This is a genomic window from Candidatus Accumulibacter contiguus, from assembly GCF_012940005.1.
Lineage (GTDB): Bacteria > Pseudomonadota > Gammaproteobacteria > Burkholderiales > Rhodocyclaceae > Accumulibacter > Accumulibacter contiguus.
Window position 1 is genome coordinate 57672 of the sequence record NZ_SPMX01000007.1, and the last position, 56096, is coordinate 113767.

The 56096-nt window shown below is 61.2% G+C and carries 56 protein-coding genes, 2 tRNA genes and 3 pseudogenes (2 of these 61 cut by a window edge); 33 read left to right on the forward strand and 28 right to left on the reverse strand.

What is annotated here, in order from left to right; all coding sequences use genetic code 11:
- The 3 genes in view from E4Q08_RS03460 to E4Q08_RS25600 are tightly spaced (at most 32 nt apart) and all read left to right on the forward strand, a layout consistent with a single transcriptional unit that may run on beyond the window.
- On the forward strand, nt 1–1395 hold the 3' portion of the coding sequence (locus E4Q08_RS03460; RefSeq protein ID WP_169069363.1) for an ATP-binding protein. Its footprint begins 6 nt before the window's first position; only the last 1395 of its 1401 coding nucleotides appear in the window; its start codon lies off the left edge, out of view; it ends in the stop codon at nt 1393–1395.
- On the forward strand, nt 1367–1933 hold the full coding sequence (locus E4Q08_RS03465) for a response regulator transcription factor (protein ID WP_034915516.1): 567 nt from the start codon (nt 1367–1369) through the stop codon (nt 1931–1933). The genes E4Q08_RS03460 and E4Q08_RS03465 overlap by 29 nt, the downstream gene beginning before the upstream one ends.
- A 32-nt stretch (nt 1934–1965) precedes the next feature.
- On the forward strand, nt 1966–2151 hold the full coding sequence (locus E4Q08_RS25600; RefSeq protein ID WP_034915514.1) for a hypothetical protein: 186 nt from the start codon (nt 1966–1968) through the stop codon (nt 2149–2151).
- On the opposite strand, the gene E4Q08_RS03475 is transcribed toward E4Q08_RS25600, so the two are convergent.
- The 3 genes from E4Q08_RS03475 to earP all read right to left on the reverse strand — a co-directional run bounded on the left by E4Q08_RS03475 (nt 2138) and on the right by earP (nt 4667).
- Entirely contained in the window at nt 2138–2794 is a 657-nt protein-coding gene (locus E4Q08_RS03475) for a peroxiredoxin (protein WP_034915511.1), read from the reverse strand. The genes E4Q08_RS25600 and E4Q08_RS03475 overlap by 14 nt on opposite strands.
- Nucleotides 2795–2928: 134 nt before the next feature.
- A complete protein-coding gene (gene efp / locus E4Q08_RS03480) occupies nt 2929–3486 on the reverse strand; it encodes an elongation factor P (RefSeq protein ID WP_034915507.1) in 558 nt (185 codons plus the stop codon).
- A gap of 38 nt (nt 3487–3524) precedes the next feature.
- Nucleotides 3525–4667 carry an elongation factor P maturation arginine rhamnosyltransferase EarP gene (earP, locus tag E4Q08_RS03485; RefSeq protein WP_169069364.1) on the reverse strand — a complete coding sequence of 381 codons (1143 nt, stop codon included), beginning with the start codon at nt 4665–4667 and terminating at the stop codon, nt 3525–3527.
- Between the two features lie 107 nt (nt 4668–4774).
- On the opposite strand from earP, the gene uvrC reads away from it, so the two are divergent.
- The 5 genes from uvrC (at nt 4775) to E4Q08_RS03510 (ending at nt 8554) form a co-directional block, all read left to right on the forward strand.
- Nucleotides 4775–6601: an excinuclease ABC subunit UvrC gene (gene uvrC / locus E4Q08_RS03490; RefSeq protein WP_169069419.1), complete on the forward strand. Its 1827-nt coding sequence runs from the start codon at nt 4775–4777 to the stop codon at nt 6599–6601.
- Nucleotides 6601–7179, forward strand: a complete 579-nt coding sequence (pgsA, locus tag E4Q08_RS03495; RefSeq protein ID WP_034915504.1) for a CDP-diacylglycerol--glycerol-3-phosphate 3-phosphatidyltransferase — start codon at nt 6601–6603, stop codon at nt 7177–7179. The genes uvrC and pgsA overlap by 1 nt, the downstream gene beginning before the upstream one ends.
- Nucleotides 7180–7262: 83 nt before the next feature.
- Nucleotides 7263–7338: transfer RNA gene (locus E4Q08_RS03500), tRNA-Gly, on the forward strand.
- An 84-nt stretch (nt 7339–7422) separates the two neighbouring features.
- A tRNA-Cys gene (locus E4Q08_RS03505) sits at nt 7423–7496 on the forward strand.
- 467 nt (nt 7497–7963) lie between these two features.
- Complete coding sequence (locus E4Q08_RS03510) at nt 7964–8554, forward strand: ISAzo13-like element transposase-related protein (protein WP_169069365.1); 591 nt, start codon at nt 7964–7966, stop codon at nt 8552–8554.
- Nucleotides 8555–9078: 524 nt separating this feature from the next.
- On the opposite strand, the gene E4Q08_RS03515 is transcribed toward E4Q08_RS03510, so the two are convergent.
- Genes E4Q08_RS03515 through E4Q08_RS03550 form a run of 8 tightly spaced genes read right to left on the reverse strand, consistent with a single transcriptional unit; the run spans nt 9079 to nt 18164 of the window.
- Entirely contained in the window at nt 9079–10539 is a 1461-nt protein-coding gene (locus tag E4Q08_RS03515) for a nickel-dependent hydrogenase large subunit (RefSeq protein ID WP_308240048.1), read from the reverse strand.
- Nucleotides 10536–11534: an NADH-quinone oxidoreductase subunit B family protein gene (locus E4Q08_RS03520; RefSeq protein WP_169069366.1), complete on the reverse strand. Its 999-nt coding sequence runs from the start codon at nt 11532–11534 to the stop codon at nt 10536–10538. The genes E4Q08_RS03515 and E4Q08_RS03520 overlap by 4 nt, the downstream gene beginning before the upstream one ends.
- On the reverse strand, nt 11531–12985 hold the full coding sequence (locus E4Q08_RS03525; protein ID WP_169069367.1) for a sigma-54-dependent transcriptional regulator: 1455 nt from the start codon (nt 12983–12985) through the stop codon (nt 11531–11533). Before E4Q08_RS03525 ends, E4Q08_RS03520 begins: the two co-directional genes overlap by 4 nt.
- Nucleotides 12982–14709, reverse strand: a complete 1728-nt coding sequence (locus E4Q08_RS03530; RefSeq protein WP_169069368.1) for a hydrogenase maturation protein — start codon at nt 14707–14709, stop codon at nt 12982–12984. The genes E4Q08_RS03525 and E4Q08_RS03530 overlap by 4 nt, the downstream gene beginning before the upstream one ends.
- 6 nt (nt 14710–14715) lie before the next feature.
- Nucleotides 14716–15765, reverse strand: a complete 1050-nt coding sequence (gene hypE / locus E4Q08_RS03535) for a hydrogenase expression/formation protein HypE (RefSeq protein ID WP_169069369.1) — start codon at nt 15763–15765, stop codon at nt 14716–14718.
- On the reverse strand, nt 15762–16931 hold the full coding sequence (gene hypD, locus E4Q08_RS03540) for a hydrogenase formation protein HypD (RefSeq protein ID WP_169069370.1): 1170 nt from the start codon (nt 16929–16931) through the stop codon (nt 15762–15764). The genes hypE and hypD overlap by 4 nt, the downstream gene beginning before the upstream one ends.
- Before the next feature lie 22 nt (nt 16932–16953).
- A complete protein-coding gene (locus tag E4Q08_RS03545; protein ID WP_169069371.1) occupies nt 16954–17808 on the reverse strand; it encodes a sulfurtransferase in 855 nt (284 codons plus the stop codon).
- Nucleotides 17805–18164 (reverse strand): SpoIIAA family protein, encoded by a 360-nt coding sequence (locus E4Q08_RS03550; protein ID WP_169069372.1) that lies wholly within the window; start codon nt 18162–18164, stop codon nt 17805–17807. The genes E4Q08_RS03545 and E4Q08_RS03550 overlap by 4 nt, the downstream gene beginning before the upstream one ends.
- Nucleotides 18165–18302: 138 nt before the next feature.
- Here E4Q08_RS03550 and E4Q08_RS03555 point away from each other — a divergent pair, with 138 nt between their 5' ends.
- The 4 genes from E4Q08_RS03555 to folE2 are packed head-to-tail and all read left to right on the forward strand — an operon-like array spanning nt 18303 to nt 22286.
- On the forward strand, nt 18303–18590 hold the full coding sequence (locus E4Q08_RS03555; protein ID WP_169069373.1) for an exodeoxyribonuclease VII small subunit: 288 nt from the start codon (nt 18303–18305) through the stop codon (nt 18588–18590).
- Nucleotides 18587–19510, forward strand: a complete 924-nt coding sequence (locus tag E4Q08_RS03560) for a polyprenyl synthetase family protein (RefSeq protein ID WP_169069374.1) — start codon at nt 18587–18589, stop codon at nt 19508–19510. Before E4Q08_RS03555 ends, E4Q08_RS03560 begins: the two co-directional genes overlap by 4 nt.
- Before the next feature lie 43 nt (nt 19511–19553).
- Nucleotides 19554–21446, forward strand: coding sequence for a 1-deoxy-D-xylulose-5-phosphate synthase (gene dxs, locus E4Q08_RS03565; RefSeq protein ID WP_169069375.1), 1893 nt, complete (start codon nt 19554–19556; stop codon nt 21444–21446).
- Between the two features lie 15 nt (nt 21447–21461).
- A complete protein-coding gene (gene folE2, locus E4Q08_RS03570; protein ID WP_211203296.1) occupies nt 21462–22286 on the forward strand; it encodes a GTP cyclohydrolase FolE2 in 825 nt (274 codons plus the stop codon).
- Nucleotides 22287–22365: 79 nt separating this feature from the next.
- On the opposite strand, the gene rplS is transcribed toward folE2, so the two are convergent.
- The 4 genes from rplS to rpsP all read right to left on the reverse strand — a co-directional run bounded on the left by rplS (nt 22366) and on the right by rpsP (nt 24372).
- Nucleotides 22366–22731: a 50S ribosomal protein L19 gene (gene rplS / locus E4Q08_RS03575; protein ID WP_034918938.1), complete on the reverse strand. Its 366-nt coding sequence runs from the start codon at nt 22729–22731 to the stop codon at nt 22366–22368.
- A gap of 22 nt (nt 22732–22753) precedes the next feature.
- Nucleotides 22754–23545 (reverse strand): tRNA (guanosine(37)-N1)-methyltransferase TrmD, encoded by a 792-nt coding sequence (gene trmD / locus E4Q08_RS03580; protein WP_034918932.1) that lies wholly within the window; start codon nt 23543–23545, stop codon nt 22754–22756.
- Nucleotides 23542–24048, reverse strand: coding sequence for a ribosome maturation factor RimM (rimM, locus tag E4Q08_RS03585; protein ID WP_034918940.1), 507 nt, complete (start codon nt 24046–24048; stop codon nt 23542–23544). Before rimM ends, trmD begins: the two co-directional genes overlap by 4 nt.
- 66 nt (nt 24049–24114) lie before the next feature.
- Entirely contained in the window at nt 24115–24372 is a 258-nt protein-coding gene (rpsP, locus tag E4Q08_RS03590; RefSeq protein ID WP_034918928.1) for a 30S ribosomal protein S16, read from the reverse strand.
- A 309-nt stretch (nt 24373–24681) separates the two neighbouring features.
- Between rpsP and E4Q08_RS03595 the strand changes: the two genes are divergently transcribed.
- Nucleotides 24682–26190, forward strand: coding sequence for a cyclic-di-GMP receptor FimW-related protein (locus E4Q08_RS03595; protein ID WP_502869282.1), 1509 nt, complete (start codon nt 24682–24684; stop codon nt 26188–26190).
- Between the two features lie 13 nt (nt 26191–26203).
- Here the strand turns inward: E4Q08_RS03595 and E4Q08_RS03600 are convergent, their stop codons facing one another.
- Nucleotides 26204–27061, reverse strand: coding sequence for a YihY family inner membrane protein (locus E4Q08_RS03600; RefSeq protein ID WP_169069377.1), 858 nt, complete (start codon nt 27059–27061; stop codon nt 26204–26206).
- 43 nt (nt 27062–27104) lie between these two features.
- Between E4Q08_RS03600 and E4Q08_RS03605 the strand changes: the two genes are divergently transcribed.
- Entirely contained in the window at nt 27105–27449 is a 345-nt protein-coding gene (locus tag E4Q08_RS03605; protein ID WP_169069378.1) for a DUF2069 domain-containing protein, read from the forward strand.
- Between the two features lie 30 nt (nt 27450–27479).
- Here the strand turns inward: E4Q08_RS03605 and E4Q08_RS03610 are convergent, their stop codons facing one another.
- From E4Q08_RS03610 to ilvB, 5 genes are all read right to left on the reverse strand, one after another.
- Nucleotides 27480–29018 (reverse strand): 2-isopropylmalate synthase, encoded by a 1539-nt coding sequence (locus tag E4Q08_RS03610; RefSeq protein WP_169069379.1) that lies wholly within the window; start codon nt 29016–29018, stop codon nt 27480–27482.
- Nucleotides 29019–29124: 106 nt separating this feature from the next.
- The gene (gene pssA, locus E4Q08_RS03615; protein ID WP_169069380.1) at nt 29125–29892 is read right to left on the reverse strand and encodes a CDP-diacylglycerol--serine O-phosphatidyltransferase; all 768 of its coding nucleotides are present in this window, start codon (nt 29890–29892) and stop codon (nt 29125–29127) included.
- Between the two features lie 83 nt (nt 29893–29975).
- Entirely contained in the window at nt 29976–30992 is a 1017-nt protein-coding gene (gene ilvC, locus E4Q08_RS03620; protein ID WP_169069381.1) for a ketol-acid reductoisomerase, read from the reverse strand.
- Nucleotides 30989–31519, reverse strand: a complete 531-nt coding sequence (gene ilvN / locus E4Q08_RS03625; protein WP_169069382.1) for an acetolactate synthase small subunit — start codon at nt 31517–31519, stop codon at nt 30989–30991. Before ilvN ends, ilvC begins: the two co-directional genes overlap by 4 nt.
- Nucleotides 31520–31531: 12 nt before the next feature.
- Nucleotides 31532–33244, reverse strand: a complete 1713-nt coding sequence (gene ilvB / locus E4Q08_RS03630; protein WP_169069383.1) for a biosynthetic-type acetolactate synthase large subunit — start codon at nt 33242–33244, stop codon at nt 31532–31534.
- A 136-nt stretch (nt 33245–33380) separates the two neighbouring features.
- On the opposite strand from ilvB, the gene E4Q08_RS03635 reads away from it, so the two are divergent.
- Genes E4Q08_RS03635 through E4Q08_RS03650 form a run of 4 tightly spaced genes read left to right on the forward strand, consistent with a single transcriptional unit; the run spans nt 33381 to nt 35327 of the window.
- Nucleotides 33381–33944, forward strand: a complete 564-nt coding sequence (locus tag E4Q08_RS03635) for an RNA polymerase sigma factor (protein WP_034912371.1) — start codon at nt 33381–33383, stop codon at nt 33942–33944.
- On the forward strand, nt 33941–34315 hold the full coding sequence (locus E4Q08_RS03640) for a DUF3619 family protein (RefSeq protein WP_034912364.1): 375 nt from the start codon (nt 33941–33943) through the stop codon (nt 34313–34315). Before E4Q08_RS03635 ends, E4Q08_RS03640 begins: the two co-directional genes overlap by 4 nt.
- A complete protein-coding gene (locus E4Q08_RS03645) occupies nt 34288–34902 on the forward strand; it encodes a DUF3106 domain-containing protein (RefSeq protein ID WP_169069384.1) in 615 nt (204 codons plus the stop codon). Before E4Q08_RS03640 ends, E4Q08_RS03645 begins: the two co-directional genes overlap by 28 nt.
- Nucleotides 34902–35327: an RDD family protein gene (locus E4Q08_RS03650; protein ID WP_034912361.1), complete on the forward strand. Its 426-nt coding sequence runs from the start codon at nt 34902–34904 to the stop codon at nt 35325–35327. The genes E4Q08_RS03645 and E4Q08_RS03650 overlap by 1 nt, the downstream gene beginning before the upstream one ends.
- Before the next feature lie 7 nt (nt 35328–35334).
- On the opposite strand, the pseudogene lptG reads toward E4Q08_RS03650, so the two are convergent.
- From lptG to E4Q08_RS25610, 3 genes and pseudogenes are all read right to left on the reverse strand, one after another.
- Nucleotides 35335–36409 (reverse strand): annotated as a pseudogene (gene lptG / locus E4Q08_RS03655) (LPS export ABC transporter permease LptG).
- On the reverse strand, nt 36406–36816 hold the full coding sequence (locus tag E4Q08_RS25605; protein WP_308240049.1) for an LptF/LptG family permease: 411 nt from the start codon (nt 36814–36816) through the stop codon (nt 36406–36408). Before E4Q08_RS25605 ends, lptG begins: the two are co-directional and overlap by 4 nt.
- Nucleotides 36817–36898: 82 nt before the next feature.
- Nucleotides 36899–37486 (reverse strand): annotated as a pseudogene (locus tag E4Q08_RS25610) (LptF/LptG family permease); the annotation flags it as partial.
- 75 nt (nt 37487–37561) lie between these two features.
- Between E4Q08_RS25610 and E4Q08_RS03665 the strand changes: the two are divergent.
- The 15 genes and pseudogenes from E4Q08_RS03665 (at nt 37562) to E4Q08_RS03730 (ending at nt 53673) form a co-directional block, all read left to right on the forward strand.
- Nucleotides 37562–39058, forward strand: a complete 1497-nt coding sequence (locus tag E4Q08_RS03665; RefSeq protein ID WP_169069385.1) for a leucyl aminopeptidase — start codon at nt 37562–37564, stop codon at nt 39056–39058.
- Entirely contained in the window at nt 39055–39480 is a 426-nt protein-coding gene (locus tag E4Q08_RS03670; protein WP_034915246.1) for a DNA polymerase III subunit chi, read from the forward strand. The genes E4Q08_RS03665 and E4Q08_RS03670 overlap by 4 nt, the downstream gene beginning before the upstream one ends.
- Complete coding sequence (locus E4Q08_RS03675) at nt 39480–39965, forward strand: hypothetical protein (RefSeq protein WP_034915243.1); 486 nt, start codon at nt 39480–39482, stop codon at nt 39963–39965. The genes E4Q08_RS03670 and E4Q08_RS03675 overlap by 1 nt, the downstream gene beginning before the upstream one ends.
- 69 nt (nt 39966–40034) lie before the next feature.
- Nucleotides 40035–42872, forward strand: coding sequence for a valine--tRNA ligase (locus E4Q08_RS03680; protein ID WP_169069386.1), 2838 nt, complete (start codon nt 40035–40037; stop codon nt 42870–42872).
- 31 nt (nt 42873–42903) lie between these two features.
- Nucleotides 42904–43164 carry a hypothetical protein gene (locus E4Q08_RS03685; protein WP_248594668.1) on the forward strand — a complete coding sequence of 87 codons (261 nt, stop codon included), beginning with the start codon at nt 42904–42906 and terminating at the stop codon, nt 43162–43164.
- Entirely contained in the window at nt 43106–43378 is a 273-nt protein-coding gene (locus tag E4Q08_RS24385) for a hypothetical protein (protein WP_248594669.1), read from the forward strand. The genes E4Q08_RS03685 and E4Q08_RS24385 overlap by 59 nt, the downstream gene beginning before the upstream one ends.
- A complete protein-coding gene (locus E4Q08_RS03690) occupies nt 43375–44607 on the forward strand; it encodes an AAA family ATPase (protein ID WP_308240050.1) in 1233 nt (410 codons plus the stop codon). The genes E4Q08_RS24385 and E4Q08_RS03690 overlap by 4 nt, the downstream gene beginning before the upstream one ends.
- 234 nt (nt 44608–44841) lie before the next feature.
- Nucleotides 44842–45228: a hypothetical protein gene (locus E4Q08_RS03695; RefSeq protein WP_169069388.1), complete on the forward strand. Its 387-nt coding sequence runs from the start codon at nt 44842–44844 to the stop codon at nt 45226–45228.
- 16 nt (nt 45229–45244) lie between these two features.
- Nucleotides 45245–46864 (forward strand): site-specific DNA-methyltransferase, encoded by a 1620-nt coding sequence (locus tag E4Q08_RS03700; protein ID WP_169069389.1) that lies wholly within the window; start codon nt 45245–45247, stop codon nt 46862–46864.
- On the forward strand, nt 46861–47118 hold the full coding sequence (locus tag E4Q08_RS03705; RefSeq protein WP_169069390.1) for a virulence RhuM family protein: 258 nt from the start codon (nt 46861–46863) through the stop codon (nt 47116–47118). Before E4Q08_RS03700 ends, E4Q08_RS03705 begins: the two co-directional genes overlap by 4 nt.
- Nucleotides 47115–49800: pseudogene (locus E4Q08_RS03710) on the forward strand (DEAD/DEAH box helicase). The gene E4Q08_RS03705 and the pseudogene E4Q08_RS03710 overlap by 4 nt, the downstream one beginning before the upstream one ends.
- A gap of 135 nt (nt 49801–49935) precedes the next feature.
- The gene (locus E4Q08_RS03715) at nt 49936–50706 is read left to right on the forward strand and encodes a M15 family metallopeptidase (protein ID WP_248594670.1); all 771 of its coding nucleotides are present in this window, start codon (nt 49936–49938) and stop codon (nt 50704–50706) included.
- A gap of 3 nt (nt 50707–50709) precedes the next feature.
- A complete protein-coding gene (locus E4Q08_RS03720) occupies nt 50710–51669 on the forward strand; it encodes a serine hydrolase domain-containing protein (RefSeq protein WP_169069391.1) in 960 nt (319 codons plus the stop codon).
- 31 nt (nt 51670–51700) lie between these two features.
- Complete coding sequence (locus E4Q08_RS03725) at nt 51701–52486, forward strand: DUF2272 domain-containing protein (RefSeq protein ID WP_248594671.1); 786 nt, start codon at nt 51701–51703, stop codon at nt 52484–52486.
- A gap of 329 nt (nt 52487–52815) precedes the next feature.
- Nucleotides 52816–53673 carry an amino acid ABC transporter substrate-binding protein gene (locus E4Q08_RS03730; protein ID WP_169069393.1) on the forward strand — a complete coding sequence of 286 codons (858 nt, stop codon included), beginning with the start codon at nt 52816–52818 and terminating at the stop codon, nt 53671–53673.
- Nucleotides 53674–54367: 694 nt separating this feature from the next.
- Here E4Q08_RS03730 and E4Q08_RS03735 read toward each other — a convergent pair.
- The 4 genes from E4Q08_RS03735 to E4Q08_RS03750 all read right to left on the reverse strand — a co-directional run.
- On the reverse strand, nt 54368–54871 hold the full coding sequence (locus E4Q08_RS03735; RefSeq protein ID WP_169069394.1) for a PEP-CTERM sorting domain-containing protein: 504 nt from the start codon (nt 54869–54871) through the stop codon (nt 54368–54370).
- Nucleotides 54872–55098: 227 nt separating this feature from the next.
- The gene (locus E4Q08_RS03740) at nt 55099–55242 is read right to left on the reverse strand and encodes a hypothetical protein (RefSeq protein WP_169069395.1); all 144 of its coding nucleotides are present in this window, start codon (nt 55240–55242) and stop codon (nt 55099–55101) included.
- A gap of 136 nt (nt 55243–55378) precedes the next feature.
- Nucleotides 55379–55618: a VCBS domain-containing protein gene (locus tag E4Q08_RS03745; RefSeq protein WP_308240051.1), complete on the reverse strand. Its 240-nt coding sequence runs from the start codon at nt 55616–55618 to the stop codon at nt 55379–55381.
- On the reverse strand, nt 55521–56096 hold the 3' portion of the coding sequence (locus tag E4Q08_RS03750; protein ID WP_169069397.1) for a COG1361 family protein. 390 nt of this gene lie beyond the right edge of the window; the window shows 576 of its 966 coding nt (coding positions 391–966); the start codon falls outside the window, past its right edge — the gene reads right to left on this strand; the stop codon is at nt 55521–55523. The genes E4Q08_RS03745 and E4Q08_RS03750 overlap by 98 nt, the downstream gene beginning before the upstream one ends.

Below are 56096 nucleotides of genomic sequence, written 5' to 3' on the forward strand. Positions count from 1 at the left end.
TTGACTCATCAGAACCGGACGCAGGTTTTTCTGCCGGGTACAGCGCTGACCCGGCTGCTGATGCTGCGCCGGATTGAAGTGTTGACCCAGGCGATGGTACTGATTCTGGCAGTGGCTTGGCTGCGCATACCGCTCGCCTTGATGCCGATGAGCCTGGCCATCGCTCTGCTCGCAGCCGTCAATCTCGTCACTCGGAAACGGCTCGACAGGGGTGGCCCAGTCACCGAAATTGAACTCTTCGCGCATCTGACTTTCGACGCCGCCATTCTCGGTTTGCTGCTCTACTTTGCCGGCGGCTCGGCCAACCCCTTCGTCTCCTTGTTCCTTCTACCGCCCACACTGGCCGCTGCGATGCTGCCCGCGAGCTACGCCTGGGCAATGGCGGCAATCACGCTCTTCGCCTACACCTTACTGATGTTCTGGAACTTGCCGCTGCCGCCGCCGCAGGGCGATCTGGCGCAACTTGACGCGCTGCTTGCCCGCGCCATCGGCGGCACGAGCGAGCATGCCGCCCACAGCAGCGGCTTTGCCCTGCACGTCATCGGAATGTGGCTCAACTTCGTGATCAGCGTCACCATCGTCGCTTTCTTCCTGACCCGCATGGCCACTGCCCTCAAGGGGCGCGAACGCGAACTCGCCGCAGCCCGCGAAGACGCACTGCGCAATGAGCAGATCCTCTCGATCGGTACGCTCGCTGCCGGTGCGGCGCACCAGTTGGGGACGCCACTCGGGACGATGGCGGTCGTGATCCGCGAACTCGAACTAAATCATGGCGACAATGCCGAGCTGCAGGAGGACCTGCTGTTGTTGCGCGAACAGGTGACACGCTGCAAGCAGACGATTTCGCAGATCCTCGCATCGACGGGTCAGGGCCGCGGCGAAAGCATGCGCAGGGTGGCGCTCGACACCTATCTGCAGCGTTTGCTCGACGACTGGCGGGTAATCCGTCCGCACGCCCGGATCAGCGTGTCGCTACAGGGTGTGCAGCCAGCACCACTGATCTCCGCCGAGCGCACCCTGGAGCAGGCCCTCCTCAACCTGCTCGACAATGCTGCCGACGCCAACGGGGAAAACCGGGAAGCCCTGCAGTTCTTCGCCTCCTGGGACACCGAGCATTGTCAGATCGAAATCCTCGACCGTGGCGCCGGCCTCGATGAAGAAACCGCGCAGCGCCTTGGCGAGGCTTTTTTCAGCACCAAAACCGCTACTCGGGACCCGCCAAACGGTATCGGCATCGGCCTGTTTCTCAGCAACGCCACCGTCGAGCGCCTCGGTGGCAAGGTCGAACTCTTCAATCGTGCGGACCCGCAAGGCGGCGCATGCACCCGCGTGACCCTGCCGTTGACCCGACTGAAAGCCGAGCACCATGCCTCTTCAAGCCCCACGACTCCCTGACGACGAGCGCTCGACGCTGCTGCTGGTCGATGATGACGACGCTTTTCGCCGCGTCCTCGCGCGCGCCCTGGAGCGTCGCGGTTATGCCGTGACCGTCGCCGCCAATGTCGAAATGGCAATCATCCAGGCGCAGGCACAGCCTCCCGAGTACGCCGTCGTCGATCTCAGGATGCCTGGCGAGTCGGGCTTGGCACTGATCGAGAAGTTGATGGCCTGCGATCCGAACACCCGTGTCGTCATGCTCACCGGCTACGCCAGCATCGCCACCGCGATCGAAGCGATCAAGCTCGGCGCCATCCATTACCTGGCCAAACCCTGTGACGCGGATGAGATTGTCGCGGCGCTCAACAGAAGCAGCGTAGGCGACTCGTCATTCCCGGTTTCCGGATCGCCGCTGTCGGTAAACCGCCTCGAATGGGAACATATCCAGCGCGTGTTGGCCGAGCATCAGGGCAACATCTCGGCAACCGCCAGAGCCTTGAAAATGCACCGCCGCACGCTGCAGCGCAAACTCGGCAAACATCCGAGTCCGGAATAGCGAGTAGAGTCGAGCAGGCGCGAGGCCGAAAAATGATCCGCGTGCGTATGCGTATCGATGAGAAAGCGGATGCGCAGCCCAGCGTGCGCAGCCAGAGCCAGATAACGGTCTACCTGGCTCTCGGGTCGATCAAGGCTGCGACACGCGTCTCGGGGCAGCCAACCAGGTACGACTGGCAGCCCCCGTTGGCCACCTGTTCGAAGATCACGGGTGCTTGACGATGCGCAGATAGGGCTTGGGCGCCTTCCAGCCCTCCGGGAACAGCGTCTTGGCTTCCTCGTCGGACACTGATCCAGCGATGATCACGTCCTCGCCCTGCTTCCAGTTCACCGGCGTGGCGACCTTGTGCTTGGCGGTGAGCTGCATCGAGTCCAGCGCGCGCAGGATTTCGTCGAAATTGCGTCCGGTGGTCATCGGGTAGGTCATCATCAGCTTGATCTTCTTGTCTGGACCGATCACGAACACCGAGCGCACGGTAGCGTTGGTAGCGGCGGTGCGACCCTCCGAAGTGCCCGGTTCTTCGGCGGGCAACATATTGTAGAGCTTGGCGACCGCCAGATCGGTGTCGCCGATCATTGGGTACCTGGGCAAGTGGCCTTGCGTTTCTTCAATGTCCTTGGCCCAGCGCGCGTGGTTGTCCACCGGGTCGATGGACAAGCCGATAAGCTTGCAGTTGCGGCTGGTGAACTTGTCCTCGATGCCGGCCATGTAGCCGAGCTCGGTGGTGCACACCGGGGTGAAGTCCTTCGGGTGCGAGAACAGGATCGCCCAACTGTCGCCGATCCACTCGTGAAAACGGATGCTGCCTTGGGTAGTTTCGGCACTGAAGTCGGGTGCGACGTCATTGATGCGAAGTGACATGGTGGCTCCTCGGATTACGGGGTGGAAAGGCCGTCGGCGACGGGCGAAGCTGGAACCATTCGGGGCATCGAGGCCTCGTCTGAAAAGTATCTCTGATCAGGCGGCCGCAAGTCAATCACGAACGGCACTGAAAACTACCTGACGCGCGAGCGGTATTCGTTGCTGCGCGTGTCGATTTCGATCCTGTCGCCGATTTCGATGAAGGCGGGTACCGGCAGTTCGAAACCGGTGGCCATGCGTGCCGGTTTCATCACCTTGCCCGAAGTATCGCCCTTGACGGCTGGCTCGGTGTACACCACTTCACGAACCACACTGGTCGGCAACTCGATCGAGATTGCCTTGCCGTTGTAGAACACGGCTTCGCAGGGCATGCCGTCTTCGAGGTAGTTCAGCGCGTCCGTCATGCACTCGGCTTCGATTTCATACGGGTTGTACTCGCCGTCCATGAAAACATACAGGGGATCGGCGAAGTAAGAGTAGCTGACTTCCTTACGCTCCAGCTGGATGACGTCGAACTTGTCGTCGGCACGATAGACCGCCTCGCTGGGCGACTCGGTGAGCAGATTCTTCATCTTCATTTTCACCACCGAAGCATTGCGCCCTGATTTGATGTACTCGGATTTGAGCACCACCATCGGGTTGCTACCGACCATGAAGACGTTGCCTGGGCGAAGTTCTTGTGCGGTTTTCATCGTGCGTTCCATGCAGCAAAGTTAGGATAAGCTGCTGATTATAACCTGGAAGCACTGAATCGTACCAGCTGCTTGACGAGATCGTCCTGGGCTGCGAGCCGTGCTTCCCAGCGCAAGGCGTGTTCATGCAGCAGCGGCAGACTTGCGGCCAGTTGCTGCCATTGCGCAGTTTCGACCCTCCCGGCATTCCATGCCTGCCAGAATTCGCACAGCACAACCGCCGTCGCCTGCGGCAGCATAGCGCAGTAGCGTGCCAGAAAAGCATCGAGCTTGATCAGATGCGCCGCCTCCTGCTGCGGATAAATCTGCCAGACCAGCGGCCGCGCGGCCCATTGGGCGCGCACGAAGGAATCTTCGCCACGCACGAAATTGAGGTCGCAGAGCCAGAGCAGGGAGTCGTAACGGAGTTGTTCGACGAAGGGCAGAATGCGGATTTCCAGCGCACCGCGTTGCAACCGGTCGCCGGCAGCGAGTGCACGACCAGCGTAGGCCGCGATCGCCGGCAGCGTTCGTGAGCACGGAGCCAGGCAGCAGACCGGCCGTCCGGAGACTTCCCAAGCGTGCAGCAGATCGCCAATGGCGGTGTTCTCATAAGCGAAGAGCGAAACCAGCAATGTGCCGGCGCGCGGCGCAGCACTGCCAAGCGCGCGCCACCAGTCATTCTGCAGATCGGTGCTGGCGGCGAAACACCGGCGGCGAGTGCGCAGGTCGCGCTCGCGCAGCAGGCCACCGGTATCGGTCGTGAAACCGGGAAAGAAGAAATACTTGACGAGCGGCAAGTGCGCATGCGGTGAAGGCAACAGATGGCAGCCAGACACCCACGCTTCTGCGCTCAGGTAGTCGAGATTGATCCAGAGCGGCGGCGGCGATAGTTGCGCCATGCGGTCGACGAAGTTCTCCGGAATGCGGCAAGCAAAGCTCTCCAGTACCACCCGTGCGGGTGTCACCGCCGTGAAGAGGCTTTCCCAGCGGCGGACTTCGACCCCCTGCACACACTCGATCGACAAGGCCGGGTCCCGTTGCGGGCAAAGCAGCCTGAAGCTGTCGAGATCATCGACCCACAGGCGCACGCTCGCCGCGTACTCGTTGGCCAACTGTCGGGCTAGGCGCCAGCAGACGCCGATGTCACCGAAATTATCGATGACCTTGCAGAAGACATCCCAGTCGGGGCGCGTGGTCATGGGTGCAGAAGAAAGAACCGTGAGCAGGGATGGTGCCGGCGAGCGTGATAAGATCGAAGACGCTATCCTACTTCAGCCGTCGGCTGCCGCGAACGCGCATGACCGTGATGACCGAACCCTTCGACGCCAAATCCCTGCTTGCCAGCGTGACCGAATTGCCGGGCGTCTATCGAATGCTCGATGGCGCCGATCAGGTGCTCTACGTCGGCAAGGCAAAAAATCTCCGCAAACGGCTTGCCTCGTACTTTCGCGACAAGCATCCGAGTCCGCGCATCGCACTGATGGTGGCACAGATCGCCAGCGTCGAGACCACCGTGACGCGCTCCGAGGCCGAGGCGCTGCTGCTGGAAAACAATCTCATCAAGAGCCTGTCGCCGCGCTACAACATCCTCTTCCGTGACGACAAGTCCTATCCCTACATCGTCCTCACACACGACCGCTACCCGCGGCTGGGTTTCTTCCGGGGCACCACCGACCGGCGTGCCGACTATTTCGGTCCTTTCCCTTCTTCGCCGGCGGTACGCGAAAGCGTCCATTTGCTGCAGAAAATGTTTCGCCTGCGCACCTGTGAGAATTCGGTGTTCAACAACCGCTCGCGGCCGTGCCTGTTGTACCAGATCAAGCGTTGCTCCGGACCCTGCGTCGGACTCATCGAACCGACGCGCTACGCCGAGGATGTACAGATGGCGGCGATGTTTCTGCAAGGCCGACAACAGGATGTGATCGGCAGCCTGTCGGCAGCCATGGATCAAGCGGCAGCCAGACTCGCTTTCGAGCAGGCGGCGGTCTATCGTGACCAGATCCAGTCCTTGCGGCAGGTGCAGGAAAAGCAGTACGTCGAGAGCGGCAGGGATGGCGATGTGGATATCGTCGTCGCCGTTGAAGATGCCGGCCTGCTGTGTGTGAACCTGGCGATGGTGCGCGCTGGCCGGCATCTCGGTGACCGCCCGCAATTTCCGGTCAATAGCGCGAATTCGGTGAGTTCTTCGCCGCTCGAGGCGCTGACCGCATTCCTCTATCAGCATTATCTCGCGCACCCGATCCCGCCGCGGGTTCTCGTCAATCTGGCCCTGTCCGATGACGAGCTTGCCGATTGGCTCAGTGCCGCGGCAACACAGCCGATCCGGGTAAGCGAAGCGAGGTTTACCATGCAGCGCGTCTGGGTCGAGATGGCCGAACAGAACGCTCACCTGGCGATCAACGCGCGTCGCAGCGTGCTGACACGGCAGGGTGCGCGGCTGCAAGCCCTGTGCAGGACACTGGGCCTGGACATCGAGGACGGCGTGGAGGCGCGCATCGAGTGTTTCGACATCAGTCACACGCAAGGCGACTCGACCGTGGCGGCCTGCGTGGTGTATCAGGGAAATGGCATGCGCAAATCGGAGTATCGCCGCTTCAATATCGAAGGTATCCAGCCCGGTGACGACTACGCAGCCATTCGGCAGGCGGTCCAGCGCCGTTACGAGAAGCTGCTGACCAATGACGGCGTCGTGCCGACGCTGATCCTGATCGACGGCGGCAGTGGCCAGGTCAACGCCGCGGCCGCAGCACTCAGTGAACTCGGCCTGAGCCACCTGCCGATGCTCGGCGTCGCCAAGGGAGAGGCGCGCAGGCCCGGCCTGGAAACCCTGGTATTCGCGGATGGCCGTGAGCCGTTACAATTACCTCCTGAAGATCAGGCCCTGCATCTGATTCAGGAAGTCCGTGACGAGGCGCACCGCTTTGCGGTTTCCGGTCACCGCGCCAGGCGTGGCAAGGCTTCTCGCAGTTCACGCCTGGAAGAGATCGGCGGCATTGGACCCAAGCGGCGCAAGGCACTGATTTCCCGTTTTGGTGGCTTGCAGGGAGTTTCCGATGCCGGGATTGACCAACTGACAGCAGTTCCTGGAATCAGTCGGGAACTAGCCGAGAAAATTTACGCGGCGTTGCATTGATGCCACTGAACATACCCATTCTGCTGACCTGGCTACGGATCATCCTGATCCCGCTGCTGATCGCCATTTACTATGTTCCGGAGGCATGGGTTCAGGGGATCGGGCGTGACCGTGCAGCAACGCTGATTTTCATCGTCGCCGCCATTACCGACTGGCTCGATGGCTATCTCGCGCGACGCTGGCAACAGACTTCGGCTTTTGGAGCCTTCCTTGACCCGGTCGCCGACAAGCTGATGGTTGCCGCAGCATTGATCGTCCTGGTCCAGCTCGGCCGTCTCGACGCGGTTCTGGCGATGATCATCATCGGTCGCGAGATCACGATTTCCGCCCTGCGCGAGTGGATGGCGCGGATCGGTGCCCACAAGAGCGTCGCCGTCTCGATGATCGGCAAGATCAAGACCAGCGCGCAGATGATCGCCATCCCGATGCTGCTTTATTACGCGCCGTTACGAGGAGTTGACGTATTTCAGTGGGGAGTCTGGCTGATCTACGTGGCGGCCGTGCTGACGCTCTGGTCGATGGGTTATTACATGCGAATGGCGTGGCCATACCTGATCGAAGAGGACCGCAAGCGCTGATCGGAAAGCCGCGGTAGCGGCGCGACGGCGAAAGAAGGCGTTGACAGCCATGGGCAGGCCTTTATAATGCGCACTCGCTTCACGCGGGAGTAGCTCAGTTGGTAGAGCGATACCTTGCCAAGGTATAGGTCGAGAGTTCGAGACTCTTCTCCCGCTCCACAATTCTCTGCAAAGCCGTCTGTACTTTGCAGAATCAATGGCGGTACGAATCAGCGGCAGAAATCCCTATCTTCAGGTAGGTTCGGCGCGATAGCAAAGCGGTTATGCACCGGATTGCAAATCCGTGTAGGTGGGTTCGACTCCCGCTCGCGCCTCCAAATAAATCAAGAGCTTGGCACCATCAAGCGGCCATTCTCTCAGATATCCGATTCTGTGTAGCCACAGTGTAGCCAAATCCGAGCAATCCGAATCCACGCCACCAAAGAAAAACACCAGTGCGGTGTCGGCCGGTAGAGCGTGGTCGTGGCGGCCTGTCACCGAAAACTGGCACGGGGGAAAGTCAATGACACGAAGGAAAATTGCGCTAGCCGGGGTGTTGGCGTTCGCAACGGCCACCGCCCAAGCATCGCTATTTGACCGCGGTGGCGGGTTGATTTACGACGATATGCTAAATGTTACTTGGTTGCAGGATGCCAGATACGCCTATACAAGTGGCGATTCTCCGGATGGGAAGATGACATGGGAGGGCGCAATGAATTGGGCCGCCAATCTTAGGTGATTTCCGAAAATGCAGCGCCCATTGATGGCAGAATACACACCCATCACGACGATGAGGCCCTCGCCTATGGACACGACCTTCTGTTTGGCAGACAAGCCGTCCCTGGACGCTTCTCATATTGATGACCTGAAGCAGGCTGCGTCGAAGATGCTGGGTGCGCAGCGTCGGTCGTTCGAAGCGGAGATGGCCGTCAAGTATTGCCGGGGCAGTGCCCGGCAAGCGGAGGTGGTGTTTGGCTGGAGTCGCCACACCGTTGAAGTCGGACTTCCTGAGCGACGCAGTGGCATCATCTGCCTGGGTGCGCAAGAAGCCTTCTGCGGAAACCAGTGGTGGGAGGAAAAGCATCCTGAAGTGGCGGAAGCTCTCTGGTCCTTGGCGAAAACGCACTCCCAGCAGGACCCGACCTTCCGCAGCACGCTGTCGTACACTCGACTGACGGCGGCGGAAGCGCTGAAGCAGTTGCAAGGGCTTGGTTTCGACCCAGAAGTCCTGCCGTCCCCCAGCACGATGGCGGACGTCCTCAACCGCAATGGCTACCGGCTGCGACCGGTGCTCAAAGCCAAGCCCCAAAAAAAATTCCAGAAACCGATGCCCTCTTCACCAATCTCCATGAAAAAGACAGACAAAACCAGGAGGGAGGTCAAACCAAACGACTGAGCATGGACTGCAAGGCGAGTTTGGCTGACGCTGGAGGGGCTTTCGTCCGTGGTGAGAGGTAGCCTTCTGAGAAGTGTTTCGTTTGCCGGCGCGAGAGAATGTAATCGATCGGCGCCCGTCATTGGACATGTCGCTTCCTCCCCCGTTGTGGCGACGTATTAAAGAATAGTAGTTGGCAGGACAAGCGATTTCAAAGTCGGATCGCGTTCCAGGGAAGACTGCGGCAAGACGAGCGAGCGGTGATTCTTCCGAGCGCCCATTCCAGAGTGATCTCTCCGCACCCCGATTGGAACATCACGCGCTCAGTCAAGAATTTTCCGCCTTCGCCGAGGCCCTCGAAAGCCGGCTCGCCACGCGTTCGGCCAGCGGGCCGGTTGAGCGAAAACGCATTGAGCACGAAGGCAGGTTCGCGTTGCTGCAAGGGATGCTGGCCGACGTCCTGGCGGTGGCTTTGGCCAACTGCGCCAGCAGTTTTTCTGAGCCGCCGGCACGCCGATTGCCCTCGGCCGGCCGGTGCCGCATGGTCAATGCACCGTGCACACCATGCACGGATCAAACGACCGAACGACATGCTGAACGGCGAGCGGCACCCTTTCGCCTTCGCCCACGGGCAACCCGACCAGCGCCTGCTCGAGTGCGCCGGGAACGCCCGCCGCATCGCGTGGCGAGAAGTTCCAGGTGGTCGGGGCGATGATCTGGTAGCCGGCGATCCTGCCGCGTTCGATGCGCAGCCAGTGACCGAGAGATCCCCGCGCGGCTTCGACGAGGCCGGCGGCGCTGGCCCGATCGGGTAATTCCCATGGTGCGCAGAAGGCCTCGCCGGGCGCCAGGGCGCGCACCCAGCGCTCCATTGCCGGTACGACCAGGGCGAGTTCGAGCAGGCGGGCGACGACCCGCGCCAGCACGCTGCCGCCATCGGCCGCCACCAGCGCGCGGATGAGCGGCTGGCCGGCGACCATCTGGCGGGCCAGCGCACCGGTCTCGACGACGACGCCGTCGTAACGCGGCGCCTTGCACCAGGTATAGGCGCTGGCCTTGTCGGCAAACGCGCCGGTGAGCGGGCGCGTTTCGCCTTGCCCGGGATGTAGCGGTTGCTCGCCGTGCAGCCACGCATGCGTCACGTCCTCGCGGATCGCCTGCTCGTCGAAGGGCCGGCGTTCGTCCTGCCAGACGCCGCGCGCAAAGAGCGGTTGGCCGTCGCCGCCGCCATGTGCGTAGGCGCCGTAACTGAGAAAACTGTTGCTGGCGCGGCCGACGCGGGCGAGGCCGAGATCATCGGCGATTTCCAGGAAAAGCGGGAAATCTGCGGGCCGGCCTTGCGCCCAGGCGGCGAGTTCGTCGGCGCTGCCGAGGCCGCTGACGTTTTCGAGGGCATCCCCGAAAACGGTGCGGCTCAGAAAGGCGCGGAACGCGCTCAGGATGGCCAGCAGGCGAACCTTTTCGGTGGCGGTCACTGCGCGCGTCGTGCCGCCGGGCTGCAGCGCCAGGCTGTGTGGCCACTTGCCGGCCAGGTAGCCGATCAGTCGCAACAGGTCGGCGCGCGCCGGCAGCACCTCGCGCTGTGCCTCGCCGACAGTGGCCTGGAAACGCCTGGCGGCCGCAGCATGCCAGGAGCGATCGCAATACGCTGCGCGGGCGAAATCGGGTAGGAAGAAGAGGTAGAAGTGCGTCAGGTGGTCCGCCAGGTTTTCGCAGGCAAGAATCAGATTGCTCGCCAGGCGGCCGTTCGCCGGCATTTCCAGGCCGGCGGCGTCGGCAAGCGCGGCCGCGGCCGCGGCCGACTGTGAGACCGAGCAGATGCCGCAGATCCGCGGCACGATCACCAGCGCATCGAGCGGGTGCCTGGTCAGCAGGATATGCTCGAAGCCACGATAGAGCGAGGAACGGACCTCTGCCGAGGTGACGCAGCCGTCGGTCACGTCGAGGGTCACCTCGAGGTCGCCCTCGACGCGATTGAACGGGCCCATGCGCAGGCGACGGCTCACTTCGGACCGCTCTTCCGGATTGCCGGCGCGATCAGCGGGTGATCGGAACGTGAGTTTTCGCGCACCCGCTTCGGCGTCGCCGACTTGGACAGCGCGGCGAGCGCGACGAACCAGGCTTTCGGCATGTCGAGCGGCAGACCGGTCGGAATGCCGGCGATCTTGGCGGTTTCCAGGAACGGATGCCCGGGTTCCTCGAAACCGGGTTCGGTGCAGGAAATGCAGGCAAAACCGCCACGCACGCACGAGCCGACGCCATGCCACAGCCGCAGGTTGCAGTCGGCGTTGGCCTGCGTGCCCTGGCAGCCCAGGTTTTCCATCAGGCAGCCGAGGTCGGAGGGCTTCTGGGCACTGGCCTTGAATTCGTAGAATTCGTTGCGCGGGCAGCCGTGATGGACCAGTTGCTCGGTGTAGAAACGCGGACGCTGCCAGGCGTCGAGGTCGTTTGCGCCAAGCGCGCCAAGGGCCAGCGACAGCAGGGTGTCGAGGACCCAGCCCGGATGCGTCGGGCAGCCGGCGACGTTGATCACCGGCAGGCCCGAGGCCGCACGGAAATCCTTGCCGAGCAGACCGCCTTCCTGATCGCCGTCGAACTGCAGACCGCAGGCGTCGGTGACGTTCTCGCCGCCGGAAACGATCCCACCATAGGCGCTACAGGTGCCGATGGCGAGTACGTGCTGCGCGCGTGCGGCCAGATCACTGACCCATTCGATCACCGGGCGGCCGCTGCCGGACAGGATCTGGAAGCGCCCGCTGCCATTCGGTCCGCGCAGCAGTGCGCCTTCGACGCAGAGAATGTCGAACGGCAGACGGCCGTCGGCGGCCGCCTGCAGGATCGCCAGCGCCTCGTCGCCACAGGCTTCCGACAGGCCGGGGTGCCATAGCAGATCGAGACCGCTGTCGGCGAACTGCGCGAGCACCCCGGCGCGACTCTCGGCACCGAGCAGGGACTGCGTGCAGCCGCCGCAACCCGCCGCCTGCAGCCAGAGAAGTTTCATGCCCGCTCCAGCCCGTAACGCAGGAGCTTGTTGCGCAAGCCGACGCGCGACAGGCCCAGCTCGCTTGCCGCTCGCGACTTGTTCCAGCGACTGCGGATCATCGTTTCCTTGAGCACGCGCGCTTCGAGCGCTTCCATCCGCTCCTTGAGGCCGCCATCGACGGCGATCAGATCGAGCAGATGGTCGTCCTGCTGGTCGACCGCCGGCGAGCGCAGGATGCGTGGCGCCAGCAGGTCGGCACCGAGGCGCGGCGATTCACAGAGCGCCAGCATGCGCAGGATCTCGTTCTGCAGCTCGCGCACATTGCCCGGCCAGCGGTACGCCGCGAGACAGGCGAGCGTCTCGGTCGTGAAGCCATCGACCGCTTTGCCGAGCAGCTTCTGACTGGCTTCGAGCAGGCGGCCGGCGAGCAGCGGAATGTCCATCGCGCGCTCGCGCAACGCCGGCACATGCAGTGTCACGGTCGCCAGCCGGTAGTAGAGATCCTCGCGGAAGGTACCGGCGCGCACGTCGGCTTCGAGGTCGTGATGGGTCGCTGCCACCACCCGAATATCGACCGAATGCGGCCGCGCCGCACCGAGCGGCCGGAACTCGCCTTCCTGCAGCACGCGCAGCAGCTTGACCTGAAACGCCGGGCTGGTGTCACCGATTTCGTCGAGAAAGAGGGTGCCGCCGTCGGCCTGCTGGAAACGGCCGATGCGATCTTCATAGGCGCCGGTGAATGCACCGCGCTTGTAACCAAAAAGCTCGGCTTCGAGCAACTGGTCGGGCAGCGCACCACAGTTCTCGACGACGAAAGCCTTGTCGGCACGCCGACTGCAGTAATGGATGGCGCGCGCCAGCATCTCCTTGCCGGTACCCGACTCGCCGCTGACCAGTACGGAAAGGTCGAAAGGAGCGAGTTTTTCGACCAGATGACAGACGGCATTGAGCGGGCTGTCCGGCGTGCGGACCAGGCCGTCGAGAGCCAACTCGCGTTTGGCACGTTCGTGCTTGATCTCGACACGCCTGGCGAGCACCGGTTCGGCGGTGCGCAACTCGACCGAGAGCCGCTGGTTCTCCTGTTGCAGGCGATAGACCCTGGCCGCGGTCTGCAGCGTCAGCAGCAGTTGCTCGGGCTGCCAGGGTTTCATCAGATACTGGTAGATGCCGGCCTCGTTGACCCCGGCAATGATGTCCTCGGCATCGGTATAACCGGACAGGATGATGCGCAGGGTATCCGGCCACTGACTGCGAACGTTCTTGAGAAACTCGACGCCGGTCGTTTCCGGCATGCGCTGGTCGCAGACGATGATCTGCACCCACTCGGTTTCCATGATCCGCTGTGCCTGCTCGGCGCTCGCAGCGGTAAACACTTCGAAGTCCTCTTCGAGCGTCCGCCGCAAGGCTTCCTGCGAGCGCAGTTCGTCGTCGACGACCAGCACCGTCGGCAACCTCGACCTGGCGGTCATGGCGGCACGCTCCAGCCGAGATCGCGATGAATCGCCAGATGGCGCGGCGTCCACGAGTTCGGCGTCTTGTGCACGAAATGAAAGCGGGCGACGTGATAACTGGGATCGAAGCCGTAGAAATTGCGCTGCAGTTCGGCGAGTTCCTCCGCACGATAGCTCGCCAGCGGCTTCGCCGTTTCGTCGGCCAGGCGCCGCGCCCGCTTGGCCCGCAGCCGCTCGTCGAGGTCGGGAGCCATGGCCAGTTCGGCGGCGCGGCGAGCGACATCGACCCGGAAAGCGTCGGGATCGCCTGCCAGACAGGCGTCGATCAAACCTGCAGCGACCGCGGCGGCGGCAGTCATCGGCAGCCGGTGGTGCATGATCGCCTGCGCTCCCGCCACCCCGACGCGCGCCGGCAGCAGGTAGGTCCAGTATTCCGAGCCAAACAGGTTGCCCATGTTGCGGTAATGCGGATTGAGCAGCACGCCGGCGCGCGCCCAGACCAGATCGGCAGCGCGCGCCAGGAAGCAGCCGCCGGCGCCGCAATTGCCCTGCAGCGCGGCGATCGTGAGCTGGTTGTCGCTGCACAGGATCGCCTCGGCGAGATCGTCGATGGCGTTGATGTTGGCCCAGGATTCATCCGCCGGTGATTCAGCCGCTTCGATACAGGAGAGGTGGATGCCGTTCGACCAGTAGTCGCGGCCGCCCATCAATACCAGCACACGCATCGGCCGCTGCCGTGCCCAGGCGTACGCCGCCTGCAGGCGCTGGCATTGACGAGTGCTCATGGCGCCGTTGTAGAAGTCGAAGTGCAGGAAACCAACGCGCCCGGCTTCTTCATAGCGAATGTCCTGCCAGGTCCGGCCGGCAGGAGCGAAGTAGCCGTCGAGCGGTGCTTCGGGAATCGTCGCCAGCGCTGCTGCAAAGACCTGCGTTGCCGGCAGCTTGAGCGAGTCGCCGGGATCCTCGCGGCGCAGGTGACCGATCCATACTGCGCCATCGACCGTCGCGCGCAGGATCGCCGTCTCGCGCCAGGCGATCACCTCGCCCGGCGCGCCGGCGCGTAATGTGCATAGGGTCTCTTCGGGCCAGGCGTCGAACAGGCGGCAGGGCTCGCCGAACAAGCGATCGGCGACGCCAGGAAAACCATCGGCGGCGTTGATCCTGGCCAGCACGCGCGCCGTTTCATCGTGCTGCCAGTCGATGGCACGATCGACCTGCCTCATCAACGGCCGCTGTCTGCCTGGAATGGTCGGGTCGGCATCATCGACCGGCGTCGGCACAAAGCCGCCGACAACGAAGCGCTCGACGGCTTTCAATAGCGCGCGCACCGCGGCTTCGGTGACCTCGTGGCGATAGAGGCTCGACTTCTTGACCATTCGCATCGGAAAGGTTTCGGCTGCCCAGATCGGGCCAGCATCCATCTCGGCGTTCGCCTGCAGGACCGTGACCCCCCAATTCCGCTCGCCCTCCTGAATCGCCCAGTCGAGCGCCGACGGGCCACGGTCGCCGACGATTCCCGGATGGACCACCAGACAGCAGTACCGGCGCCAGATCGACTCCGGAATCGCGCGGCGCAGATACGGCGCAACGATCAACTCGGGCCGGAACAGCGCAACGGCTTCCTCGGCCACCACGTCGGCGATGTCGTATTCGATCGACAACTGATGCCCACGCGCGCGCAGCTCGCTATACAGGCGCTGGCTGAGGCTGTTGAAAGCGTGGCAGAGGAAGAGGATGCGCATCTCGGTTCAGCAGATGCGCGGCAATTGTTCGCCGCTCAGCCAGTCGACGATACGCCGGCCGCCAAAGGTCGTGGTCATCTGCACGAAATGCTGCGCGTCCTGATGCACGCTGCCGATCACCGCCGCACGCCGGCCGAGCGGGTGTGCCTGCATCGCGGCGAGCAGCGCGTCGCAGTCCTGCGGCGCGACGATCGCCAGCAATTTGCCCTCGTTGGCGACATATAGCGGGTCGAGACCGAGGAACTCGCAGGCTGCGGCCACCTCGGGCTGTACCGGCAGCGCGTTCTCCTGCAGCATCATGCCGACACCCGACTGGCGAGCGATCTCGTTGAGCGTCGTCGCGACCCCGCCACGCGTCGGATCGCGCAGCACGCGAATGGCCGCCCCACTCGCGCGCATGGCGGCGATCAGGCCATGTAGCGCGGCGGTGTCGGAAACGATGTTCGCGGCAAAACCGAGGCTTTCGCGCCGCGCCATGATCGCCATGCCATGCTCGGCGATGCTGCCGGAAACGAGGATCCGGTCGCCGGCGCGGGCGCGGTCGCCGGCGTAGTCGGCGCCCTCGGCGACTACGCCGGCGCCGGTGGTCGTGATGTAGACACCATCCCCCTTGCCCTGTTCGACCACCTTGGTGTCGCCGGTCGCCACAGGCACACCGGCGTCGCTGGCGGCGCGCGCCATCGATTCGACGATGCGCGCCAGATCGCCGAGCGGGAAGCCTTCCTCAAGAATGAAGCTGGCCGCCAGATACAGCGGCCTTGCACCCATCACCGCAACGTCGTTGATCGTTCCGTGCACCGCCAGGCAGCCGATGTCGCCGCCGGGGAAGAACAGCGGCGAGACGACATGCGCATCGGTGGACAACACCAGCCGGCCCGGCGGCATCGGCAGCACGGCCGCATCGTTGCCCTGCCCCAGGTAGGCGTTGCCGAGCCGTCTTGCGAACAGTTCCTCGATCAGTTGCGCCATCGCCCGCCCACCGCTGCCATGCGTCATGTCGACACGGCCTTGCCGCAGATCGAGGGGACGGACGTAGCCCTTGCGAACGTCCTTCATGACACCGCCGCCAGGTCGGCAAAACGCCCGTACGAATAGTGTGCCGCACACGCCCCTTCCGACGAAACCATGCACGAGCCGATGGGGTTTTCCGGGGTGCATACGCTGCCGAAAATCCGGCATTCCTGCGGTCGCTTGACGCCACGCAGGATCGCCCCACACTCGCAGGCCGGATGGTCGGCCACCGCCTGGTAGCGGAGCGCAAAGCGGCGCTCGGCGTCGAAGTCGGCGAATTCCTTGCGGATCCTGAGCGCGCTGTAGGGAAGCTCGCCCAGTCCGCGCCAGGCAAAAGAGCGACGCAGTTCGAAGACTTCGGCCACCAGACGCTGCGCCTTGCGGTTGCCCGCGCGTGTCACGGCGCGCGAAAACTCGTTCTCGACCACGGCCCGACCAGCGTTGACCTGCCTGATCAGCATCAGGATCGACTGCATCACGTCGAGCGGTTCGAAGCCGGCGATCACCACCGGCTTGCGATATTCCTCGGCAAAGAACTCGTACGGCCGCGTACCGATGATCGTCGACACGTGCGCCGGTCCGATGAAACCGTCGATCCGCACGCTGCCCCACTGCCGGACCTCTGGCGATTCGAGAATGCTGGCGATCGCCGATGGCGTCAGCACATGGCAGCAGAATACCGAGAAATTCCCGAGACCGAGCGCCTGTGCCTGCTTGATGAGCACCGCCGTCGGCGGCGTCGTGGTTTCGAAACCGATGGCGAAGAAGACCACCTCGCGATCAGGATTCTGCTGCGCGATGGCCAGCGCGTCGGCACCCGAATAAATCATCCGGATCTCGCCGCGACGCTCGCCCTTGTCGCCTGCATTCCTGCCCAGGCCTGCTTTCGCCTTGAGCAGCGAAAGCCCGCCCGATGCCGGAACGCGCATCGGGTCACCGTAGCTGCACAAGATGACCCCCAGGTCACGAGCAAGAGCGATCGCCATGTCGATCCGTCCGATCGGCAGCACGCAGACCGGACAGCCCGGACCGTGGATCATGCGCACCTTTGGCGGCAGCAGATCAGTGACCCCGTAGCGCGAGATGGCGTGCGTGTGCCCGCCACAGAATTCCATGAAATGATACTCGCGGTCCGCCCGCGCCGCCTGCCGAATGGCCGCCGCCAGGCCTCTGGCCAGATCTCCGTCACGAAACTCGTCGATGAACTTCATTTCGCACTTTTGCCATGAGCGGTCAAGCCGGGGGTGCCTGGCAAACCACCGGCCGCGCCGGATCACTGCACCATTCGCTCCACGAACCCGCATAGAGGCGCGCCCCCGGCAATCCGGCGATTTCCATTGCCAGCAGGTTGTGGCAGGCAGTGACGCCCGAACCGCAAGACATCACCGCCTGCTCCGGAGGACTTCCGGCCAGCAGGGCCAGGAACTCGCGGCGCAGTTCGGCAGCCGGGCGAAAGCAGCCGTCGACGTCGAGATTGTCGCGGAAAAAGCGGTTGCGCGCGCCGGGAATATGCCCGCCCACCGGATCGAGGGTTTCATTTTCACCACGGAAGCGCTCAGGGGCACGTGCGTCGATCAGGCAGAAGCCGCTCTGCCCAAGACTGGCGAGGACCGCGTCGCTGCTCGTCACCGCCGCACGCAGATCGACCTCCAGCGTCGCCGGCGAGGAACTCGGTGAATCGGTCGCCAGCGGCCGTCCCTCCACCAGCCAGCGATCGATGCCACCGTCGAGCACCGCGACGCGATCATGGCCGAGCCAGCGCAGCAACCACCACAGACGGCTGGCAAAGGCGCCGCCGGCGTCGTCATAGGCGATTACCTGCGTGTCCAGGGCTACGCCCGCCGCGCCCAGTTTGTCGGCAAGCAGCAATGGATCGGGCAAGGGATGGCGGCCGTTGCGGCCATTCGTCGGCCCCGACAGATCCTGATCGAGATGCAGGAAAAAAGCGCCTGGCAGGTGAGCGGTCGCGTAGGCCCGGCTGCCCGCTGCCGGATCGTTCAGCTGATGACGGCAGTCGAAGACACGCCAGCCAGGATCGAAGAGATGATCGGCAAGGACTGCGCTGCTGACCAGGGTTCCATAGCTCATGCCAGCCCCTCCCCTTCCGCCAGCCAGGAACGCGCATCGACTTCCTCGTCGAAGATGCGCATTTCGGCGCGAACAAAAATCTGCGACAACCAGGCGCTCCAGGCCACCCACTGGCTATGCGTCAGTACGGCAATACGGCTGAAATCATTGGCATGGGCGCGCGCAAAGACGATATCTTCCCAGGCTACGTCGATGGTGAAGTCGGCCATTTCGCGCAGGTCAAAAAACAGGTCGACCGGTCCCTCGAACTGGATCGCGAAATTGACGGCATTCTCGAACTCCTTGTAGTCGGCAAGAGTGAATTCCGCATAAACCGTGACTTCGACGCGCTTCGGCTGTTGTTCGATGACAATCATGGCAGGCCCCCTTTTGCGATGCGCCAGTGTAGCATCAGTCCCGCCAGGCAGGTCTGCAGCTCGCAGGCGCGGCATGTTTTCATTTGACCGGAAGCCCACTAATAGGCTATTTTCGCCAGTTTGAGCCGAGCCTTTCCGATGCCACGACCAAAATCCGAGCATCCTGCCGACACTGCCCTCTCCGGCAAGGCAGGAGTAGCCGTTGGCGAGCTGAAATTCGAAGCAGCTCTCGCCGAACTCGAACAGATCGTTCAGAACATGGAGGGCGGCCGTCTGCCGCTCGAAGAATCGCTGGCTGCGTACCGACGCGGCAGCGAACTGCTCCAGCACTGCCAGCAGCAACTCGGCGATGCCGAACGCCAGATCCAGATTCTCGAGAATGGCACGCTGCGCGATTTCGAGCCGGATGGCGGAGTGGCGCGATGAGCACGCCTTCCTTGCAGCCCGCCAATCCCCACCGGCTGTCCTTTGCGGACTGGATGTTCGCTGTCCAGGCACGACTGGAAGCGACGCTTGCCCGCTGTCTGCCGCCCGGCGAAGCCATTCCAGGCCGTCTGCATGAAGCCATGCGCTACGCCACCCTGAATGGCGGCAAGCGGGTACGCCCATTGCTGGTGTTCGCTGCCGGCGAATTGACCGATGCTGCAGCAGAGCGACTGGACATCGCCGCCAGCGCCGTCGAGCTGATCCATAGCTACTCGCTGGTGCATGACGACCTGCCGTGCATGGACAATGACGTGCTGCGACGCGGCCGGCCGACCTGCCATGTCGAGTACGATCAGGCGACCGCCCTGCTGGTTGGCGACAGCCTGCAGTCGCTGGCTTTCGAGCTGCTGGCGCGCGAGGATTTCGGTGACCCCTGCCGGCAACTGGAAATGCTGCACCTCCTGGCGCGCGCCAGCGGTTCCTGTGGCATGGCTGGTGGGCAATCGATCGACCTGGAAGCCGTCGGCAAAAGCCTCGATCAACCCGAACTCGAATTGATGCATACCCTCAAGACCGGCGCCCTGATCCGTGCCGCCGTGCTGCTCGGTGGACTGTGTGGCAAGACACTGACGGTTGCGGAACGTACATCGCTGGATCGCTTTGCCAAGCGCGTCGGCTTGCTGTTCCAGGTCGTCGACGACATCCTCGACTGCACGGCCAGCACGGCGACGCTGGGCAAGACGGCAGGCAAGGATGCCGATGCTGAAAAACCGACCTACGTCACCCTGGTGGGGCTTGACCGCGCACGTGAATTTGCTGCCGATCTCAGGGTACAGGCACTCGAAGCCCTCGCCATTTTCGATGTGCGTGCGCAGCGGCTGGTCGAACTGACCCATTTCATTACTCAGCGCAAGTTCTAAGAACCATTTCTGGCTGCCACCGGGCGCTTCAGCAGGACTATCCATGACTCGTTACCCTCTACTCGACACCATCAGCGATCCAGCGCAGGTACGCAAACTTGAGCGCAAGCAACTGCCGCAACTCGCCGACGAGTTGCGCAGCTTCCTGGTGGAATCGGTAGCCAGAACCGGCGGACATCTTTCTTCGAACCTCGGCACGATCGAACTCACGGTCGCCCTGCACCACGTATTCGACACCCCGCACGATCGCCTGGTGTGGGACGTCGGCCACCAGACGTATCCGCACAAGGTGCTCACCGGTCGCCGTTCCGGCATGGCCAGGCTGCGGATGCACGGCGGCATTTCAGGTTTTCCGAAACGTAGCGAGAGCAAGTACGACACTTTCGGCGTCGGTCATTCATCCACCTCGATCTCGGCTGCACTCGGCATGGCGCTGGCTGCCAAGATCAAGGGCGAGCCGCGCAAGGTCGTGGCGATCATCGGCGATGGTGCAATGTCCGCTGGCCAGGCTTTTGAAGCATTGAACAATGCCGGCGTGGCGGATGCCGACATGCTCGTCGTGCTCAACGATAACGACATGTCGATCTCACCCGCAGTGGGTGCCCTCAACCGCTACCTGGCACGGCTCTTCTCCGGCGGCAGCTTCAATGCCGCGCGCAAGGCAGGCGAGAAGATTCTCGACTTTTCGCCATCGCTGCGGGAATTCGCCAAACGTGCCGAGGAGCACGTCAAGGGCATGCTGACGCCTGGCACCCTGTTCGAGGAAATGGGATTCAACTATATCGGCCCGATCGACGGCCACGACCTCGAATCGCTGATCCCCACCCTGCAGAATCTGAAAAATCTGAAGGGGCCGCAGTTCCTGCATGTGATCACCAAGAAGGGGCAGGGTTACAAGCTGGCAGAGGTTGATCCGATTCTCTACCACGGAGTCTCGAAGTTTCAGCCCGAGGTCGGCATCGCTGGTAGTCCGAGCGGGGTCAAGCCCAGTTACACGCAGATTTTTGGCGACTGGCTCTGCGACATGGCGGCGGCCGACCCGAAACTCGTCGGCATCACCCCGGCCATGCGTGAAGGATCCGGCCTGCTGCGCTTCAGCCAACGCTACCCGGACCGCTATTACGATGTCGGTATTGCCGAGCAGCATGCCGTCACCTTTGCCGCTGGCCTGGCTTGCGAGGGGCTGCGGCCGGTGCTGGCGATCTATTCGACCTTCCTGCAGCGCGGCTACGATCAACTGGTGCATGATGTCGCGCTGCAGAATCTGCCAGTGGTCTTCGCACTGGACCGCGGCGGCCTGGTCGGTGCCGATGGTCCCACCCACCATGGCGCTTTCGACCTCTCGTTCCTGAGCTGCATTCCCAATATGGTAGTGATGACTCCGTCCGACGAGGACGAGTGTCGCAAGATGCTGACCACCGCTTACCGCCTCGACGGTCCCAGTGCGGTTCGCTACCCGCGCGGCAGCGGTGCCGGCCTGGCCATTGACAAGGAACTCGTCGGACTACCGGTAGGCAAGGGTGAAATCCGCCGTCGCGGTAGCGGCGTTGCGCTGCTCGCCTTTGGCAGCATGCTGACGCCCGCTCTCGCTGCCGCCGAAGAACTCGATGCCAGCGTCGCCAACATGCGCTTTGTCAAACCGATCGACCGCGACCTGATCATTGCGCTGGCTGCGGAACATTCTCTGCTGGTCAGCGTCGAAGAAAATGCCGTGATTGGTGGTGCAGGTTCCGAGGTCGAACGCGTCCTCGAAGAAATCACCAGTCCGACTCGCCTGTTGCGGCTGGGAATTCCCGACCACTTCATCGAACACGGAGATCAAGCACTGCTGCTGGCGGAAATCGGCCTGGATCGCGAAGGAATCATCCGTGCAGTACGCGCACGCCAAGGCAACATGGCGGATTCGGGCGAGTCGATGCGAGCGTCCCAAAAATAACTACCTGGAGCAGCAATGAACGCACCCGAAACCCCACGCAACCCCGCAGTCATGGCGGACGTCCAGGGCTCGGCCGATACCCGACAGATCGCCATCAACAAAGTGGGGATCAAGGCCATCCGTCACCCGGTCAAGGTGCTCGACAAGTCTGGTGGCATCCAGCATACGATCGCCATCTTCAACATGTATGTCGGCCTGCCGCACAACTTCAAGGGCACCCACATGTCACGATTCGTGGAGATTCTCAACAGCCACGAACGCGAAATTTCGGTCGAGAATTTCCCGGCCATGCTGCGTGAAATGGTAGACCGGCTGGAAGCCGAAACCGGTCATATCGAAATGAGCTTTCCGTATTTCATCAACAAGACGGCGCCAGTGTCGGGAGTGCAAAGCCTGATGGATTACGACGTGACACTGATTGGCGAGATCTGTCACGGCCGTATCGAGTCGACGATCAAGGTCACTGTTCCGGTCGCCAGCCTCTGCCCGTGTTCCAAGCAGATTTCCGAGCGCGGGGCGCACAACCAGCGCTCCCATGTCACCGTTACTGTCCAGATCAACGATCACCTGTGGATCGAAGAACTGGTTCGTTTCGTCGAAACCGAGGCCTCCTGCGAGTTGTACGGCCTGCTCAAGCGTCCTGACGAGAAATACGTCACCGAGCGGGCTTACGACAACCCGAAGTTCGTCGAGGACATGGTGCGCGACGTGGCGGCACGTCTCAATGCCGAGCGTCGTATCGATGCCTATGTGATCGAGTCCGAAAACTTCGAGTCGATCCACAACCACTCGGCTTATGCGCTGATCGAAAACGACAAGCGGGTTTCAGCTCCCGCTTGAGTCTCCCCGGAAACGCGGCGCAGTCGCCCGCTCTCCCGACTTCGCCGCGTCACCACAGAACACGCAGGAACGCGCGTTTTCAGCGCTGCCGGCGGACCAGCTTTTCCTTGATCCGCGCCGACTTGCCGGAGCGCTCGCGCAGATAGTAGAGCTTGGCACGCCGTACGTCGCCACGACGCTTGACTTCAATCGCGGCCACCAGCGGCGAGTAGGTCTGAAAAGTACGCTCGACGCCCTCGCCGGATGAAACCTTGCGGACGATGAAACTGGAGTTGAGGCCGCGGTTGCGCTTGGCGATCACCACGCCTTCGTACGCCTGCAGGCGCTCGCGTGCGCCTTCTTTCACCTTGACCTGGACGACGACCGTGTCGCCCGGTGCAAACGGCGGTATGACCTTGCCCAGACGGGCGATTTCTTCCTGCTCAAGTTGCTCGATCAGATTCATTTTAGAACTCCATGCAAGCGAATTACGCTTTATTGTCCTGACCGCATTGCTCCTGAAACTTCACCAGGAGTTGCGTTTCCGATTTTGACAACGCGCGTCCCGCCAACAACTCGGGACGTCGCTGCCACGTTCGACCCAGTGCCTGTTGCAGGCGCCAGCGTCGTATCTCCTCGTGGTGACCGGAGAGCAGCACCTCCGGCACCCGCAGCCCTGCGTATTCCTCGGGCCGGGTATAGTGCGGGCAATCCAGCAAGCCCGCCACAAACGAATCCTGTTGTGCCGACTCGGCATCGTTCAGCACCCCCGGCAACTGCCTGACAACCGCGTCCAGCAGTGCCATCGCCGGGATTTCACCCCCCGAAAGGACGAAATCTCCGATGGAAATCTCCTCATCGACACAGCGTGCGATGAACCGCTCATCGATTCCTTCATAGCGCCCGCAAACCAGCAGCAGTGCTTCACCGGCCTGGGCCAGGCGCAGTACCCGCGCATGCGTCAGCAGCGGGCCCTGCGGCGACAGACAGATGACGCGGCTGGCGGACACACCCAGTGCCTGTTGCCGCGCTCGCGCCGCCTCGATTGCCGCTTCCAGTGGCGCCGGCATCATCACCATTCCCGGTCCACCGCCGTATGGACGATCATCGACGCTACGGTGCCGGTCGTGCGTGAAATCACGCGGGTTCCACAATTGCAGGCTCCAGCGCCCGGATTCGAGAGCCCTGCGCGTCACCCCCGACTGCGTGAGTGCGGCAAACATTTCAGGAAACAAGGTCACGACATCGGCGACAAACGGCCCCGCCTCTGACGCATTCACCAATCCGTTTCCCACTCAACGCGAACCCGCCGCTCGGCAAGGTCGACATCCAGCACTACCGCCGCCACGAAAGGCAACAGTCTTTCGCCACTCTCGCCATCGCCAACCCGCAGCACGGCGTTGGCCGGCGTTTCGATCAAACCGAGAATCCGACCCAGTGATTGCTCGCGGGTATTGCGCACTTCCAGACCAAGGAGGTCTGCCCAGTAGTATTCATCGGTCGCCGTCGGCGGCAAGGCTGCGCGCGGAACGCCAACCAGAGCACCCCGGATGGCTTCAGCAGCGGTACGATCGGCCACGCATGCGAGCCGGGCAAGCAGCAGATCGTTATGGAGCTGGCACCTGAGCAGTTTCATCTGACGCCACAGGCCGGGAGCATCGCCTTCCCTACCGACCCACCAGTGCGTCAGTCGCGACCAGGCCAATGGATCGTCGGCAAACGGATGTACGCGCACCTCGCCCTGCAGACCGCAGGCAGCGACAATCTTGCCGAGGACCACGATATCAGCAGGCGGAGATTCCGGGGCAAGCGCCGCAGTGGTGTCAGGCACGCCAACGACGGACAAGGTTCAGGCCGCCGCTACCACCTTGGTGGACTGCTTGAGCAGGCGAGCCACCGTTGGCGAAGTCTGGGCGCCCTGCTGCTGCCAGTAACTGAGACGGTCAGTCGCAATGTGCAGCCCCCGCTCATTGCCAGAAGCCTGCGGGTTGTAGAAGCCGATGCGCTCGATGAAGCGGCCATCACGGCGAGCGCGTGAATCAGCGACCACCATATTGTAGAAGGGGCGCTTCTTGGCGCCACCACGGGCCAGACGAATAACAACCATGTCAGTCTCTTCCAAATCCAGGAAAAGGGTGAAATTATAGCAAGAAAGCACAAGAAAAGATGCACATGCGCGACGATCCCACGATCCGTGCAAAAGATCTCCGCCAGAGGCCAAAAGCCATGGCAACGGAAACTTCACACTCCCTTCCATCTGGCCTCGCAGGTATAATCGGCGCAACCGCAGTGCTAACACAACGCTTGGATTTAAAGGCATGCCTTTGGACTCCGCGGTAGCTGCCATGTGCCACCACAAGCCAGTTACCAACGAGGCTGACAACATCACGACGCAAACCCCTTTGGCAGGTTGCTGATGACCGAAATCGCTTCCAATGCTGCTGACACAGATCGCAACGCGGCGCGTCCGCGGGAACTGCGAGATATTCTTCAGTGGCTCGCGTCGCCACTGGCGCCGCGGTCTTTAGACGAACTTCCTCTGTTGCGCTTGCACCTGAAGGATCTGCACGACGTCCAGGCGACACCGCTGCAACGCGCGCATGCCCTTGACCGTCTGTACAAGCGTGGCATGACGGTCATTGCGTGTCTGCTCCCGTCGGTGACCAGCGAGCTGGTGCTACCCGTGCCACGCAAGACGCGCCGCATCGTCAACAGTGTTCTGGATCTGCTGCAAATGCTCGCTGATGATACGCTTGCACTGCAGGAGGGAGTCCCGCGGCCGGCCCCTCCGCCGGAACTGGCTCTGTGGCGAAGCCTGCAGGCGCTCGCACAACAGCTGATGATCAGTCACTTGATTGCCTGTCCAACCCCTACCGGCTGCTGGCAACAGCTGCATCAGACCTATGCCACGGCGCGACGTCTGCAAGTGAATACTGCGGTCCCGAAGGGCACTTCGCGCAGCCTGCAGGATGTCTACTATTCGGCAGTCCTGCTCGGCTGTGCTCAGCCTGCGTCATTGACGCCACTGGAAGTCCTGTTCCTCGCGGCCTACTTTGAACGCTTTGCCGACCAGGTGGAAGTACTCTCCGCAGCGCTGCCCATAACCCCGGGAACTTTCTGGATCGACCCGGCACGCGACGTAGCCGCCTTATCGTCCTTACGCAAGATTTCTCGACCAACAGACCTGCCGGATTGTTTTTCTTGCCTTCGCCTGTGCTTGCTGCTCAAGGACCAGATCGCCCAACTCGATGCAGGCATCCCCGCGCAAGAGCTGAACCTGCCGGACTTCGCAGGCACGCCGGCCGGACGCGGCGTCCTGGTCCGCCTCGCGGCTCGCTGGGGCGATTCGGGAAAGCGCCGCTTTCTGCGCCGCAGACAGAACCACCGGACGCTCCTCGGTACCGGCATCGACGGACTGTGGCAACTCAGCAAGACAGGAGAAGCAGCCAATGTCAACGTATCGACCTGGATGGTGACCAACGAAAGCCCCGAGGGCTATGCCGTCATGCATGTTGCCGGCAACACCGGGGCACTGTCGGTTGGAAACGTGGTCGCCATCCGCACGGACTCTGACCAGAACTGGCAGATTTGCCTGGTCCGCTGGGCTTTGTCTGAAAACCCCGAGCATCTGGAACTCGGTTTGCAAATACTCGCGCCCAAGGCTGTGCCGGCCATTCTCGCGCAGCCATCCCATGGCACAGGGACCGAGCATCTGCGAGTGCTCATTCTGCCGGCGATCCCGAAGCTACGTTCCGGTCAAACACTGGTGGTCGCCACCGGGGCGTTGCCGAAAGAGCGCAAGAAACTGCTGCTGCTCATCGAGGGCGATAACATCAGCGTGCGCGAAGTCCACCGCACCAGCATTGACGAACAGACCAGCAGCGTCGAGATCCTGTCGATCGAACCTGACCAGAACCCGTTTTGATGTGCAAGAACAGTCATGACCGTTCAGAGGTGCCGTTTCCGGCGCTGTTTCCAGGACCTCTGAACTCGGGCAGGGTCGCCGCCACCAGTGCACCCAGCAGCACCACCGCCCACGACAGGTAGAGCCACAAGAGAAATATCGGCAACGTTGCGAACGTGCCATAGACTACTGTATACGTTGGGAAATTCGACAGGTAGAACTCGAATCCCTTTTGTAGCAGCAGGAATCCCAGGGCGGCAAACAGCCCTGCCCATGCCGAGTCGCGTGACGCCACCCGGGTATTGGGGAGCACATGGTACAGCCCGCCAAGAAACAGGCTTGCAATCACCAGCCCGAGTGCCTTGAACAGGATTCGCCTGACCCACGGCAACTCGTCCAGAACGCCCAGCGAAGTGGTGACGGCATACGAACTGGCCAGCAGCACGCTACCAATCACCACTGGCCACAAGACAAGCAGGGCGGCAAACAAACGCAGGCGCCGCCACCAGGGACGCGTCTCGCGCACCGACCAGACGTGATTGAAGGCACGCTCAATGGTCAGCAACAGCATCAGGACAGTCGCCACCAAAGCCAGCGAACCGACCGCAGTGACATTCGCCGCCTTCTGGGAAAACTCGAGGACGTACGCGATGATCATCCCGGCGCCACGCTCCGGCAGCAGACTGCGGGCCAGAGAAAGCTCCAACTGCTCAACAATGCTCGGGAAAAAGGGAACGAGCGCGACAATGCTCAGAACAACGGCGACCAGTGGTACCAATGACAGCAGAGTGGTAAAAGCGAGGCTGGCGCTGATCTGATCGAAGTTCTCCTCGACAAAGCGACGTCGGACGCGCGCCGCAAAACGACGCCAAGGAAAATGTGCGGGAGACATAAGGTGGATATAATAGCTGCATGCCTGAAAAAATCGACACTTGATGATCCGCAGTCTCTACCTGGTGGCCTGCAGCAGCCTGATTGCGCTGATTTTTCTGTGTCTCGCCTGGGAGTTGCGCCTCGCCCCGGTCCATCCGGGCGGCTCCTGGCTGGCCCTGAAGTGCCTGCCGCTGCTGGCGCCGCTATTCGGAATCCTGCATGGTCGCCGCTACTCGTACCAGTGGGCATCGATGCTGATCCTGCTGTATTTCACGGAAGGCATCGTCCGTGCCACCACAGAAAGGGGCACCGGGCAGTGGCTGGCGATCGCCGAAACCATCCTGGCGCTGATCTTTTTTGGCGCCAGCGTCGCCTACGCCAGACTGACCCGCCCCTCGGCACGCTGAATCACGCCCACGCCCGCCTCGCGCTGGCCGTCAGACATCGCCCTGCGGATCCAGACGATCGGGAAACTGCAGTTTGTTCAAGGCATTGAGGTAGGCCTTCGCCGAAGCAATGACGATGTCGGTATCAGCACCATTGCCATTGACGATGCGGCCGGCCTTTGCCAGACGAACGGTTACCTCGCCCTGGGCGTCGGTACCCGTGGTAATCGCGTTGACCGAGTAGAGCAGCAATTCGGCACCGCTGGCAGCGATCGATTCGATCGCCTTGAATGCTGCGTCGACCGGACCGCTACCAATCCCCGATGCCTTCTTCTCGACACCACCAACCGTCAGCGTGACATCTGCTGCCGGCGTTTCGCCGGTTTCCGAACAAACCCTTGAATAGACCAGCTTGAAGTACTCGCCATCGGGCGCCAGGTCTTCATCCGAAACCAGTGCCTGCAGATCCTCGTCAAAGATTTCATGCTTCTTGTCGGCCAGTTCCTTGAAGCGGGCAAACGCAGCATTCAGTGCCTCCTCTCCGTCGAGAACGATACCCAGCGCCAACAGGCGCGACTTGAAGGCATTGCGTCCCGAGTGCTTGCCGAGCACCAGTTTGTTCTGTGCCCAGCCAACATCCTCGGCACGCATGATCTCGTAGGTTTCGCGATGTTTGAGCACACCGTCCTGGTGAATCCCGGATTCGTGCGCAAACGCATTGGCACCGACGACGGCCTTGTTGGGCTGCACCGGGTAGCCGGTAATCTGGGAAACCAGCTTCGACGCAGGAACGATTTGCGTCGTATCGATGCGCGTCTGCACGGGAAAAAGGTCACTGCGAGTGCGTACCGCCATCACTACTTCTTCGAGCGAGGCGTTGCCTGCCCGCTCCCCCAGGCCATTGATCGTACATTCGACCTGGCGGGCGCCGGCCAGCACTGCCGACAGCGAATTCGCGACCGCCATGCCCAGATCGTTGTGGCAATGGGTGGACCACACCACCCGGCTTGCCCCTGGCACGCGCTCGATCAGGGTGCGCATCAGATCGCCCCACACCGAGGGGACACTGTAGCCGACGGTATCAGGAACATTGATGGTGGTGGCTCCCGCATCGATGGCCGCAGTGAAAACGCGACAGAGAAAATCGACCTCAGAGCGCACCGCATCCTCGGCCGAGAACTCGACATCGTCGGTGTATTCGCGTGCCCAGTGCACGGCACGCACGGCCGCATCGACCACCTGATCGGGCGTCATGCGCAACTTCTTCTCCATGTGGATCGGGCTGGTGGCGATGAACGTATGAATACGCCCGCGCGCTGCCGGCGCAATCGCCTCACCGGCACGACGAATGTCATTCTCGTTGGAACGAGCGAGCGAGCAGACCGTCGACCCCTTGATGATTCTGGCAATCGACTGAATGGCCTCGAAGTCACCGGGTGACGCCGCCGCAAAACCCGCCTCGATCACGTCAACCTGCATGCGTTCAAGCTGGCGCGCGACGCGCAGCTTCTCTTCCCTGGTCATCGAAGCGCCCGGGCTCTGTTCGCCGTCGCGCAAGGTCGTATCAAAAATTACCAAGTGCTCTTTCATGTACTGACTCCGGAGATAAGGATGGACTACCCTGCAACGGCTACCCTGGCTGGGTCACCGACCGACGATGCGCGAAGCTTGGTGCCGCAAGATGAGCGACACGGAACTAAGCCACCGGCGGCGGTGATGGCTTGCGCCGGAGCCACTGCATCAGCGCCAGGACGTAGCCCGAGAGAGCATACGCAACGAAAAGCCCAAACAGGGCAACCGGCGTATCGTAGGAGACCACGGCGAAGCCAAGCGCGATGGCGACAACGAAGATGAACGGTACGCTGCGCCGCAGGTTGACGTCCTTGAAACTGTAGAAGCGGACATTGGACACCATCGAGATGCCGGCAAAGATCACCAGCCCACAGGTCAGCCAGCGCACCTCGGCAGCAGCAATGTTCTTTTCGATCATCACCCAGAAGAAACCGGTCACCAAAGCAGCCGCAGCCGGGCTCGGCAAGCCCTGGAAATAGCGCCGGTCGATCACTTCCAGCGTCGTATTGAAGCGCGCCAGCCTGAGCGCTGCGCCGACGCAGTAGATGAAGGCGGCAATCCAGCCGAGCCTCCCCATGTCCTTGAGCGCCCACGCGTAGGTGACCAGCGCCGGGGCGACTCCGAACGAGACCATGTCGGACAGCGAATCGTACTCCGCCCCGAACGCGCTTTGCGTGCGCGTCATGCGCGCCACCCGCCCATCGAGGCCATCAAGCACCATGGCCACGAAAATGCCCACTGCTGCCTGCTCGAAGCTGCCCTTCATCGCCTGCACGATGGCGAAGAAGCCGCCGAACAATGCTGCCGTAGTGAACAGATTCGGCAAAACATAGATGCCTCGGCGCCGCAACTCGGGGTTGAACAAGGTTTTGCGAGGCTTGATTTCGGGCATTGCGCTATGGAGTGAAAACGGGCAAGAACCAGGAAGGCGGAAGGCAGCGCGACTACCTTCCGCCCGGCAAGCCATGGAATCGATCAGTTCTTGCTCTGATCCACCAGCCGGTTCTTCTTGATCCAGGGCATCATGTCGCGCAGTTTGGCACCAACGGTCTCGATCTCATGCTGCGCCATCAGACGGCGACGCGCAGTCATTGCCGGGTAATTGGTTCGCCCTTCGAGGATAAACATCTTCGCGTAATCACCGTTCTGAATCCTTTTGAGCGCCGCACGCATGGCGGCACGCGAGCTCTCGTTGATCACTTCCGGCCCGGTCACGTACTCGCCATATTCGGCATTGTTCGAAATCGAGTAGTTCATGTTGGCGATGCCGCCTTCGTACATCAGGTCAACAATCAGCTTGAGTTCATGCAGGCACTCGAAGTACGCCATCTCGGGTGCATATCCCGCCTCGACCAGCGTCTCGAAGCCCATCTTGGCCAGTTCTACGACACCACCGCAGAGCACGGTCTGCTCTCCAAATAGGTCTGTTTCCGTCTCCTCACGAAAGTTGGTCTCGATCACCCCGCCCTTGGTCCCGCCATTCGCTGCCGCGTAGGAAAGCGCGATGTCCTTGGCTTTACCGGAGTGGTCCTGGTGCACGGCGATCAGCGACGGCACACCGCCACCCTTGAGGTACTCCGAACGTACCGTATGCCCTGGACCCTTAGGTGCAACCATGATGACGTCCACATCGTCACGCGGCACCACCTGGTTGTAATGCACATTGAAGCCGTGTGCAAATGCCAGGGCTGCACCTTTCTTCATGTTCGGTGCCACTTCCGCGTTGTATACCTGCGGAATGGTCTCATCCGGAAGCAGCATCATCACCACATCGGCACCCCTGACGGCCCTGGCCACTTCTTCCACCTTCAGGCCGGCATTCTCGGCCTTGCTCCAGGAAGAACCCTCCTTGCGCAAACCGACCGTCACCTTGACACCGGAATCGCTCAGATTCTGTGCATGCGCATGCCCCTGGGATCCGTAGCCAACGATGGTGACTTTCTTGCCCTTGATCAGGGAGAGGTCGGCGTCCTTGTCGTAATATACTTTCATGGAATTTCCTTCACTGTCCTGCAGTTTGCTCTGATTAGACTTTTTAGAATACGTTCGCCACGACCGATGCCGCAGACGCCGGTACGCACCGTCTCGAGAATCAATCCGGCATCGATCGCCTGGATGAACGAGTCGAGTTTCGCGCCGCTGGCAGTCAGCTCGACCACATAGGTCGATTCGGTCACGTCGATGATGTGACCACGAAAGATGTCGGCCAGACGCTTCAGTTCCTCGCGGTCCTTGCCCGTGGCACGCACCTTGATCAGCATCAACTCCCGCTCGATATGGGCGGCTTCAGAGAGATCGACGACCTTGATGACGTCGATCAGTTTGTTCAGTTGCTTGGTGATCTGCTCGATCACCGCATCGGTACCCGAGGTGACGATGGTCAGACGTGAAAGCGAGACGTCCTCGGTTGGCGCGACCGTCAAGGTCTCGATGTTGTAAGCGCGCGCCGAGAACAGGCCCGCCACCCGCGACAGCGCACCAGCTTCGTTCTCCAGCAGGACTGAAATAATGTGTCGCATCTTGCCTTTCCCTTACAGGTCTTCAGTCAGGATCATGTCGGCCAGACCTTTGCCGGCGGCCACCATCGGAAAGACATTTGCCTTCTGATCGGTGATGAAATCCATGAATACGAGATCGTCCTTGTGTTCGATAAATGCCTTGCGCAGCGCTGGCTCGACGTCCTCCGGCTTTTCGATGCGCATGCCGACATGCCCATAAGCTTCAGCCAGCTTGACGAAGTCGGGCAAGGAATCCATGTACGACTCCGAATAACGACTCCCGTAGAACATCTCCTGCCACTGCCGAACCATTCCCAGGTAACGGTTGTTGAGGTTGATGATCTTGATCGGCAAACGAAACTGCTTGGCGGTCGAAAGCTCCTGGATACACATCTGGATCGAGCCTTCGCCAGTGACACAGGCAACCTGCATCTCCGGATGCTGCAGAGCCGCCCCCATGGCGTAAGGCAGACCGACCCCCATGGTGCCCAGGCCGCCCGAATTGAGCCAACGACGAGGTTCGTCGAACTTGTAGTATTGCGCTGCCCACATCTGATGCTGACCGACATCGGAAGTCACGATCGCCTTGCCTCCAGTCACTTCATACAGTTTCTCCATGACGTACTGCGGCATGATGATGCTCTTCTTCATCCGGTATTTCATGCACTGCTTGGCGCGCCACTCCTCGATCTCATGCCACCACGCCGCCAGCACCTCGGGATCCGGGCTGGCATTCCCGGCATCCAACAACCTCAGCATTTCCTCGAGGACATCCGGGACATTGCCGACGATTGGCACATCGACCTTGACGCGTTTGGAGATCGACGAGGGATCGATATCGACGTGAATGATCTTGCGCGGTAGAGAAGAGAAGTTGTCCGGATTGCCGATCACCCGGTCGTCAAAACGGGCGCCGATGGCCAGTAACACGTCGCAGTGCTGCATCGCCAGGTTGGCCTCGACGGTGCCATGCATGCCAGGCATGCCAAGAAACTGTCGGTCGGTTCCCGGATAAGCACCGAGGCCCATCAGGGTATTGGTGATCGGAAAGCCCAGGCGGCGGGTGAGCCGGGTCAATTGCTCGGCGCCATTGGAGAGAATGGCGCCTCCACCGGAGTAGATCATCGGCCGCTTGGCTTCAAGCAACAGGTGAACCGCTTTCCTGATCTGGCCCAGATGCCCCTTGATGACCGGGTTGTACGACCGCATCTGGATCGTCTCCGGATACTCGAACTTGCACTTGGCCGCGGTAACGTCCTTCGGAATATCCACGACCACCGGACCCGGACGGCCGCTGTTGGCAATGTAGAAGGCCTTCTTCATCGTTACTGCCAGCTGGTGTACGTCATTCACCAGGAAGTTGTGCTTGACGCAAGGCCGGGTGATCCCGACAGTATCGCACTCCTGAAAAGCGTCCTGGCCGATATAGGCATTCGGCACCTGTCCCGAGATCACCACCAGCGGCACCGAATCCATATAGGCTGTGGCAATGCCGGTCACGGCGTTGGTCGCGCCAGGACCCGAGGTCACCAGCGCCACGCCGACCTTGTGCGACGAACGCGCCAGACCGTCGGCCGCATGTACTGCAGCCTGTTCGTGGCGAACCAGAATATGTTTGATCTGATCCTGCTTGAACAGCGCATCATAAATGTGAAGTACCGACCCACCCGGATAGCCGAATACATATTCGACCTTTTCTTCCTGCAGGCACCTGATTACAATCTCCGCACCGGTCATCATCGTCATCGCCGTCGCCCCAGCAAGCAAATTGCTCGAAAAAAGTCTGCCACGTTAAAGCTTTGGCCGCGATTGGTCAAGGCATTCACAACAAGCAACGCCTGCGGAAACCGCTTCCAACCCAACAACAGCAAGGATTCTCGCTCTGGCCAGCCAACGCGAACTGTCGGATTTCCTCACTGCAATCGAACGCCGTGCTTTCAAACAGGCCATGTTCGCGGTGCGTAACGAAGAGTCAGCGCTCGACATCGTTCAGGACACGATGATGAAGCTCGCCGAAAAATATGGCGATCGCCCGCAGACCGAGCTACCGATGCTTTTTCAACGCATCCTGCAGAATACCATTCGCGACTACTACCGGCGCAGCAAGGTTCGCTCGCTGTGGACCACCTTGCTCTCCTCACTTTCACCCAGCGATGACGAGGATTACGATCCGCTCGAAACCATCAGCGGCGAATCGGGGTCGTATAGCCCGCAAACGCCGGACGGTCAACTCCAGCAGACGCAAATCCTTGCGATAATTGAGAAAGAGATAGAATCGCTGCCAGCACGTCAACGCGAAGCCTTCCTTCTGCGTTACTGGGAAGATATGGATGTTGCCGAGACGGCGTCTGTCATGGGCTGTTCGGAGGGCAGCGTCAAAACGCATTGCTCGCGTGCCAATCATGCGCTGGCGGCTGCACTGAAAGCAAGAGGAATCACCTTATGAATGAGCTGCATTTTACCTACAAGATCAAGCAACACCTGAATCATGGACTACAACTGCCCGCGGGAACCCTCAAACGCCTGGAAGGTGCGAGGCAACTGGCGCTGGCGCAGCAGAAGGTTTCGGAGCACCAATCGGTGCTGGCCGGAGCTGGCAGCTTTGTACTGCATCAGGTCGACAACCTGCACCTCAAGCAGGTATTGCTGGCCCTTATCGTCGTTCTCGGCATTACCAGCTACACGTACTGGTATGCAGACCAGAGCATCACCGAAATCGAGATCATCGACAGTGCGCTGCTTTCGGACGATCTGCCAATCGCTGCGTTTACCGACAAGGGCTTTGATGCATGGCTGAAAAGCTCCGCGTCGCAGTAATCCTCGGTGGCTTCATGGCGCTTACGGCCTGGGCAGACGTACCCGGGCCGTCGGCGATGGTCACCCTACCGCAGCCACAATGGACCGAGCTGACGGTCGAGCAAAAGCTCATCCTCGCGCCACTCAGTGACGACTGGGATGCGATGGAGTACAGCCGCCAGAAGAAATGGCTCGGCATCACGCGCCGCTTCACCACCATGACGCCGGAAGAGCAACGCCGAATCCAGGTTCAGATGCAGGAGTGGGCGAAACTGACGCCCGAGCAGCGACGCATCGCTCGCGAGAGCTTCATGACCGCCAACAAGCTTCCGATCGAAAAGAAACAGGAACTCAAGCAGAAATGGGAGGAATACTCCAGCCTGCCGGAAGAAGAAAAGGCGAGACTCAAGCAACAAGCCGCGAGCAAGTCGGTCCCGAAACCAGGGAGCTTACCCGGTAGCGCCACGCCCACCAGCACAGCCGCGCCGACGCCATCGGCACCCCCGGTAGTCGGTACTCCACCCCCCCCTGCAGCGGAAACCGCCAGCCCACCGTTGCCGCTGGTCACTACAGCCCCGCCCGTCAGCGAAGCGGAAGTCCGGCGCTGATGCCGGCTACGCAAGTCGTCGAGCGGCCGGGCATCCTGCGTCGTCTGTTGAGCATGGCATACGAGTCCCTGCTGCTGTTTGCAGTACTGGCCGTGCTGCTGGTTCTGCCGCACCTTCTCCTCGGAGCCTTCGCGCACCGCCTGGCGTCGCCGGTCCTGTTGCAGGCGCATTGCTTCCTCGTGATGCTGATCTATTTTCTCTGGTTCTGGAGCAACGGGCGACGGACCCTGGCCATGAAGACCTGGCGCATTCGGCTGGTGACCCGTGATGGCTTGCCTGTACGCCCGGCCCGGGCGCTCCTGCGCTATCTGTTGAGCTGGCCGAGCATCGTTCTCGGCGGCGCCGGCATACTCTGGGCATTGTTCGATCGCGACCGGCAATTTCTGCACGACCGTCTCGCCGGCACGCAGCTGATCATCAACTGAGCGCCGATCAGCGCTTTTCCACCCACCAGATCATGACTGCTGCCGTCAGCAGGAACAGCACCGACGGTGTGACTGCGCTGAGCAGCGGTGACCAGCTGTTGATCGCACCGAGATTGGCGAACAAGCCGTTGAGCATGTAAAAGAGGATTCCGGTCATCACTCCGGCGAAGATCTGCATGCCTACCCGGTCGGCCCGGTAATGCGCGCCAGCAAACGGCAAGGCGAGAGCCACCATGACCAATGCTGCCAGCGGATAGACCACTTTTTTTCCAGAAAGCGATGTCGTAGCGGTTGGTCTTCTGATGATTGTCAGCCAAATGTTTGGTATAGGCCGACAGGTGCCGCAGCGACATCCGATCGGGGGAAACCATCAGTACTGCAAGAATGTCCGGATTCAGGGCCGATCGCCACAACATCTCCGGCATCTTGTGGACTTCGGCCCGCTCTGCAAGCAGGACGGTCTGTACCACTTCGGTCAAGCGCCAACTGTCGGGAAGCACGTGTTTCCCCTCCGCGGCCTCGGTAACGGAACGCAATTGTGCCTTCTCGTCAAATTCGTAAATGCGGATGCCGCGTAAACGCGCATCCGGCAGAACGACGCGCACGTTGATGAAACTCCGTTCGTCCTTGACCCACAGGCCCGACCGCAGATCCTGTCCGACCATTCGGCCCTTTTCCTTCAGGCGCATTTGATACGCCGCACGTTCGGCCGGTGGCGCCACAAACTCACCGATCAGGTAGGTCGCCAGGGCAAACAGGCCTGCCAGCTGAAACAGACCGCCGAGAAGGGCTGCGGTGGACAAACCCGAGGCGCGCAAGACGGTGAGCTCGGAATGACGGGCGAGAGTCGAGAGTGCATAAAGCGTACCGATCAGGACGGCAATCGGCATCAATTCATAGGCACGCCCCGGCGCGCGCAGCAAGACGAAGCCAAGGGCATGGTGCAACTGATACCCGCCCTGTCCGACACCCTTGATCTCGCCGAGCAGATCGAAGAAGGCAAACAAGGCCAGAAAAGCCAGCAACACCAGCAGGATGGCAGCGGAGACCTCGCGCGCCAGGTAGCGACGATAGACCTTCATCGAGACAGACGGGCGAATGGGCGTACGGCAATACGATGGTAGAACATCAGCGGCAGGAGAGCCAGCATGAACAGATGCACCGCCAGCACGCCGAAAGCAAACGAAACCTTCCCGCTCGCCACCCAGCCCTGGCTAATGGTCACCAGATTGTTGTAGATCAGGTAGACGAGAATGGCGAGCAGCATGTTCGCCGAACGACCCGCACGCGGATTGACGAACGACAGAGGAATCGCCAGCAAGGCCAGCACGACCGCCGAGAACGGCATGCTGAAACGGTAAAGCAGCTCGGCCCGATAGACCGGCAAATCGATGGGCAGCAGATCCACGGTAGGCATCGTCCTCGGTGTCGGCACGATGCCGCGTGCCTCCCGGGTCTCCACGCGAACCGCGTAGCGCGCATACTCCATGATGCGGAACTCTGCAGTACCGGGGGGGAAACTCGTAGCGACGGCCGTTCTGCAGGACGATGAAGCGGTCACCGTTCTCGGCGATCTCCTGATGCCCGGAGGCCGCCATCGTCACCCCCAAACGATCAGGCCGCAGTTCGTTGACGAACACATTCGAGACATTGCTGGTGTCATCAGCAACCCCTTCCACAAATACTACGCGATCGCCGGCAGACGATTCCTGAAAAGCACCGGGAGAGATCTGACCCGCATCGTGTCGAGAACTCAGTTTGCCGCGAAACTCGGCGCTCTGCGACAAGGCCCAGGGGGAAAGAAAGAGGGAAAGCACCGAGATGGTCAGCACCAGCGGCATCACGAACACCAATACCGGCCGAATCCACGCCGTCAGCGGCAATCCGGCAGAGAACCAGACGACCATCTCGGAATCCCGATAGCTGCGCGACAGCGTCAACAAGATGGCGACAAACGACGACAGCGACAACAACACCGGCAGGTAGTAGAGCGCCGAGAAACCGAGCAGCGCCACCACCGCGTCCGGCTCGACACTGCCCTGTGCCGCTTCACTGAGCAGCCGAATCAATTGGGTCGTCATCATGATGGCGAAAAGCGCAGTGAAGACGCCGGCTGCCAAGTGCGTGAACTCGCGCCGGACAGCACGCTGGAAGATCATTTTTTTGACTTTGGTGAAAAACTGCAGTGATAATCGGCTTTTCGCAAACGGCGCGGGTTGCCTGAGGAGGGGTAAGTGGAATTTAGCATAAAAAGTGGTAGCCCGGAAAAGCAACGCAGCGCCTGTGTGGTGGTCGGCATTTTCGAACCACGCAAGCTGACCCTGGCTGCCGAGCTTCTGGACAACGCGGCGCACAACCATCTTTCGGACATCATTCGCCGCGGCGACATGGAGGGAAAGGCGGGCTCGACGCTGCTGCTGCACAATGTTCCGGGCACGCTCTGCGACCGGGTCCTGCTGGTCGGTCTCGGCAAGGAAAAGGAGTTCGGCGACAAGGCCTACTGCGAAGCCATTCACAGTGCCGTGCGGACGCTCAACGAAACCGGCGCCTTTGACGGCACCGTCTTTCTGACCGAAACGAGCGTCAGGAAGCGCAGCTCTGCCTGGCGTGTTCGTCAGGCCACCCTTGTGGCGCAGGAAACCGTATATCGTTTCGATCAGTTCAAGAGCAAGAAGGACAAGGTGCGCCGACCCTTGCGCAAACTCACCTTTGTCGTTGATCGTCGCAACGAACTGACCATTGCCGAGGAAGCGCTGCGCCAGGGACAGGCCATTGCCGAAGGCATGTCCCTGGCAAAAGATCTCGCCAATCTGCCGGGTAATGTGTGCACCCCCGCCTTTCTTGCCGAAACGGCACAAAAGATGGCTGCCGAACACAAGCTGGAGTGCCAGATTCTCGAACGTGACGAGATGGCCGCACTGGGCATGCATTCCTTGCTTGCCGTTGCCAAAGGCTCGCAGCAGCCACCAAAACTGATTGTCCTGCAGTACAAGGGCGGCAAGAACGATGACCAGCCAGTGGTCCTCGTCGGCAAGGGAATCACTTTCGACAGTGGGGGAATTTCCCTCAAGCCGGCGCCGGAAATGGACGAGATGAAGTACGACATGTGCGGCGCCGCCGGCGTGCTGGGTACGATCAAGGCTGCGGCGCTGATGAAACTGCCGATCAATCTGACGGTGATCGTCCCGACCGCAGAAAACATGCCCGGCGGGGCCGCCACACGACCAGGCGACATCGTTACCTCGATGTCCGGTCAAACCATCGAAATCCTCAACACCGATGCGGAAGGCCGCCTCGTTCTCTGCGATGCACTGACTTACGCCGCACGCTTTCAACCGGAGACGGTGATCGACGTCGCCACGCTCACCGGCGCCTGCGTGATCGCTCTCGGCCATATCGCGACCGGTCTCTTTGCGAACAACGAGGCCCTGGCGAGGGAACTCGTGCATGCCGGCGATGAAGCGCACGACCGCGCCTGGCAAATGCCCTTGTGGGACGACTACCAGGAACTGCTCAAGAGCCCTTTCGCCGACATGGCCAACATCGGTGGCCGCTGGGGAGGCAGCATCACCGCTGCATGTTTTCTCGCCCGTTTTACCAAAAAATACGTCTGGGCCCATCTCGACATCGCCGGCACTGCCTGGAAGTCGGGCACGGACAAGGGCGCGACCGGGCGACCCGTGCCGCTGCTCATGCACTATTTGCTGAAACGCGCAGGCAAGCTGAATTGACACGAATATTCTTCTACCACAACGCCTCTGACCGGATTGCTGCGACCGCCGCCCTGATCGGCAAGGCCCTGGCACAGAAGAAGGCCTCGCTGGTCTATGCACCGGATGCCGAGGTCGCCGTGGCACTCGACCGCTGGCTATGGATGCACCCGCCAACCAGCTTCATCCCGCATGTGGAGATCAACTCGCCACTCGCCGCCGAAACTCCGGTGCTGATTGCCGGCCGACTGGACGTCATACCGCAGGATGAACGACTGTTCAACCTCGCTGCCGAGGTACCCCCGGGGTTTTCTCGTTTTGCCAGCCTCATCGAAGTGGTCGGTCAGGGGGAAGAAGAGCGCGTCGCCGGTCGCCAGCGCGCCAGGTTCTACAAGGATCGCGGCTACGACCTCCAGTATGTCGATCTGACAGGGAAAGGCTGATGGCCGACGACAACGATCTGATCCGTCGGGTGGACTCCCTGATCAACGCCGATGCAGGCGCTGCCGGCAGCGACCACCGCGACGGTTCGCGACGGCTGCGGCGACGGCGCAGCTTCCTGGCCTCGACCACGCCAGCCGACTCGTCAGCAAGCCGAACGCCCGCCACCCCGTCGGGCGAAGACGAGGACGACCTGCCGGTCCTCACCGAAGTGGTCTTGCCGGCGCCAGAAGTCCCGGCAGAAGACCGCGCCAGGCTGCGCGAGACCCTGGCCGCAGAGCTCGCCGAACGCCTTGATCAGCAACTGCAGAGCGAAATGCCGGTGCTCGTCGAAGCGGCGCTGCTGACTGCCACGGACCACTTGCAGAACGGCATCGCCGCAACCATTGCAGCAGTATTGCATGACTTCATCGAGCAAAACGAGCAGGCTCGACAGCTCATCGAAGAACCCGCTGGCAGCCAGCCAGCCACTCCTGAGCAGGCCTAGGCGTCGTACCGGGGTAGCCGCGCGATGCGGGTATAATGCGAGCTCCTGCCATTCCCCAGCCCTCCCCTCATGGAACTCGCCAAGAGCTTTGAACCGGTCGACATCGAACGTCGCTGGTACCCCGAATGGGAAGCCAGAGGCTATTTCGGCGCCGGCCTCGATGCCGAAAAACCGAACGCTTTCTGCATCCTGCTGCCGCCACCCAACGTCACCGGCACCCTGCACATGGGGCACGGCTTCAACCAGGCGATCATGGATGCGCTCACCCGCTACCACCGCATGCGCGGTGACAACACGCTGTGGCAGCCCGGTACCGACCATGCGGGCATTGCCACACAGATCGTCGTCGAACGGCAACTAGACGCACAGGGAATCTCAAGGCACGAACTCGGACGCGAGAAATTTCTCGAAAAAGTCTGGGAGTGGAAAGAGTTCTCGGGCAACACCATCACCCGCCAGATGCGCCGCCTCGGCACCTCGCCTGACTGGAGCCGCGAGCGCTTCACGATGGACGCCGGCCTTTCGCGGACGGTCACCGAAACCTTCGTCCGCCTCTACCGCGAGGGCCTGATCTACCGCGGCAAGCGCCTGGTCAACTGGGACCCGGTACTGCAGACCGCGGTCTCCGACCTCGAGGTGGTGCAGGAAGAGGAACCAGGCCATCTCTGGCACATCCGTTATCCGCTGGCCGATGGCAGCGGCTCGCTGACCGTTGCCACGACGCGCCCGGAAACCATGCTCGGCGACACCGCGGTGATGGTCCATCCCGACGACGAACGTTACCGGCACCTGATCGGAAAAATGGTCCGGCTGCCGCTCTGCGAGCGCACCATCCCGATCATCGCCGATGCCTACGTGGACCTCGCATTTGGTACCGGTTGCGTCAAGGTCACTCCCGCACACGATTTCAACGACTACGCGGTCGGCCAGCGCCACAGACTGCCGATGATCCCGATCCTGACCCTGGACGCGAAGATCAACGACAACGCTCCGGCTCGCTACCAGGGCATGGATCGCTTTGCAGCGCGCCAGCAGATCGTCGCCGACCTCGAAGCAGCAGGCCTGCTCGACAAGGTCGATGCGCATCTGCTGAAAGTGCCGCGCGGCGACCGTACCGGCGTGGTGATCGAGCCGATGCTCACCGACCAATGGTTTGTCGCCATGAGCAAGGCCGGTGCCGATGGCAGCAGCATCGCCGGCAAGGCTCTGGCATGTGTCGCGGCAGGCGAGATCCGGTTCTTCCCCGAGAACTGGATCAACACCTACAACCAGTGGCTGAACAACATCCAGGACTGGTGCATCTCGCGGCAGCTCTGGTGGGGCCATCAGATTCCTGCCTGGTATGGCGAGAGTGGACAGATCTTTGTCGCTCATGACGAAACCGAAGCCAGGAACGAGGCTGCGGCACAAGGCTACCACGGCCCGCTGAGACGCGACCCGGACGTCCTCGATACCTGGTATTCGTCAGCACTGTGGCCGTTCTCGACACTCGACTGGACGCCGCAGTGGCCAGCCGAAAGCAACCCGGCGCTCGACCTCTACCTGCCTTCGACAGTCCTGGTGACCGGTTTCGACATCATTTTCTTCTGGGTGGCGCGCATGGTGATGATGACCAAACATCTCACCGGCAAAATCCCCTTCAGACACGTCTATGTGCACGGCCTGATCCGCGACGCCGAAGGCCAGAAAATGAGCAAGTCGAAGGGCAATGTCCTCGACCCGATCGACCTCATCGACGGCATCGGCCTCGACGCGCTGATCGAGAAGCGCACCAGCGGACTGATGAACCCCAAACAGGCCGCAGAGATCGAAAAGCGCACGCGCAAGGAATTCCCGGCAGGCATCCAGGCATTCGGCACCGACGCACTGCGCTTCACCTTTCTGTCACTGGCCAGCCCCGGTCGCGACATCAAGTTCGACCTTAACCGCTGCGAAGGCTACCGCAACTTCTGCAACAAGCTGTGGAACGCCACCCGCTTCGTGCTGATGCACACCGCAGACCAGGATCTCGGCCTGGCAAGCGATACGGCTGACGACTGTGGGTCAGCGCTGCGCTTCTCGTTTGCTGACCGCTGGATCGTCAGCAAACTGCAGCGTACCGAAGCCGAGGTCGAACAGCATTACGCCGACTACCGCTTCGACCTGCTGGCGCGCTCGGTCTACGAGTTCGTCTGGGACGAGTTCTGCGACTGGTATGTCGAGTTGTCGAAGGTGCAACTGCAGCAGGGTTCCGTCGAAGAAGTCCGCGCGACGCGGCGGACGCTGGCGCGCGTACTGGAGACGGTGCTGCGCCTGGCCCACCCGCTGCTGCCCTTCATTACCGAAGAACTCTGGCAGGCGGTGGCGCCGATCGCCGGCCGCAAGACCCATGCCTCGGTGATGCTCGCGGCCTATCCGCAGGCGCAGGCAGCAAGCATCGACCCGGCCAGCGAAGCCCGCGTCCAGGAACTGAAGAATCTGGCTTACGCCTGCCGCAACCTGCGTGGCGAAATGAACCTCTCGCCGGCGCTGCGGGTTCCGCTGCTCGCCAGCGGCCAGGCCGCATCGCTCGCCGGCTTCGCGCCCTATCTCAAAGCGCTCTGCAAGCTCTCCGACCTGCAGATCGTCGACGAAATACCGGCCGACGCCAGCGCACCGATCGCCATCGTGGGCGAAACCCGGCTGATGCTGCAGGTTCAGATCGACCTGGCTGTCGAATGCGAACGCCTGGACAAGGAGATCGCGCGACTCGGCACCGAGATCGGCAAGGCGAAAGCCAAGCTCGCCAACGAGAGCTTCGTCGCGCGCGCTCCGGCCGCAGTGGTCGAACAGGAAAGGAAGCGCCTCCAGGACTTCGTCGCCACGCTCGAAAAACTCGAACCGCAACGCGAACGCCTCAGGCGGTCACAGCCAGCAAACAGCCGGTAAACTGGCCCACTGAGTCAAGATTGCTTTGCGTATGGCATTCCAGACGCTCAAGGCGCGGCTCAAGCCGGTCTGCCATCGCACCCTGCGCCGCCAGGTGACGGCCTACATCCCCTACACCCCGCTGGTTGAGGAATTCACGCCGGAGGAAAGCGAAGACCGGCTCTACCATCTCGTCTCCGAATACCTGCAACAGGATAATCTCCAGGCTCTGCCGGCCAGTCAGCGCAGCCTTGATGACGCTGGTGCTGCGCAAGCTACTGGCTTCATCGACCTTCGCCATTGCCGGCGCTGACTTCGATTTCCAACCGGCTCAAAACCAAGCTCCGCATGCAAGAGCCCGCCGAATCATTGGATTGCAGTTGTTCGATGGCCACAACCCCGCCGAGCGCCATATCTGGAAAGCCATCACGCTTTCGCAATCGCAAGATGTCGCGTCGCAAGCAGCAGCCATTCGCGATTACCTGGGCATCTCGCTCGATCAGCAGACGGCCTGGAAAACAGAGTGAAACAAGGACAAGGGGAATACATCGCGATGAACACAAGTCCCATTACAAGAATCGTCATCAAGCGATTCCGCAGCTTTCCCTCGGCGGTTCTCGAACTGGACAATCCCTTGTTCGTGGTGGGGCGCAACGGATCGGGAAAATCGAATCTCGCCGATGTTTTCAGTTTCGTTGCCGAAGCGATGTCATCCCCGCTTCAGGCAGTATTGGACCGCAAAGGCGGTATTTCGGCCGTGCGCAATCGCAGTTCAGTCAAGAGTGCTCCTCCCAATTTGGGTCTGGCATTTGAATTCGGTGCATTCAACGGCATCGCGGGGGGCCGGTTCGCGTTCGAGATCAAGGCACTGCCAAACTATGGCTTCCGCATAGTGCGGGAGCAATGTCTGGTGTGCGGCAAAAGCGGCATACGCTGGTGGTTTGATCGTTCCGACATATGGAAGAGCAACGCCGATGGACTGACACCAGCACTGGAACCCACGGCGCTGGCATTGCCCCTGGTTGGTGGGGACGAGCGCTTTGCTTGCATTTTGAAGGTACTCAGCGCCATGCGCGTTTACTCCATCGAACCGGCGAAGCTCAGGGAAATGCAGGATCCAGACAGCGGCATCGTACTCAAACCCGACGGTAGCAATGCAGCCAGCGTGCTCCAGGAGTTGTCACGTGGGGAAAACGCAAAGTCAGTTCGGCAGGAAGTCTTCCGGATTCTCGAGAGCATCGTTCCCGAGACCAAGGCGGTTGCCCACAAAAAGCACGGCAACAAGTGGTCGATGAGCTTTTCGCAGGAATGGGGAGAGGGCAAGAAGCTGACGTTCGACGCCTTCAGTATGTCCGATGGCACTTTGCGCTCGCTGGGTCTCATCATGGCGGTTTTTCAGAAGCCGAGTCCCTCTGTACTCGTCATCGAGGAACCGGAAGCCACCATCCATCCCGGTGCATTGGGCGCCGTGCTCGATCTGATCCGCCGGGCAGCCAAGACTATGCAAGTCGTCGTGACCACCCACAGTCCCGAGTTGCTCGATGCGAAGTGGATCACCGACAACAACCTGCGCATCGTCTCGTGGCAGGAGGGTGCGTCTCATTTGCTGATGCCTTCCGCCGCGACGCGCGAAGCCATGCGCAGCGATCTCATGGGCGCCGGCGAACTGCTGCGCGCTAACGCGCTTCACGCTGAGGACTTGTTCGCTAGCGACGATGCCTTGCGCAATGGCAGCCTGTTCGAGACGTTGGCATGAAGCTGTTCCCGATTGTCGAGGGCCACGGGGAAGTCGCGGCGGTGCCGGTACTGCTGCGCCGATTGTTATGGGATCATGCGCTGTGCTTTGGCATGGACGTGGGCGCCCCCATCCGTCGTACCTCGTCCCAATTCCGGCGCGAAGACGAGGTTCGGCGGATGGTCCGATTGGCCCTGCTGCAGCCCGACTGTGCCGCCGTGCTGCTCCTGTTCGATGGCGAGGACGACTGTCCTTATGAACTGGCGGCAAAGGTGCGGAACTGGGCGCAAGCCGAGGCTGGGAACGCCCTGCGAAGTTGTCATTGCCTACCGCGAGTACGAGACCTGGTTCCTGGCTTCGGTCGAATCCCAGAGGGGACGTTGGAGTATCGCCGACGATGCCCTGGCGCCAGTCGATCCCGAGGCCAAGCGCGATGCCAAGGGAGCATTGGAAGAGTTCATGCCCAGGTGCCGAGCCTATTCCGAAACGGGCGATCAGGACGCGATGAGCGCCGTGTTCGACATGGCGCTCGCCCACCAGCGAAACCGATCCTTCCGCAAGTTGGTCAAGGCAGTGGGCGACCTGGCCAGGCAATTGGGCCAGACCGTACCAGCGTGGCCCCCGGTCGGATGGCAGCAATAGAGTGGCATCAGGCGCGATGAGCAAGAAGCAAAAACTCGAACTCACCTGGATCGGCAAGGAGAACCGGCCAAAGCTGGAGCCGCGCATCCTGCTGGAAGACCCGGCGAAGTCGTACCACGCGAAGCACCGTGTCACCAGTGCCGACTTTTTCGACAACCGGCTCATCTTCGGCGACAACCTGCTGGCGCTGAAGGCGCTGGAGGGAGAGTTTTCCGGCAAGGTGAAGTGCGTCTTCATCGACCCGCCTTACAACACCGGCAGCGCTTTTACCCATTACGACGACGGGGTGGAGCATTCGATCTGGCTGTCGCTGATGCGCGACCGGCTGGAGATCATCAAGCGGCTGCTGTCCGACGATGGCTCGCTGTGGATCACCATCGACGACAATGAGGCGCACTACCTCAAGGTGCTGTGCGATGAGGTTTTTGGGAGAAGGGATTTCGTATCAACCGTAATTTGGGAGAAGAAGTACGCTCCTAAGGCTGACTCGAAACTCCTGTCGAGTTCCCATGACTTTGTGCTTGTGTACGCCAAAAACGTTGAACGAGTTAAGGTGAATCGCCTGAGCAAGACGGAAAAGCAAACATCTCGGTACACCAATCGAGACAACGACTCAAGAGGGCTTTGGAAGGCCGGGGATACATTGCGCAATGAGGTGCGTGATTACGCAGTCTTTCCAGTAAGACTACCGTCAGGTCGTGAAGTCTGGCCATCGTCAGGAACGAGCTGGCGCTACACAAAGGAAAAATTCGCTGAACTGATTGCGGATAACCGCATTTGGTTCGGTGTTGGCGGAGATGCGCGGCCGGCGATCAAGCGATTCTTGACTGAAGTTAGCGAAACTATCCCGGCAACAACGATTTGGAAGTACGACGAAGTTGGGCACAACGATGAGGCAAAAAAGGAAAGCAAGATGCTTTTCAGCGATGACCTTTTCGGCACTCCCAAACCAGAGCGATTGATGCAACGAATAATCGAACTGGCAACGGACCCTGGCGACCTTATCGTCGACTCCTTCGCCGGTTCCGGCACCACCGGCGCCGTGGCCCACAAGATGGGCCGCCGCTGGATCATGGTGGAGCTCGGCGAGCATTGCCACACCCACATCATCCCACGCCTGAAGAAGGTCATCGACGGCGAAGACTCCGGTGGCGTCAGCCAAGCCGTTGGCTGGAAGGGCGGCGGCGGCTTCCGCTACTACCGCCTGGCGCCCTCGCTGCTGGAAAAAGACAAGTGGGGCAACTGGGTCATCAACCACGACTACAACGCCGCCATGTTGGCCGAGGCGCTATGCAAGCTGGAGGGCTTCAGCTATGCACCTTCGGACGCGGTGTATTGGCAGCACGGCCATTCCACCGAGCGGGATTTTGTCTATGTCACCACCGCCAGCCTGACCCATGAACAGTTGCAGCAGCTTTCCGACGAGGTGGGGCCGGATCGGTCGTTGCTGGTCCTGTGCACCGCCTTCCGCGCCAAGGCCGATGCCTACCCCAACCTGACGGTGAAGAAGATTCCCAGGCAGGTGCTGTCGCGCTGCGAGTGGGGTCATGACGATTACTCCCTGCAGGTGGAGAACCTGCCCAAGGAACCGCCCAAGCCCGGCCAACAGTCATTGTTCGACGGGGGGGAGCCGTGAGCGATGTCCTGCCGACCGGAGAATTCCTGCTTTACCAGAGCGAAGATGCGCAGACACGGGTGCAGTTGCGTGTTGCCGAGGGAACGGTATGGATGACGCAGAAGCAGTTGGCCGAGCTGTATCAAGTCAGCGTGCCGGCCATTGCCCAGCATGTGCGCAATGTATTTGCCGAACGTGACTTTGAGGCGTCGATCAGCGTACAGGTTAAGCAGTTGGAGAAGACGGCCAAGAAGAGCAAGGGGAAGAAGGAATGAACCGCCACGTCAACGCTATCGCCGGCCGCCTTAGTCTGCGCCATCCGCAGCGCCGCTCGCTGGAAATCCTCGACCGCATTACCGAGATTGCCCCACCGGGCAAGGGCGCCGATGTCGCGATCCTGCTGAAGGCCATCCGCAGCGAGTTCCCGTCGGTGACGGATTTCGAGCGCGATTTCCCTTCGTTGTGCTTCGCGCTGGCCACCGGCGTGGGCAAGACGCGGCTGATGGGCGCTTTCATCAGCTATCTGCACCTGGCGCACGGCATCGACAATTTTTTTTGTGCTGGCGCCGAACCTGACCATCTACAATAAGCTGATTGCCGATTTCAGCGACCGCAATCACCCCAAGTACGTGTTCCGCGGCATCGCGGAATTCGCTGTAAACGCGCCCTCGATCATCACCGGCGACAACTACGACCAGCACGACCCGCGCAGCGACACGCTCTTCGGCGGCGTGCGCATCAACATCTTCAACATTTCCAAGATCAATTCCGAAGTGCGCGGGGGCAAGTCGCCGCGCATCAAACGGCTGTCGGAATACATCGGCGAGAGCTACTTCGATTATCTGGCCGGTTTGCCGGATCTGGTGATGCTGATGGATGAATCGCATCGCTACCGCGCCAGCGCCGGCATTCGCGCCATCAACGAATTGAAGCCGATCCTGGGCCTGGAACTGACCGCGACGCCGTTTGTGGAGACCCCGCGCGGCGCGCTGGCATTCAAGAACGTGATTGTCGACTACCCGCTGGGCCGCGCCATGGCTGATGGATTCGTCAAGGAACCGGCGGTGGTCACGCGCAAGAACTTCAACCCGGCGGGCATGTCGGCGCAGGAGATCGAACGGCTGAAACTGGAAGACGGCGTGCGCCTGCACGAAAGCGTCAAGGTGGAGCTGGAGACTTACGCACGTGAGAGCGAGAAGCCCATCGTCAAGCCTTTCCTGCTGGTGATTGCCCGCGATACGACTCATGCCGGACAACTTTCCGTGCTGATCAAGTCCGACAACTTCTTCGAGGGCCGCTACCGCGACAAGGTCATCCAGGTAGATTCGAGCAAGACCGGGGCCGAAGAAGAAGAGATGATTTCAAAGCTACTCAAGGTGGAGAACACCGACGAGCCGACGGAGATCGTGATTCACGTCAACATGCTCAAGGAGGGCTGGGACGTGACCAACCTCTACACCATCGTGCCGCTGCGGGCGGCCAATGCCCGCATCCTCATCGAGCAGTCCATCGGGCGCGGCCTGCGTCTGCCCTATGGCAAGCGCACCGGCGTGACGGCCGTGGATCGGCTGAACATCGTCGCCCACGACAAGTTTCAGGAGATCATCGCCGAGGCCAACAAGCCGGACTCGGCGATCCACTTGCAAACCCTCGTGCTGGATGCGGATGCGCTCGGGCAGAAAACGACCACGGTGGTGTCGCAATCGCAACTGGCCACCAAACTGGGCTTGACGCCTGCCCACGCAACCAGCAGCACGACGGTGGCCGGCCAGGATCAAGCGCCTGCCTTCACCAAGCGGGAAGAGCAGAAAGTCGCGCAGATCACCTACGAGGTCATCCGCAAGCTGGAACACCAGCCGCAGACGCTGCCCAGCATCGAGTACCTGAAGAAGCCCGAAATTCAGGCCGCCATCGTCAGGGCGGTCGAGGAACAGCACCAGCCGACTCAACTGGAACTGGACGGGGTGACGCAGAAGCCGGACTTTGCGGCCGTGGTGGCAAAGACGGTCGAGCTTGTCACGCAGCAGACCATTGACATTCCGCGCATTCTGGTGGTGCCCAGGGGTGAGGTGAAATCAGGCTTCAAAGCCTTCACGCTGAAGCTGGATACCTTGAGGTACCCGGCGGTTTCCGACGAACTCTGGATACAGCACCTGCGCACCAATCAACTGGAAGTGGTTTCAGTGAGCCGTGGCGGCATCGACGAAGCGCGGCTGGAAGACTATGTCGTCAGCGGCCTGGTGGATTTCGACGATATTTCCTACGACGAACACGCCGATCTGCTCTACGACCTGGCTACCCAGACCGTGCAGCACTTCAAGAGTTACCTGACCGAAGAGGACACCCGCAAGGTACTACGTTGCTATCAGCGGGACATTGCGCGCTTCATCCACGCCCAGATGCAGGCGCATTACTGGGAGGACGTAGCCGGCCATGAGGTGAAAATCAGTAAGGGTTTTACCGAGCTGAAGCAGAGCGCCTACTCGCATTCCGCACAGGAGCCGCCTGCCAACTATCGGGTGGAGCCGACCGACAAGAGCAACATGGCCAAGTACCTGTTCGGCGGCTTCCAGAAGTGTCTGTATCCGGTGCAGAAATTCGATTCCGATTCGGAGCGCAAGCTGGCGGTGATTCTGGAACGTGATTCAATCAAGTGGTTCAAGCCCGCCAAGGGCCAGTTCCAGATTTACTACCAAACCGGGGAGGATCATCCGGAATACCAGCCGGACTTCGTTGCCGAAACTGCTGCAACGATCTACATGCTGGAACCCAAGAAGCGCACGGAGCTTGAAGACCCGATTGTCGTCGCCAAGAAGGAAGCCGCCGTAAAGTGGTGCGCGAATGCCTCGGACCATGCAGCAAGTTACGGTGGCAAGCCTTGGCGTTACGTGCTAATTCCGCATGACGCGATCGCTGAGAACATTACGCTTGAGGGATTCGCGGCACGGTTTGGTTGAGTTTGTCCCGCTGTCTAAGTGATTCTGTACCCGGCAGCCCAGGTGCAGGCGCAGAATGGCTGGCTGGCTGGCTGATCAACAATGATGCACAGGAAACCTATCCCAATCATGCGACTCTGGAGTATCGTGCCATTGATGCTCACGCTGTCCTCAGGGGCCTATTCTGATGCGCAACAGGGCATCGACTGCCTGCTGAAAGCCTACCCAGGGTTTCTGAGTGGAAAAGACGGCAATACCCTGTTCTTGGCAGATGGTCATCGCCTGCCTTACGGCTCAGGAAGTCAGGGCAACTTCGAGGAGCGGCTTGACCACGCTGATCTGCATGATCAGATGAGTCAATGCTATTCGCCGGGCTTTCCGGTCGATCCGCCCGGGTTCAACGAAGATCCGGGGCGCATGCGAGATGAGCGGTTCTTCAAACGCCTTTACGGTGAGGATAAACTTGCCGTACAGCGAAATATCCTTCAGGTGACCTGGGCCCCGACAGGCAAATCCCTGCCATTCAGCCGAGTCGCCAGCGCGGACCAAGCGCTGATGCGAGTCGGCAAGGCCATCGCCGCTCGTCCCGAGCTTCGGCATCTCGTCTCCAGCCCGGTAGGAACACTCAAGTGGCGAACCATACACGGAACCCAACGGACCAGCAGCCACAGCTTTGGTATCGCTATTGATTTCAAGCTCCCGCACGGGCTGGGCCAGTATTGGCGCTGGGCAGGGTGCCTACCCGGAAAAGCCTGCGCTTACCCGGAACGTGTTCTGGAGGATCGAGGCTTGCAGGACGTGGTGAAGATTTTTGAGGCCAACGGCTTTATCTGGGGCGGAAAATGGTTCCACTTTGACACCATTCATTTCGAATACCGTCCAGAGCTGCTCGTGGCCGAATGCACTTGCACAAGCCGGGGGCAATGATTCATGTGGTTCGATCTCGCTTCACTAACCAAGCCGCTTGTCACGACGCCGCTGGCTCTGAAGCACCTGGACCTTGATCGTGACCTGCGCACTCTTCCCGTCCTGTCGGATTTTCGCAACCGGACGTGGCCTTTGACGGCGCGCCAACTGCTCTCGCACACGGCGGGTTTGCCGCCATGGCTTCCGTATAATGGCGTTCCGCTGGCTCAGCAACTCGCCGCCCCCTTTCCCTGGAATCGACACCCTCTGCTGGTAAAGCCAGTCGCAGAATTCGGCGAATTTCCGGCCTGCTATTCGGACCTTGGGTTCCGTGTGCTGGCTGAGGCCGTCGAAGCGGTCAGTGGCGGCTCCTGGGCGAAACTTGGGCAACAGATGACTGGTCTCGTGCCAGCTCCGTGGAGTGAGGCGCCAATCACACTTCCGCCCGGGCCGGACCAGGAGGCCTGGCTCCTTGCCGCCAACAACATTGCCTTTCCGGAAGGCATGGCGAACCTGCCGCACGATGCGAATGCGCGAGCCGGGATGATCGGCCACGCCGGCTTCGCTGCGAATGCCCAACTTCTGTTGCCGTGGCTCATGGCATGGCGGACGACTCATGCACCGAACATGGCGCTCGCGCATGCACGATCCGTCGACGGCACCGTTTGGGGACTTGGGCTTTGGCGCGTATTGAACGGCCCTGGCCAGTTCGGCGAACTGCTGGAACGTTTGCCACTGAACGGCATTTGTCGAGTCATCGAGTTCAGCGGGACGGACATGCCGCCGCACTTGCCCAATGTGCCCCCCACCGGAATCAGTCAATCGTGGTGGATGCATACGGGCTTTACGGGCCCGGCGATGTTTTTTCGCCCCGACGACGCGAGTTGCATCTGTCTCCTGGCTCACAGACGCGGGCCCGAAGGAGGACTTCTGGACCCACTGGCGATTCATCGGCGACGCTACGCCATGCTGACTCAACTATGACCCGCCTTCCCGTGTGTAAGCTTACATGGTGATGATCAGACATCTGCGGATCGTGTTGATCTTTGCCTTGGCCGCTTGTGGGTCGCCACCGAAGATGCCTGCGCAAGCCCCAGACGAACAACCGACAGCACAGGAGACCGCACCCCAGGCCGACAGTCCGGAATCGCCGGAATCGCCCGCATCACCGCAGCTGGGTTACTGGAGGTACAAGATCATTGCAGCCGCAAACGCTGAATGGGTCTACTTCGGCCAGCAGACGGTCGTGATCGATGGCGACGACGAGAGCATTCCGCGTGTGGGAATCTGGGAAGATGACGATCACGACCACAGTGATCGGATCAACCAGTATTGGCGCGCAGTCGGCAAGTACCGGCTGTCCGGTTACGACTGCAGAGAACCGTGGTCCGCTGCCTTCATCAGCTGGATCATGCAGACGGCGGGTGTGCCAAAAGACCTGTTCCCTCCAAGCAGCGCCCACCGCTTGTATCTCAACCGTCTTCTTGCCAACGCCCACGATCCATTCGCCGTCTTTATGCCGCACACCATCCAGCAATACAAACCCCAACCCGGGGATTTGATCTGTGCCACCCGAAGCAAGGTCGAGCCTCAAGAACTGGTGGAAACTCTACCGGACTCACTCAACTCGAGGCTGCATTGCGATATCGTTGTGCAAACCAACGGGCGAACCTTGCAAGCCATTGGCGGCAATGTTCGCAATTCCGTTTCAAAAACCATTTTGACCCTGTCCCCGGATGGCTACTTGCAATATGCGGGCCAAAGGCCATGGTTTCTCATCATCGAGAATCGCCTGGACTGATGGCGTGTTCGAGTGTCAGTTCCCTCCGGGGCTGGTTCGGCAGTTTCTGATCTTCAACCCCTGATCGACCGCCGATCGTCGAGGCGCGCGCAGCGGCGGCTGGGGAACTCCGCATCCTGCGGGCCACGTCACGAAGCTACCGGGTGGGCGCCGAGCCTTTGCCGGGGGCAGCAATCCACTAGCGAGCTTGGCAAGCGCTGTGGCGCTGGCTGGCCGGGAAAAGGCAGTCCTTATGGTGGAAAAACCCGTTGTTGCTGTGCATACTTGCGGCGCCCGCATGATCTCCTTTGCTGCGGACCACCTCTCCCTCTCCACTCGACAGGAATCCAATGATCAAACGAACTCTTCTCCTCGGCGGGCTTGCCGCAAGCCTTGCCATCGCCATGCCGGCCATGGCATCTGAATCGGCACTGGCCCGGATCAAGCAGTCCGGGACCCTGAAGCTCGGCTACCGCGAGAATTCGATGCCTTTCTCATTCGTCGGCGACGACAAGCAGCCGCGCGGCTATAGCGTAGACCTGTGCCGGATCGTCGCCGAGGATCTTGGCAAACAACTTGAACTGCCGAAGCTCGACGTGCGCTGGGTGCCGGTGACTGCGCAGAGTCGCTTCGAAGCGCTGAAGAGCGGGGCGATCGACCTGGAGTGCGGCAATACGACTCAGACGCTATCGCGTCGGGCCGACTTCGACTTCAGTCTGATGACCTTCATCGACGGTGCTGGCCTGTTGTTTCGCGACGGCGAGGCGCCTTCCTCCCCCGAAGCCACCAAGGGCCAACGGGTAGCGGTGGTGGCCGGAACGACGACCGAGAAGACGCTCGAGGACCTGATCAAGGCAGGCAAGCTCGATGTTCACCTGCTCAAGGTGGCAGACCATGATGCGGCCATGCAGGCCTTGAAGGACAAGACGGCCACTGCCTATGCGGCAGATCGCACGGTGCTGATCACGACGGCCCTGGTGCGCGGGCAGGGACAGGCCTTTGCGCTTGCCACACTGCAGTTCAGCTACGAACCCTACGGCCTGGCGATGCGTCGGGACGCCGACTTCCGTCTCGCCGTGGACCGCACCCTGGCCAGGCTCTACCGTTCCGGAGAGATCAGCCCGATTCTCGGCCGCTGGTTCGGGCAACTCGGCAAGCCGAACGATGCCCTGCAGGCCATGTTCCTCCTCAACGGCCTCCCCGAGTAGGTCGCAGCGGGCGGCGGTGGGCGCCCCGCGGCACCGCCGCTGCCGTTTGCAGCAAAGATCCATCGCGTCGGCGAGGCCACGGGCGAGAGCCCATCGAGCCGGACAGTCGGGGCCGTTGTCGGCAGGGAGGCTCCGAGCAGGCGACGGCAGCCTGGTCTTTGTGCATGATCGCTGGATGCCCGAGAGCGTGCGCTCTCGTCTTTACGACGAACGACAGCTTGATGGGATGGCCAGGCGCTTGACGGGTCTACTCGGTGGCAACGCCGATATCGCGGCATAACAGGAAAGGAAGCGCCTCCAGGACTTCGTCGCCACGCTCGAAAAACTCGAACCGCAACGCGAACGCCTCAGGCGGTCACAGCCGGTAAACTGGCCCCCTGAGTCAAGATTGTTTTGCGTATGGGATATCATCATGATCAATGAGAACAAGCCCTGGCAATAAAGACCGATGCCTTTCCGACCAGATCTTCGGCTTCGGCCGCCTCTCCTCCGCGTAGTGGCCTCGTGCAACGCAGCACACACCACCGGGGCAAGTCCACAACTCGCCGCACGCGAGCACCGCTCTTTCCTGAGCAACCCCGCTCGCCGCTCGCTCTGCCAGTACCCGGTCGGCTTCCCGTCAGGAGCCGCAAGACGCAAAAAACCCCGCCGCAGCGGGGTTTCGTTCCTTGCGGCGGAGTAGCCTAACCGACGCTCAGGCAACCTTACGGCGGCTGAAGCCGAGGCCAGCGAGCACTAGGCCGATCATGCCAAGCGTTGCGGGTTCGGGAAGGTCCGCCCGAATGAACGCACCTCCGCCCGAAGTGCCCAAGGCATTCTCGGTAATGGCGATGTCGATGGTATGCGAACCGGGCAGCAGGAGAATCAGGCCGTTGCTCAGCCTCGCGTCAGCCCAGGCAGCGTCGCCGTCGAAAGCATTCGACTGGATGCCGTCGTTGGCATCCGCATCGGAGGTGAACTGCAGTGCTCCGCCGTCGACCGAGTACGAGAACTCGTCGCCGATGACGAAGCCGTCGACGATCTTCACTTTCACATGCGAACCTGGGGCCACGTCAATCGTGTAGGTATCGATGAACGACGGCGCAGTGCCGAAGCTAAAGGTTTGCCACGAGCCAAGCGGCAATACCGTAGCAGAGGCCAAAGGCGCTGCGGTGGCTAGTGCGGCCACAACGGCCAATCTTTTCCATGTCAAGAACATGATGTTTTTCCTTTCGTTAGGTATATGGTCACCAATTGCGGCCGGAAATCCCCAGCTTTTGGTTGCCCAACACGTAAGCAATGACCGTGCCAGTCATTAATTTCTTTTTTGATCAGTATGTTACAATAACGATTCGACTGACACTGTAAAAAAAAACCGACACTCCACCTGGCGAATATTGTTGCGTCCCGCCGTATTGACGTCGATCGGTCGCACGTGCAGGCTCCTCAAAGGACGAAATCCGCTGCGCTGAGACCGAGACTCGTGCCCACGAGAACCAGCGTGAAGTCAGCCTCGATCTTTCCGTCGGCGTCGGCCTGGATGATGGTATTGCCGCGAATCTCGAACCACGTGACGCTGTCGCTGAACACGTTGGCACTTTGCCCCGCAAAGACAAAAAATAGGACAGCGCTGGCGAATCGACATCTGTTGCCCGGGCGGACACTCCGACCGTCGTTCCGTTCGCGGCACCCTCGGCAACGCTGTTCGCGGCCGGGTCGTCGTCGGTCAGGCCGGGGCGTCGTTTGCGCCATGGATCGTCACGGTCAGGGTGGCGGTCGACGTCGCTTCAGCAGCGTCCTTCATGGTATACGTGAAGACGTCGACCAATTGCCCTTGAGCGTCGAGCGCCTGCACACTCTCCTTCTGATCATCGAGCGTGTAGCGGAACGCGCCGTCTGCCCCCAGGACGAGGAAGCCGAAACTGCCGGCGATGCTCGCGGCCACGCCCGTCGCCAACGGCCCCACGAGTGTGCCCGCAGCATTCGAGGAACCACGCGCCGGCTGCCGTATCGCCGGGACCGATGTCGCCGAAAACAGCGGTCAGGCTGCCGGATGGGCTTTCGCCATCGACTTGCGAACCGATGATCTTGAAATCGACGAGCAAGCCTTTCTCGTTGTCGATGATCTTCGGCTGCGCGGATTCGATGCGCAGCGAATCGGCGGTTCCCCTCCCGTCATTGCTCAGAAGCACGCCGAGCAGGAACGGGCTCGCTGGCTCGACGACATCGTCCGTGAACGGGTCGTCCGAAACCACATTGCGCTCCTGGAAGTAGTCGAGCGTCAACTCTGCCTGCGGCAGCACATGGACGGTCACCGGATCGAGCTGGATGAGGTGATCGTGGCTCTCGGTCACGTCGCGGAACGAAAGCGTTCCTCCGATCCGGTAGGCCGCCGGTCCCTCGGGGGCAGCCAGTGTCGAGGGCAGGAAGGTGTCCTCCGACGT

Bases quoted from the DNA above. Each gene is read 5' to 3' on its own strand.
- E4Q08_RS03465 (WP_034915516.1), top strand. From the start codon at position 1,367: ATGCCTCTTCAAGCCCCACGACTCCCTGACGACGAGCGCTCGACGCTG.
- E4Q08_RS25600 (WP_034915514.1), top strand. From the start codon at position 1,966: ATGATCCGCGTGCGTATGCGTATCGATGAGAAAGCGGATGCGCAGCCC.
- E4Q08_RS03475 (WP_034915511.1), bottom strand. From the start codon at position 2,794: ATGTCACTTCGCATCAATGACGTCGCACCCGACTTCAGTGCCGAAACT.
- efp (WP_034915507.1), bottom strand. From the start codon at position 3,486: ATGAAAACCGCACAAGAACTTCGCCCAGGCAACGTCTTCATGGTCGGT.
- earP (WP_169069364.1), bottom strand. From the start codon at position 4,667: ATGACCACGCGCCCCGACTGGGATGTCTTCTGCAAGGTCATCGATAAT.
- uvrC (WP_169069419.1), top strand. From the start codon at position 4,775: ATGACCGAACCCTTCGACGCCAAATCCCTGCTTGCCAGCGTGACCGAA.
- pgsA (WP_034915504.1), top strand. From the start codon at position 6,601: ATGCCACTGAACATACCCATTCTGCTGACCTGGCTACGGATCATCCTG.
- E4Q08_RS03510 (WP_169069365.1), top strand. From the start codon at position 7,964: ATGGACACGACCTTCTGTTTGGCAGACAAGCCGTCCCTGGACGCTTCT.
- E4Q08_RS03520 (WP_169069366.1), bottom strand. From the start codon at position 11,534: ATGAAACTTCTCTGGCTGCAGGCGGCGGGTTGCGGCGGCTGCACGCAG.
- E4Q08_RS03525 (WP_169069367.1), bottom strand. From the start codon at position 12,985: ATGACCGCCAGGTCGAGGTTGCCGACGGTGCTGGTCGTCGACGACGAA.
- E4Q08_RS03530 (WP_169069368.1), bottom strand. From the start codon at position 14,709: ATGCGCATCCTCTTCCTCTGCCACGCTTTCAACAGCCTCAGCCAGCGC.
- hypE (WP_169069369.1), bottom strand. From the start codon at position 15,765: ATGAAGGACGTTCGCAAGGGCTACGTCCGTCCCCTCGATCTGCGGCAA.
- hypD (WP_169069370.1), bottom strand. From the start codon at position 16,931: ATGAAGTTCATCGACGAGTTTCGTGACGGAGATCTGGCCAGAGGCCTG.
- E4Q08_RS03545 (WP_169069371.1), bottom strand. From the start codon at position 17,808: ATGAGCTATGGAACCCTGGTCAGCAGCGCAGTCCTTGCCGATCATCTC.
- E4Q08_RS03550 (WP_169069372.1), bottom strand. From the start codon at position 18,164: ATGATTGTCATCGAACAACAGCCGAAGCGCGTCGAAGTCACGGTTTAT.
- E4Q08_RS03555 (WP_169069373.1), top strand. From the start codon at position 18,303: ATGCCACGACCAAAATCCGAGCATCCTGCCGACACTGCCCTCTCCGGC.
- E4Q08_RS03560 (WP_169069374.1), top strand. From the start codon at position 18,587: ATGAGCACGCCTTCCTTGCAGCCCGCCAATCCCCACCGGCTGTCCTTT.
- dxs (WP_169069375.1), top strand. From the start codon at position 19,554: ATGACTCGTTACCCTCTACTCGACACCATCAGCGATCCAGCGCAGGTA.
- folE2 (WP_211203296.1), top strand. From the start codon at position 21,462: ATGAACGCACCCGAAACCCCACGCAACCCCGCAGTCATGGCGGACGTC.
- rplS (WP_034918938.1), bottom strand. From the start codon at position 22,731: ATGAATCTGATCGAGCAACTTGAGCAGGAAGAAATCGCCCGTCTGGGC.
- rpsP (WP_034918928.1), bottom strand. From the start codon at position 24,372: ATGGTTGTTATTCGTCTGGCCCGTGGTGGCGCCAAGAAGCGCCCCTTC.
- E4Q08_RS03595 (WP_502869282.1), top strand. From the start codon at position 24,682: ATGACCGAAATCGCTTCCAATGCTGCTGACACAGATCGCAACGCGGCG.
- E4Q08_RS03600 (WP_169069377.1), bottom strand. From the start codon at position 27,061: ATGTCTCCCGCACATTTTCCTTGGCGTCGTTTTGCGGCGCGCGTCCGA.
- E4Q08_RS03605 (WP_169069378.1), top strand. From the start codon at position 27,105: ATGATCCGCAGTCTCTACCTGGTGGCCTGCAGCAGCCTGATTGCGCTG.
- E4Q08_RS03610 (WP_169069379.1), bottom strand. From the start codon at position 29,018: ATGAAAGAGCACTTGGTAATTTTTGATACGACCTTGCGCGACGGCGAA.
- pssA (WP_169069380.1), bottom strand. From the start codon at position 29,892: ATGCCCGAAATCAAGCCTCGCAAAACCTTGTTCAACCCCGAGTTGCGG.
- ilvC (WP_169069381.1), bottom strand. From the start codon at position 30,992: ATGAAAGTATATTACGACAAGGACGCCGACCTCTCCCTGATCAAGGGC.
- ilvN (WP_169069382.1), bottom strand. From the start codon at position 31,519: ATGCGACACATTATTTCAGTCCTGCTGGAGAACGAAGCTGGTGCGCTG.
- ilvB (WP_169069383.1), bottom strand. From the start codon at position 33,244: ATGACGATGATGACCGGTGCGGAGATTGTAATCAGGTGCCTGCAGGAA.
- E4Q08_RS03640 (WP_034912364.1), top strand. From the start codon at position 33,941: ATGAATGAGCTGCATTTTACCTACAAGATCAAGCAACACCTGAATCAT.
- E4Q08_RS03645 (WP_169069384.1), top strand. From the start codon at position 34,288: ATGGCTGAAAAGCTCCGCGTCGCAGTAATCCTCGGTGGCTTCATGGCG.
- E4Q08_RS03650 (WP_034912361.1), top strand. From the start codon at position 34,902: ATGCCGGCTACGCAAGTCGTCGAGCGGCCGGGCATCCTGCGTCGTCTG.
- E4Q08_RS25605 (WP_308240049.1), bottom strand. From the start codon at position 36,816: ATGGAGTATGCGCGCTACGCGGTTCGCGTGGAGACCCGGGAGGCACGC.
- E4Q08_RS03675 (WP_034915243.1), top strand. From the start codon at position 39,480: ATGGCCGACGACAACGATCTGATCCGTCGGGTGGACTCCCTGATCAAC.
- E4Q08_RS03680 (WP_169069386.1), top strand. From the start codon at position 40,035: ATGGAACTCGCCAAGAGCTTTGAACCGGTCGACATCGAACGTCGCTGG.
- E4Q08_RS03685 (WP_248594668.1), top strand. From the start codon at position 42,904: ATGGCATTCCAGACGCTCAAGGCGCGGCTCAAGCCGGTCTGCCATCGC.
- E4Q08_RS24385 (WP_248594669.1), top strand. From the start codon at position 43,106: ATGACGCTGGTGCTGCGCAAGCTACTGGCTTCATCGACCTTCGCCATT.
- E4Q08_RS03695 (WP_169069388.1), top strand. From the start codon at position 44,842: ATGAACTGGCGGCAAAGGTGCGGAACTGGGCGCAAGCCGAGGCTGGGA.
- E4Q08_RS03700 (WP_169069389.1), top strand. From the start codon at position 45,245: ATGAGCAAGAAGCAAAAACTCGAACTCACCTGGATCGGCAAGGAGAAC.
- E4Q08_RS03715 (WP_248594670.1), top strand. From the start codon at position 49,936: ATGCTCACGCTGTCCTCAGGGGCCTATTCTGATGCGCAACAGGGCATC.
- E4Q08_RS03720 (WP_169069391.1), top strand. From the start codon at position 50,710: ATGTGGTTCGATCTCGCTTCACTAACCAAGCCGCTTGTCACGACGCCG.
- E4Q08_RS03725 (WP_248594671.1), top strand. From the start codon at position 51,701: ATGATCAGACATCTGCGGATCGTGTTGATCTTTGCCTTGGCCGCTTGT.
- E4Q08_RS03730 (WP_169069393.1), top strand. From the start codon at position 52,816: ATGATCAAACGAACTCTTCTCCTCGGCGGGCTTGCCGCAAGCCTTGCC.
- E4Q08_RS03735 (WP_169069394.1), bottom strand. From the start codon at position 54,871: ATGTTCTTGACATGGAAAAGATTGGCCGTTGTGGCCGCACTAGCCACC.